Here is a 57,671-nt window from a genome sequence, read left to right as displayed (position 1 = left end):
AAAATATAAACTTTACAATAATAAAAAATTTTTTTTACCCTGATAACAATTATTTAACACTAGTTGCGCTCAATTTGGCAGAATTTTATTTTACAATTGAGTCAAATTGCCCTTTTTTTTAAAAAAAAAAGCTCCCTCGAAATTCGAGAGAGCTTTACACACACACTATTATTATTATTAAAGATTATACATGAGCTGTAACCTTTGGCATAGCTTCTTTAATTTCGGCACTTGCTGCATCAGCAAACTGTTCGAAATTCTTAATAAACCTACCTGCAAGATCATGAGCTTTAATCGCATATGCCTCTTTATCAGCCCAGGTATTCACTGGATTTAATATTTCTGATGGAACATTAGGACAAGTAATTGGAATATGAAGTCCGAATACAGAATCCGTTTGGTAATCTACATTATCTAATTCCCCATTAAGAGCTGCTGTAATCATTGCTCTTGTAAATGCTAATTTCATACGTGAACCCACGCCATAAGGGCCGCCTGTCCATCCAGTATTGATTAACCAAACATTAACTTTGTTCTCATCCATCTTTTTACCCAACAAATCGGCATATTTAGTCGGATGCAGAGGAAGGAATGCTTTTCCGAAACCTGCTGAGAATGTAGCCTGTGGCTCTGTAACACCGGCTTCAGTTCCGGCAACCTTTGCAGTGTAACCGGAAATAAAATGAAACATTGCCTGTCCCTTTGTTAATTTAGAAATAGGAGGCAATACCCCAAAAGCATCCGCAGTAAGGAAGAAGATGTTTTTAGGTGCCGTTCCTACAGAAGGCCTAACTGCATTATCAATATACTCAATAGGATACGAAACACGAGTATTCTCGGTTACGGTAATATTGGAGAAATCAACAGTAGAAGTGCCTTCAAAACAACGTACATTTTCTAATAAAGAACCGAATTTAATTGCGTTGAAGATTTGAGGTTCTTTCTCAGCAGTTAAATCAACACACTTTGCATAACAGCCCCCTTCGAAGTTAAAAACAGAATTTCCTGCCCAACCATGCTCATCATCCCCGATAAGTGCACGATTTGGATCAGCTGACAATGTAGTTTTTCCAGTTCCTGACAAACCAAAGAAAATAGCCGTATCTCCGTCTTTACCAATGTTTGCCGAACAATGCATCGACAGTACATTTTTTTGATGAGGTAAAATGAAATTTAAAGCAGAGAAAATTCCTTTTTTAATTTCACCAGTATACCCTGTACCGCCAATTAAAATAACCTTACGGGTAAAGTTTAACACCGCGAAATTATGTTGACGGGTTCCATCTACAGCCGGATCAGCCATAAACGAAGGGATAGCTATGATTGTCCACTCAGGATTAAAGCTTAATAGCTCATCTTGAGTTGGTCGGAGAAAAAGGTTGTTGGCGAACAGGCTCTGATACGCAGCTTCTGCAACAACCCGGATGTTAAGTTTGTATGCCGGGTCAGCACATGCATAAGAATCACGAACAAAAACAGTTTTTCCATTAAGGAATGCTGTCATTTTGTTATAGAGGGCATCAAATTTTTCAGGTGAAAACTTAATATTGATGTCTCCCCACCACACCGCATTTTCTGTTACTTCGTCAGCGACAATAAAACGATCTTTTGGTGATCGGCCAGTAAACTCCCCGGTATCAATGGCTAGAGCTCCTGAATCCACTAGGTGTCCTTCTCCCCGGACAACCGCTTTTTCAATTAATTCTGATGGTGTTAAATTCCAATAGGCGGCAGCAACATTATTGATTCCGAGATCCTTTAAAGTTGCGTGCGGAGCCTTGAATCCAAGTTCATTCTCCATAAAAAAAGTATTATTGATTGGTAAGACAAAAATGAGTAAAATAGCCTTAATTGTCAAAACAAAGGCGGTTCAAGCAACAGCTTAGTGTTATTTTTACGCTACAACAACAAGCATTTAAACAGTTTAAACCCAGTTTTTAATATCCTTATTAGCCTCCGATTTTTTTTACTTTATATCCATCAGCTTGCAAAAAAGCAATAATCTTATCCCTAAAGTCCCCTTGAATAAGAATTTCGCCATCTTTTGCGCTTCCCCCAACTCCACATTTTGTTTTCAATTTTTTACCCAAAACTTCCAGATCGGTTGTGGTTCCAATAAATCCGGTTATCAGTGTAACAGCTTTCCCTCCACGCTGTTTTTTATCGAGTTGTACACGTAAATCTTGTTTGTTTGGAGGCAATGTTTCTTGTTCCGGGGCATCATCAAACTGATAATTAAAATCTGGATCTGTTGAAAAAACTACTCCTGAAATATTTTTACTCTTTTTCATCATTACTTATATATAGGAACAAAAACAATACTTCTTTGTGTTGACCTCTTAATTCTTGAGAACATTTAATGTACCAGGACGTACCTTAATCTCTAATTCAGCACCCATCTCCCGTGGTTCTCCATCAAGGTGAATTGGGCCTGCCTCTAATCGTTTAATTTTTATCTCAGATCCTTTTATAATCTCTACATAATCAGATTTATCCACATTACGAGCCAACAATCGAAATGCCAAAACAGGAAATTGATACAAAGGAAAAGGCTTAACAATTGCAATATCTAAAACACCATCGACCAAACTTGCATGAGGTGCAATATGAGCGTTATTACCAAATTGACTTGAGTTAGCAATGCTTAACATAAATGCATTTCTTTCCAACAGTTTTCCATCAATTGAGATGGCATATTTCTGAGGCTTATAGTTAGCGAATTCATTTAGCACCGCCTTAGCGTAACCCCAAAGCCCCCGCTTTTTATCATTAGCAAAAAGAAAACTGATGTGCGCGTCAAAACCTGTACCTGCAACGTTAAAAAAAGGCTCCTCATTCATAACAGCGGTATCTATTGAAATAAGATCATGTTTATTGAGCACTTCTATTGCCTTCTCTATATCCATTGGTATACCCAGATGCCTGGCCAAACCATTACCTGAACCGAAGGGAATTACGCCCAATGCTGCATGAGAGTTAATACTTAACAAGCCGCGGGCAACCTCATTAACAGTACCATCACCCCCTACTGCAACAACCACATCAAAGCCAAGATAAGCAGCCGATTTAGAAAGTTTTCGGGCATGATCAACTGCATTTGAATACGCCATTTCATATTCATAAATGCTATGATCTAATTTTTCAATGATAGAGGATTCAACTCTATGCTTGCTTCGCCCACCTGAAATGGGGTTTATTACAAACAATATGTTCTTTTTTGTCAACGCTAATGTTTTAAAACTGTTATGAATATCGCAAAGTTAGTCGAATACTAAATAGATCATAACGCTTGTGCATAGAAAGAAGACCAATTTATCGGCAAGGCTTCAATAATAGACAATGCTCTCAAAATGAACCAATCATTATTTACCATGGCATGACAGATTGTTTTATAAAATAATTATTATTTTTGCGCCTCGATATGTGGAATGATTTGATTGATTGCAACCACGTTAAAAAGTGCTAAAACCAATAGACCTGCTTTTTATCCTTCCAATCATACCATTCTGATCATTTTTATTTTATAGAAGTATAAACTTATGGCTTATTTATTTACATCTGAATCTGTTTCAGAAGGACACCCTGATAAAGTAGCAGATCAGATTTCTGATGCATTGATCGATAATTTCTTGGCTTTTGATCCAGAATCAAAGGTAGCTTGTGAAACGCTGGTTACCACAGGTCAGGTAATTTTGGCAGGCGAAGTGAAATCAAAAACGTATTTAGATGTTCAACAAATTGCGCGTGAAGTGATTCGCAAAATTGGATATACTAAAAGCGAATACATGTTTGAAGCCAATTCATGTGGTGTTCTTTCAGCCATCCATGAACAATCAAGTGATATAAACCAAGGTGTTGTTCGTACCAAGCCTGAAGATCAGGGAGCCGGCGACCAGGGAATGATGTTCGGTTATGCTACAAATGAGACTGATCACTATATGCCATTGGCACTTGATTTAGCTCATCAATTATTAATTGAACTGGCAGCTCTTCGACGTGAAAACAGTGATATAACCTATTTACGTCCTGATGCAAAATCTCAGGTAACGATTGAATACAGCGACGATCACCGTCCGGTACGTATTGATACAATTGTTGTGTCGACCCAACACGACGATTTCGACACCGAAGAGAATATGGCACTTAAAATTCGCGAAGACATTATCAAGGTGCTTATTCCAAGAGTTAAAGCGAAACAGAAAAGTGATATCCAGGCTTTGTTTGATGATCAGATTACTTTTCATATCAACCCAACCGGCAAATTCGTAATTGGAGGGCCTCATGGCGACACCGGATTAACCGGCCGCAAAATTATTGTTGATACATACGGTGGGAAAGGCGCCCACGGAGGCGGAGCATTTTCAGGAAAAGATCCTTCAAAAGTAGACCGTTCTGCAGCCTATGCAACTCGTCACATTGCTAAAAACTTAGTTGCTGCCGGAGTATGTGATGAAGTACTTGTTCAGGTATCATACGCGATTGGCGTTGCACAGCCTTGCGGTTTATACGTTAATACGTATGGTACCGCAAAAGTTAACCTAACAGATGGTGAAATTTCGAAAAAAGTAAGTGAAATTTTCGACCTACGTCCTTATTATATTGAACAACGCTTAAAGCTTCGTAATCCAATTTATTTGGAAACTGCTGCTTATGGGCACATGGGGCGTAAAAATGAAGTGGTTACCAAATCCTTCTTCTCTCCAACAGGTGAAAAATTCACAAAAGAAGTAGAATTATTTACCTGGGAGAAGCTTGATTATGTAGACAAAATCAAGGCTGCTTTTAATTTATAATTTTGAGATAAAGAAGATAGATCAAAGAATAAAGACAATCATTTCGGCGATTGTCAAACATTGGAAAGGCCTCTTCAAGATGAGTTGAAGAGGTTTTTCCATGTTTTGAGATTTAGAATAAATTTCAGTGCAGAACCACAAAATCAACAATGTTTTTCTCATCGACCTCAACGACTAAGCGAGAAACAAAATTTACTTATTTTTGTCGCAATGGATGAAAATAAAAACCCATGGACTACTGTTCAATCAGAGTTAAAATATAAAAACCCGTGGATTAGCCTTACCGAACACCAAGTAATTAATCCATCCGGAGGCGAAGGTATATATGGAGTTGTATCTTTCAAAAATCTGGCCATTGGCATTTTGCCTTTAGATGAAAATTTGAATACCTGGCTTGTGGGGCAATACCGTTATCCATTAAATCAATACAGCTGGGAAATCCCGGAAGGAGGCGGCCCGTTAAATACAGATCCCTTAGCATCAGCCCAACGAGAATTATTGGAAGAAACCGGTTTAAAAGCTGAACGCTGGACCAAGATTCAGGAAATGTACCTTTCTAATTCAGTTTCTGACGAAAAATCAATCTTGTATGTTGCGCAAGGACTTACTCAACAGGAGGCCGAACCTGAAGAAACCGAACAACTAATTATAAAAAAAATACCATTTGAGCAGGTTTTTGAAATGGTTATGAAAGGCCAGATTACTGATTCAATGACTATTGCCGCTGTTTTGAAAGTAAAATTCTTACTAGATAATGATCGATTATAAATAAATAAATGAAAAAATTACTCGCTTACATCTTTACACCAATTTATTTTCTGGTCTGGGCAATTCTTTTATGCCTGTTTCATGTCATACAGGTAATCGCTTTAAATGTTTTTGGCAAAAAAGCCCACAAAATTTCAGTTGATGCACTTAATTTCTTTTTGATTCACACTCCCTATATTCTGGGCTCAAGTGTAAGGATGCATTTTTCAGAAGAGCTCCCAACTAATCGTCCCATTATTTTTATTGCCAACCATGGACATACCTTAGATATTCCAGGAATTATTTGGTATTTGCGTAAATTCACACCAAAATTTGTTTCAAAAATTGAATTGGGGAAAGGTGTTCCAAGTATTTCATATAACCTTAAACATAGTGGAGCGGCTTTAATTGATCGTAAAGATGCAAAACAAGCAATTACAGAAATTGCGCGTCTAGGTAAATTGATTGAAGAAAATAACTATTCTGCAGTAATCTTCCCGGAAGGCACACGCTCTCGTGATGGAATAATGAAACCTTTTAAACCAGGAGGAATTAATGTGTTACTCAAAAAAGCACCCAATGCATTAGTGGTGCCCATTTATATTCATGACAGTTGGAAACTTCACCGTTATGGCACATTTCCGTTAGGTTTTGGAGAAAAATTAAGCTGGAATATCCTTCCTGCAATAGAACCTAAAGGCAAAACGCCCGACGAGGTTATCGAACTGGCTGAAAACAGTATCCGAAAAGAATATGATCTTCTAAACAAGCTCAAATAGTCTTCTCTCGCAACCCAACTTTATAGTTGTAGACTATTAATTTTCAGCTTATTATGATTTGTAGTAAATTTATTAAGATCATTCTCTTTGTAAATATTTAACTACAAATCATGAAAACTCGCTCTCTGTTTTTTCTGGCTTTCTTTACACCTACTTTATTTATTCAGGATTACATTGAACAAAAAAAGTCAAAAGAGAATTATGGCACCTCGTTTAACATCCCACTGTGCGTCAATGTGAACATGGGCAAACTGGTAGCCATAATTGATTCAATTGACGGCCCTGCCCCAATTCTTCCCGGCTTAGGCAATTACCAATTCAAGGTAACAACAAATTCAAAAGATGCACAACGCTACATTGACCAAGGGCTCGCACTTTATTATGGTTTTAATCACGCCGAAGCCTATCGTTCGTTTCGTGAAGCGGCCAAAATAGATTCTGACTGTGCCATGGCCTATTGGGGACAAGCACTCTGCTTAGGTCCGAACATTAATTCCCCAATGGATCCGGCTGATTCAAAAGTAGTTTATGAAAATGTCCAAAAAGCGGTGGATTTAAAAGATAAGGCAACCGTGCGGGAACAATCATATATTATGGCGCTTTCTAAACGCTATATCCAAAATCCTCCGGAAGATCGCACGCAACTGGACCAGGCCTACTCTGATGCAATGAAAGAAGTTGCAAAGATCTATCCCAATGACTTAGATGCAGCTACATTATATGCTGAATCGTTAATGGACTTACATCCTTGGGATTATTGGACCAAGGAGGGGCAGCCAAAACCTTGGGCTCCTGAAATAGTAGCACAGATTGAAAACGTATTATCTAAAGACATTAATCATGTCGGCGCAAATCATCTCTATATTCATGCTGTAGAGGCTTCATATGACCCAGCCAGAGCAATTCCGGCAGCAGACAGACTTTTAACGATGCTTCCTGGCGCCGGACATTTAGTTCATATGCCTTCGCATGTTTATATCAGAACAGGTCGTTATCATGATGGAAGCAATGCCAATGAAGCAGCTATTAAAGCGGATGAAAAGTACTTTGAACTTTGCAAAACACAAGGCGCTTATCCCTTAGCGTATTATCCGCACAATATTCATTTTTTAGTTGCCTCGAGCACATTTGAAGGAAGAAGTCAAACTGCACTTAAAGCTTCGCGACTACTGGCCGAAAAGGTGGATAAAACCATGCTAAATGACCCTATATTCACCCAAGCACTGCAAAGTTTTTACCATATGCCCATCTTAACCATGACCCGCTTTGGCCTCTGGGATGACGTATTAAAAGAACCGATGCCAGAAGATACATTAAAATATTCAGTTGGCACTTTTCGTTATGCCCGCGGAATTGCCTACGTGAGAAAAAACCAAATGGAAATGGCAATAAAGGAATTAAATGAACTTGACGATGTGCTCGTTGACGGCAAGCTGAAGGAGTTTAAAATATTCTTTAAAAATGATGCTCAAACGGTTCTTGAGATTGCCCGTAATGTATTAAGCGGAGAAATAGAAGCAAGGAAAGGTAATTATAGTAAAGCAATCTCTGATCTTAAAAAAGCAGTTGAGTTAGAAGATGCATTAACCTATCAGGAACCTGCCGACTGGCATCAACCAGTTCGTGAAGTATTAGGAGCCGTTTTAATCGAAGCTGGAAAGTTCACTGACGCAGCCAATGCTTACCATGAAGACCTAAAAATGTATCCTGAAAACGGCTGGGCATTATACGGTTTATATTTAGCTGAGCAAAAACAAGGAAAGAAAACGGAGGCAGCGAAAACCCTTACTCGTTACCATAAAGCTTTTGAACGCGCTGATATTAAACTACAAAGCTCAAGATTGTAATTCTTAATTTATTTTCATTCAGGTGCAACATTTTCGTTTTTAGGCACGTCATATACTCAATAAAATCAATCAACTATATGAAACCATTAAATAAAATAGCCCTAATTACAACAACTGCCATTGTCGGTTTTTCATTAATTTCTTTCACTCAGACAGAATTAACAACTAACAAATCTGCAAAAGCCACAACGGAAAAAAAAGCTATCCCGGATACTGAAATCCGTAATGTTTCGGGCTTTACAGGTATTAAATCAAGCAATGGAATTGACGTTTTTATTAGCCAAGGAACTACAGAGCGCGTTGAAGTGAAAGCCGATGCGGAAACGATGAAGCATTTAAGAACCGAAGTAAAAAACGGTGTGCTCGAAATTTACATGGAAAGCAATTGGAACGGTTTATTTTCAGGAAAGAGTCATACTACGGAAGTACATGTAACTGCGAAAACCCTTAATTCCCTTACGGCAAGTAGTGGCTCGGATGTAAAAACCCTGACTAAAATTAAGGCCGATAAATTTAGCGCAAAAGCAAGTTCGGGCTCTGATCTTACTTTAAATATTGAAGTCAATGAATTTTCATTTGAAAGCAGCAGTGGCTCAGATGCTACCATAACCGGAAGTGCAAAAGTTGCGCATCTTAAATCATCGAGTGGCAGCGACATTGAGGCAAATAAACTTATGACCGAAGTTTGCGAAGCGCAGGCCAGCAGCGGATCAAACATAAGCGTGAGTGTAAGCAAGCAATTAAAAGCCGTAGCTAGCAGCGGCGGCGATATTTCTTATCACGGCAACCCTAGTGTTAGCAAGGAAGAATCAAGCGGCGGCGAAGTTTCTAAAGACTAAAGAACAAAGATTAATAGGACACTTTTTTCCTCAGCGAACTCAGCGCCTCTATGTGTAACAATATTTCACGCGAAAACACTGAGTTCGCTGAGTTTATTTATTTTATTGGTTTAGGAAAAATGGGCAAACTCTCATGACCAGCTTCATCTACTGACTGCACTGCGAAAAAATAATTGTCTTTAGAAACCGGCAAGGTAAACTGAGTTAAGCTTCCCGCTACAAAAATCTTCTTTTCCCAAAACGGACTGGTGGTTTCCCGTACTAACATATAATATCCCTTGGGTTTTATTCCTTCCGGAGCTTCCCAGGTTAAAGTCGTAGCATTAGTAAGTTGTTTAGTAAGAATGCCTACGTTTTTAGGTTCTTGTGGCGCCATTGCCAAATTTGCCAAGGTGGCCAGATTCACCGCTGTTACTTTTTGGAGGTAGTTATAATCTACAAATTCAGGCAAATCTCCATACGCTCTGCCATTTTCGGCTCGAATATCCTGATGCTGGCGATCAAAGTTCTCATTCATTTCCGTTATTCGAACAGCCGTAAAGCCTGCATTACTAAACGGGATATGGTCTCCGCCCCGTAAATAACGATCACGGCGATAGATCAGTTTTACCTCCAAATTTTCAACATAGCGTTCCCCTATTTCTTTAATGTAACGTGCAAATTGCCGTGCAGGACTATCATTTTCGCCTCCAACCGACTGCCTTTGCGTGGCCAAGGCAGCTGTTTCAACAACCGGAACGCCCTCGCTAAATACGCGCAATTTCTGATTGTCTTTTAAATCAGTTTCATTGCCATAGCTATTGCCCACAATATCGTTGGTAATCATGCCTTGCACATTCCATTTTTTATCGGAGGCTATTTTGGCAAGATGGGTTGATCCATATAAACCTTGTTCTTCTCCGGCAACACATGCAAAAATGACCGTAGCACTAAATCGTTCTTTACTCATTACACGGGCAAGTTCCATTACCGTTGCTGTACCCGATGCATCATCATTCGCTCCAGGAGCTGTAATTGTAGAATTATTAACATCCGAAGCCCGCGAATCAAAGTGACCGCTAACAACGAAAACCCGATTGTCTTTGGGGTCAACGCCGGGAAGGGTTGCCACCACATTTTTCAACTCTACCGTTTTGGGCACTCTTTTCCCATCCGGCTCAAGCATGAAACTATCGTATTCAACTTTTAGCCTTCCTCCCGATTCTATTGAATACTTGCTCATCTCTGAAAAAATCCACCTTCGGGCTGCTCCAATCCCTCTTTGATTCGAAATCGTGTCACTTAAGGTATGTCGTGTTCCAAACGAAACTAGCTGGTTTACATTAAAGCGAAGATTATCAACAGATAGTGCTTTTACCAGGTTTTCAATACGAGGATCACGATTGATAATGACTGTTTGGGCAAAAACGATAGATATTGAACATGAAATCATCACTAAAGAGAGCACTATTCTTTTCATACTGCATAATTTGGAGATTACAATATAAGAATTTGACCATCTATCATCTTTGCAGGGAAGTTCATTTATAGAAAAATTATCTTCAACTAAACATTTAGTTGTAAAAGCTATTTCAAAATCCTAACTTAATAGAACATTCATTTTCCCTAAACAGTTAACCACTATGAAAAAAACAGTAGTACTTTTTGTAGCCATTCTGGGTTGCCTTTCATCTGCTTATGCTCAGGAAGCGCCAGCATCAAAAGAGGGCATTCAATTTTTTGAAGGCACCTGGTCGCAGGCATTAGCAAAATCGAAGGAAACGGGCAAACCAATCTTTATCGATGTGTACACCACCTGGTGCGGACCTTGTAAAATGATGGCTAAAGAAATTTTTCCTAAAAAAGAAGTAGGAGATAAATACAACGCAGCTTTTATCAATTATAGCATTGATGCTGAAAAAGGAGAAGGCAAAGAATTGGCCAAAAAATACGCGGTTCGGGCCTATCCAACCTTTTTATATGTTAAAGCTGACGAAGAATTGGTTTACAGAGGAGCAGGATATAACCCTGACCCTAAGCCATTTTTAGACTTAGCGGATCGAGCGATAGAAGAAACTAAAAATCCGATAACACTTTCGCAATTGGAAAAAGAATATGCTGACGGAAAAAGAGAGAAAGAATTTTTAACTACCCTGTTAAAAAGGAAAGCTGCTCTTGAATTGGCCGATCCTAAATTACTGGATGATGTAATTGCAACCTTATCCAATGAAGAGATCGTTAGTGCTGAACTTGCTCCACCTATTTTAAAATCCCTTACAACTTCTGACTGTAAAGCCTTTGAATTGGTATTAGCAAACCTTGAAAAATTCCCATCTAAACCTATTGCTGAGAATGCATTAGTACAAGCCATCACCTCCGACTGGAGAGTGGCAATTAAAGACAAAAATGAGGCACTGTTTAATAAAATATTGGTAAATGCGAACAGAATACCAAATAAGCCGGCGTATTTTGAAGAAATGATGCTTCAATATAAGCTTAAATACTTCACTGCGATGAACAACATTTCGCTTCTGATGGAAGCGGCGCGTGAATTATCAAAGGAAGGGATGAATATAACAGCTGAGAAAATAGCACAAAAGAATAAAGAACAATATGACAAAGTAATGCAGCCCTTTTTTGATGGAAAGCGTGATAGCACTAAAGTGCAGGATTTTTCGAAAATGAAAGAATACTATCAAACTGCTTATTCAAAAAGCCTTGCGGGTAAGCTTAATATAGCAGCATGGTCATTAATTGAGGCAAAAGTTGCTGATAAAAAACTATTACAAGAAGGTTTAACCTGGAGTGAAAAATCATTAGTGTTACATAAAGACGTCCCAAACTATATAGACACTAAAGCTCAAATTTTGTACAGAATGGGCAAAAAAACAGAGGGGATTGCTTTGGAGGAAAAAGCCCATGCATTAGATCCTCAAAATAAAGAGTGGCCGGACGTTATTCAAAAAATGAAGGACGGAACCTTGTAATCCTAAAAAGCTAGTTCAAGCCTTACAAAACGTCGAACGGTATATGCAGCTCGACGTTTTGATTTTTGAGAGAATTTATTTGACAATTATTTTAAACTATATTTTTAGTTATTAAACTAATTTCATAGTTTTAGTATACCTCAATAAAAAGAACAAATGAAAATAAAAGAACTTACTAAAGCCGAAGAGCAAATTATGCAGGTACTCTGGGATTTAAAGAAAGGGTTTGTAAAAGATGTAATCGAGCAATTACCCGAACCCAAACCTGCCTATAATACTGTTTCAACGATCATTCGCATCCTGGAGAAAAAGGGAGTCATTAGTTACACGGCCTACGGGAAAACGCATGAATATTATCCGCTTATTAGTCAGGAAGAATATAAAAGCTTTGCCGCAAGTCAACTAATGAGTGGCTATTTCGGCAACTCGGTAAAGAATCTGGTTTCGTTTTTTGTGAAGGAGAAAAACCTTAAACTAAACGAGGCCGATGAGTTAATTAAGCTTTTGGAAAAATTCAAAAACGAACAGAAATGAAGGCACTGATGTATTTTCTGGAATTGAACCTGTATTTGGCGGTTTTCTGCCTTTTATACAAACTGTTTCTTGAAAAAGAAGCATTCTTTAAGGCAAACAGATGGGTGCTTTTAGGCTCGGTGACTTTAGCATTCTTAATCCCTCTAATTAAACTGGAGAATCTGGGTCATTTAAAAGAAGCCAGACAGCTCAATCAATCAGTGGCCCTATTTTATGAGGTTGTTGTTGAAACCACATCAAAGTCCATCGGCTTTTGGGACAGTTTCTCGGTTTTAAATTTACTGACCGGGATCTATTTTATTGGAATCACGGCTGGAACGATTCTCTTTATTAAAAGAATACTGTTTCTCAGAAAAAAAATCAAATCAGCTCCCAAAATTGATCATCCTGGATATTCAGAACTGCAAATAGAATCAGATGAATCCTCCTTTTCGTTTTTTCATTATTTGTTCGTTCCCCAAAATTGCGATCTGTGCATTTACAAACACGAACTGGCTCACATAGAGCTAAAACACAGCTATGATGTGATCTTTCTGGAAGTAATCCAGATCATTTGCTGGTTTAACCCTGCCATTTATTTATTGAAGCATGATTTAAAAACCATACATGAATACCAAGCCGATCAGCTGGCCAGCAATCAAACCAATGTATCTACTTACATGGAAACCTTGGTGTATTCGGCCCTCGGTGCTCAACAACCTCAACTAACGCATTCATTTTTTAACCCTACCATCTTAAAAAACAGAATTATGATGCTAAATAAAAAAAATGTGCCTGCATGGCGTTTGGTCAAATATACCGTGGTATTACCGGTTTTGGCCGCAATGGTCTTCTTATCGTCTACCGCCTTTGTGATCAAGAAAGAAATTAAAAAAGTGGAAAATCAAGCAACTGCGTTACTAAATACAGCGGTTAAAGAAGTTGTCTTAACTGAAACACCTGAAAAAACCGAAACAAAAACATCTGAGTTAGAGAAGCATTCTACAAAAATTGAAAAAACAAAAGCTGAAATTAAACCTTTAGTCAATTCTACAACTACCCCGATTAATGAAACAGCAGCAATAGATTCCATTTATAACTATGTGGATCAAAACCCTGTATTCCCGGAAGGCATGGATAAAATAGGTCGTTATATAGGTAAAAATCTTCGATATCCACAACTTGCCAAACAGAAAGGAACACAGGGAAGGGTTACCGTTAGCTTCGTAGTAGCAAAAGATGGTTCCATAAAAGATCCTCAAGTTTTAAGAGGAATTGGCAACGGCTGCGATGAAGAAGCCATTCGCATCGTTCAATCAATGCCGAATTGGACTCCAGGAAAACAAAACGGCAAACCTGTAAACGTACGATTTGCATTGCCCATTGTATTTAGACTAGATGGAGGACCTACAGAGCCGGAGAACAAGCTTTCTGAAGTGGTTGTAGTGGCATACCCTTCTAGTGAAAAGGTTTCTGAGAAGGTTGCAATAGGACTCCCTTCTAGTGAAAACGCATTATATGTAATTGACGGAGAAATTCAAGCCAATAATTTAAAGGCAAAGACCCTAAAACCATCAGATATCGAGTCAATTACAGTCGTGAAAAAAGGGGAATACGTTATTTCTAAATACGGCGAAAAAGCTAAAAATGGCGTTATATTAATTACTACAAAAAAGAAATAGGTGCAATAATTCATAAAATACCCGGACCCAAACAAGCTGGACAAAATAAAATAGCACCAGAATATTTTCAAAAGCCCTCCAAGAATTAAAACCTTGGAGGTCTTTTTTTTGCGTGTTCCGAACTTGCAAAGTTCAGTCTAAATTTTACTTTTACGTCAAAATTAAGTCGTCTATCAAAACTAAAACCAACCACCATTATGCTGACTAAAAGATCATTTTTACTTACCTTTTTATCTCTTATTTCATTCTTTCCTTTTATTGGAGAAAGCAAGTCCTTCAATGTTTCTACAAAAGAGGCCATTAGTTTAGTTCAGCAAGACAACGACATCTATGCCTATGTTGAGCAGAAGCCGGAATTCCCTGGAGGCAGTGCTGCTTTAAATAAATTCCTGACTAAAAACTTAAAATACCCTGAAAAAGCACGCCTGAAAAACCAGCAAGGCATTGTTAAGGTATACTTTGTAGTCAGAAAAGACGGATCGATAGATCGTATCAGCGTTATAAAAAGCGCCGGGAAGCTATTGGATGCAGAAGCCATTCGTCTTGTAAAAGCAATGCCGAAATGGAGGCCGGGTTACAACCACGGAAAAGCCGTAAATGTTCAACAATCGCTCCCAATCGCTTTCCATTTTAGTTATTCCAGCTATTACGAGGATTAAGTTTGAACTTGGGTCTAGGCATTTTTCTTCTTAAGTTTAATTGATCAAATTACTATGAAGAAAATACAACAACTCCTAATCCTGCTCCTGTTCAGCTGTGCTTATACCGTACATGCCCAAGAAGAAAAAGTTGACCTTGAGATGGTCAGCAAAATCAGGAATGAAGGCCTAAACAATTCAAAGGTTATGGACATTGCCTTTAACCTTACCGATGTTTCCGGCCCTCGCCTTTCAGGTTCTAGCGGCCTAAAAAATGCTCAAAACTGGGCACAAGAAGAATTCGCTAAATGGGGACTCCACAACGTGCAATTGGAGCCTTGGGGAGATTTTGGTCGAGGTTGGGAAATTGAGAAATCATATGCTGCAATGACGCTTCCTTACTACCAACCCCTAATTGGCACTCCAAAAGCCTGGACTCAAGGAACTAATGGATTACTGAAAGGTAAAGTAGTATTGGTCACTATAAAAATGGATAGTGATTTTGCCGATTATAAAGGTAAGCTGCACGATAAGATTGTTATCCTCGACAATGAAATTGAAATAAAGCCCCATTTTACTGCGGATACCAAACGCTATGAAGATAAGGATTTAGAAGAAATGGCGGCATTTAAAATGCCCGCCCAAAGTAACCAGGCAGCTCCTAAGCCAAGAGTGACACAAGATTTCAGAACAAGAGTTGCATTGGGGAAATTACGGGATTTCTGTAAAGAAGAAGGAGCTGTATTGATTATAAGTGGGGGAACACGTGGTTCTGACGGCACTTACTTTACAAGCAACGGTGCATCTTACGCGCTTGACGCCAAAGCTGTTTTACCTGAATTTGAAATGGCGGCAGAACATTACCAACGTATTTTACGCCTCCTAAACGCCGGCAAAACTGTTGAGCTGGAGTTTGATACTAAAACGCGTTTTTTACAAGATGATGTGAAAGGCTATAATGTCATTGCTGAAATACCCGGAACAGATAAAAAATTAAAATCGGAACTGGTAATGCTTGGAGCACATCTTGACTCATGGCATGCCGCAACAGGAGCAACAGATAACGGAGCAGGGTCGGCGGTGGTGATGGAAGCAATGCGCATTTTAAAAGCTTTAAATATTAAACCGCGCAGAACCATCCGCGTAGCTTTATGGAGTTCGGAAGAACAAGGGTTATTGGGCTCAAAAGGTTACGTAAAAGCGCATTTAGCCAATAAAGAAACATTGGCATTATTACCTGAGCACGAAAAGCTATCGGCCTATTATAACCTCGATAATGGCACAGGCAAAATTCGGGGTATTTACACGCAGGGGAATACTGAAGCCGTTCCTATTTTCGCCAAATGGCTGGAATCTTTTAAAGATCTTGATGCTTCAACCGTTACATTAAAAAATACAGGCGGGACAGATCATCTTTCATTTGATGCGGTGGGAATACCCGGTTTTCAATTTATACAGGATGAAATGGATTACGGTACGCGCACACACCACACCAATATGGATACCTATGATCGTTTACAAGCTGATGATTTGAAACAAGCAGCAACCATTATGGCAACCTTCGTTTATAATACGGCCATGCGCAATGAAAAAATGCCTCGTAAAAAAACCAAACTGACAACTACCATTAAATAACCGCTTTTCTTGCCATACAAAAGGTGTTCTGATTTTAATTTAGAACACCTTTTTTCGTTTCGTTAATTTTTCTTTACAGACTAAACCTAACTATCTATCCGATAGTCATACTTCTAAAATTCCAACCTTATAATTTATGAAAACCACAGTATTACTCAGTTTAGTTCTAGTAACATTACTATCAACTACCTCAATGAATTCATCGGCTAAAGGTCATCGTTCTATGGAGAAGCATCATCGGAGCCATAAAAAATGCGGACACGGTGGCGAACATCAAAAACACAACGGTCAAACACGAGGCTAATTCGAAACGCTACAGGTTATAAATTTCTAAATCAAAGAAAGCCTCGCTTCGTTCTGCGAGGCTTTCTTTTGAATAGCCTTTCTACCGAGCTTTAAGCTCTTTCAGGGCGAATAAATTCAAAAAAGTCGGCACAGAGAGTGCGCAAACACAAAAACTACAAAGGTGAAATTTGGTATTCCAGTTATACTAATATTTATTCCGACACCTCCAAATTAAAACTTCCATCCATCACCAGTTTGCCGTCTATTTCGGTAGCTCTTCCGGGAACCTTCAGCCCTTTGATTTTGGTGGTTTTACCTTTGCTTAACAAATCAATAATGTGTTTGTCGGTAAGTTTTTTACCCAATATTTCAAATGGAATTTTAAATCCGCAAACTTTGAAATTGGCGCAACCATAGGCAGTACTCCCCTTTTTAAGTAAATGCATTTTACATTTGGGGCAGTTCAGCTCTTCGATAACAATTACCTCTTTCGGCGCCTTGGGCTTGGCTTCCTTTTTAGGTTTTTCCGCTTGCTCCTCAGGCTTCACATCGGGAACAATCGTTATCATCTTGCGGGTATTGGTCATTACCTCTTTGGTAAGATCAACCACCATTTGAATCAGCTCTTGCTTAAAAGTATTGAGTTCGTATTCACCCTTTTCAATCAAGCGCAACTTGCCCTCCCAATCACCTGTTAACTCCGGACTTTTCAGCAATTCGTTTTGTATAGTATCGATCAAATCGATGCCGGTTTGAGTAGCAAAAAGGTTTTTCTTTTTCTTCTCGATATACTTTCTACGGAAAAGCGTTTCAATGATATTTGCTCGCGTCGACGGTCGGCCAATGCCGTTGTCTTTAAGCAATTCACGCATTTCCTCATCATCCACCTGTTTACCGGCAGTTTCCATGGCACGCAATAAAGTTGCCTCGGTATACGGTTTAGGCGGAGAAGTCTTCCCCTGATGTATTTTCGGCTCATGCGGACCGCTTTCGCCCACCACAAAATTGGGAATCAGTTTTTCTTCGTCGGCAGCTTCCTTTTTAGCAGTAGTATCATTTGCATATACTTCTCTCCAGCCCGGTTCGATAATCTGCTTTCCGGTTGCCTTAAACTCCACCGCACCAACTTTACCCAAAACAGTAGTGTTTGAAACCTTACATTCAGGGTAAAAAGCAGCGATAAAACGGCGCGTAATTAAATCATAAACCCGCTTTTCATCGGTGCTCAGTCCTTGAGGAAGCACATCGGTTGGAATAATAGCATGGTGATCCGTTACTTTCTTATCGTCAAAAACCGCTTTTAATTTAGGAATTGGCTTGGCTAAAACAGGAGCCGTTAATGCGCTGTAATACATTAAGCTCTGCATGATTCCGAAAATCTTAGGATGCAAATCTTCAGAAAGATAGGTTGTATCTACCCTTGGATAGGTAACAAATTTCTTCTCGTACAGATTCTGGACATGCTTGAGTGTTTCCTCTGCCGAATATCCGTACTTCTTATTGCCTTCAACCTGTAAGGAAGTCAAATCGAATAAACGGGGATTCCCCTCTTTACCCTCTTTTCGTTCGAAGGCCGTAATTTCAAACGGGTGTTTTAGCAGATATTCAAGTCCTTTTTCGGCTTTTTCAATGTTTCGGATACGATCAATGGTAGCTGTAAACTCCGTTTCACGATAAAGGGTTTTCAGTTCCCAATATTCTTCTGAAACAAAGGCGTTAATCTCTTTTTGACGCTGCACAATCATAGCCAAAGTTGGCGTTTGCACCCTTCCGATTGATAGTACGATTTTCCCCTGACCAAATTTCTTGGTAAAAAGCCGGGTTGCATTCATGCCCAACAGCCAATCGCCAATGGCGCGTGCACTGCCGGCAGCATATAAATTATTGTATTGTTCGCTTTCTCTTAATTTCTGAAAACCTTCGCGAATCGCTTCTTCAGTTAACGACGAAATCCATAAGCGCTTAACCGGAACGGTGCATTTCGCCTTCAACAATACCCAGCGTTGAATAAGCTCTCCCTCCTGCCCGGCATCACCACAGTTAATCACTTGTTCGCAATTATGCACCAGGTTTTCTATCACCTTAAACTGCTTGGCTACACCTGAATTATCTATGAGTTTGATACCGAAGTTGGGTGGAATCATTGGCAAATCTTCCAATCGCCAGGCTTTCCAACGCTCAAAATAGTCATGAGGTTCTTTTAAGGTACAGAAATGTCCAAACGTCCAGGTTACCTGATAACCATTACCTTCATAATAGCCATCTTTGCGCTGCTTGGCACCTAATACTTCAGCAATATCCTTGGCTACACTTGGTTTTTCAGCAATGCAAACTTTCATGGAATGGATTAGAGATTAATAACTGGAGTATTTAAAATCATGATTGTCATTCCGAGGCACGAGGAATCTGTAGGTAAATAGCATTTAGGAAAGGGATGCTTCGTTCCTCAGCATGACAAGGATATGTTACCCTAACGTTTTTTCTTTTTGGGTTTAAAGTTTTCCTGATTTTCTATTTCTTTCAAAACGGAGCGCCAATCGTTCGGAATTTCTTCTGATATGGCTAAAGTTTCAAGATGCTCACTTTTCTTGATTTCCATTCGGCGCACTTCTTTATCTAAAAGCGCTTCAATTTCAGCCAGCATTGGTTTTTCTTCCTCACTGCAAAACGAAACCGCTTGTCCTTTGCTGCGGCCACGTCCGGTGCGGCCAATACGGTGAATATAATTTTCGGCAACATCCGGTAGGTCATAGTTAATAACATACTCGACGCCGGCAATGTCAATACCCCGGGCACTAACATCCGTCGCAATCAGCACATTCACTTCCCCTGACTTAAACTGCTCCATTACCGCCAACCGATCGTCTTGCTCTTTATCACCATGCATGGTAGCTGTGTCCAAGCCTACGCGCCCCATTGCACTAAATACCCGTTCAGCGCGCACTTTGGTACGAACAAACACCAGTATTTTTTTATCAGGGTATTGCTTAATGAGGCGCTCCAAATAGAACCGCTTATCGTCCATGTCAACAAAGGCTACAGCGTGTTCAACATTTTTAGATACCGGATCTTTAGGAGAAATTTGAATACGAACCGGTTTATGAACCAAAGAATAAGCGAGCTCTTTTATGGTTTCGTTAATGGTTGCTGAGAAGAATAAGGTTTGGCGCTTACGCGGTAAAAAACGAATTAAATCGCGAATATCTTTAATAAAGCCCTTATCCAACATGTGATCGGCTTCATCTAAAATCAGAATCTCTAACTGACGTAAGTTGATATGACCTTGATTCACCAAGTCGAATACGCGGCCCGGCGTGGCAATTAAAACATCAACCCCTTTTTGTAATTGATCAATTTGAGCCGCTTGCTCCACGCCACCCATTACCGTTAAAATTTCCAGCCCCGAGTATTTGCCGATAGATTTAAACACATCTGTAATTTGAACTGCCAGCTCACGTGTAGGCACCATGACAACCGCTCTTATTTGTCCGGTATCATTCTTACGAACGCGATTTTGGAGCGTGCTAAGCACCGGAATAGCGAAAGCTGCAGTTTTACCCGTACCGGTTTGTGCAATCGCCAACACATCATCGCCTTTCAAAATAGGCGGAATGGATTTGAATTGTATATCGGTAGGCTTTTTAAACTCCAGTTCGCGTAAACTTTTCTTAATCTCCGGACTGATGTGGTATTTCTCAAATTTCATCAGGGCAAAGGTAACGAATAAAGTGTCATCCTGAGGCACGAAGGATCCTCAACTGAAATGTTATTATTTTTGAAATGCTTCGTTCCTCAGCATGACTAACACTTTAAATCGATACTTTTGCAAGAAAATCCGACATGTCGTTTTCAACCCTTGGTTTATCAGAACCTTTATTAAAAATAATTTCCGAACAAAAATATACCCAACCTTATCCTATTCAGGAACAAGCGATACCGGCTCTGTTAAGCGGAAAAGACATTCTAGGGATTTCAAAAACCGGATCGGGTAAAACTGCAGGCTTTGTTCTTCCCATCCTAGAGCTGTTTCAACAGAAAAAAACAAAAACCGATCGGCATGTAAGTGCTTTAATTGTAGTTCCAACGCGTGAGCTGGCTGTTCAGGTGGAATCGGTTTTCAAGTTGTTTAGTGTCGGCCTCCCGCAACGTATAAAAACCATGGCTGTTTACGGAGGCGTGTCTATCAATCCGCAAATGATGAACTTGCACAGAACCGAGGTGTTAATTGCAACGCCTGGACGTTTACTCGACCTTGTTGACTCCAACGCTGTTCATCTTTCAAAAGTGGAAATACTAGTGTTAGATGAAGCTGATAAGATACTGAACCTCGGATTTAAGGAAGAAATGGATAAGGTTCTTGCTCTTCTGCCTAAAAAGCGTCAAAACATTTTACTCTCTGCCACGCTAAGTAATGATATTAACGATATTCAGAAAAATCTGCTTCATGATCCTGTAAAAATTGAGATTATAGAAGAAGAACGTTCTATCGATTTGATTACACAGATTGCCTATAATGTAAGTGAAGAGCGAAAAGGACCACTGCTGAGATATCTGATTAAAACAGAAGATATGCAGCAGGTATTGGTCTTTACTTCGGCCATTAAAGCTGCAGAAAACCTAGTGGGTAAATTGGTGAAAAACGGAGTTCAAGCGGCTGCGTTGCACGGCCAGTTGAGCCAAGGCGCTCGAACCGAAACCTTATATCGCTTTAAAGCCGGAAAACTAAGAGTATTAGTAGCTACGGATTTGGCTTCAAGAGGTATTGATGTGCCGTTTTTACGTTATGTGATCAACTTCGAATTACCCCGCTCCCCTAAAGATTACATTCATCGCATTGGAAGAACAGGCCGAGCGGAATCATCCGGAAAAGCCATTTCATTAATTTGTCCGGATGATGTGCATCACTTTAAAGTAATCCAGAAAAAGATGGGAAAAACGGTTGATTTAATTGAAACGGTTGATTTTGATTTGAAGGGGTATTAGCAGGTACTGTCAATGGGTCTATTCATCATTAATTGATGTAATAATATTCTCAATTTTCGCTTTGAGAGCAGGAATGTCATTAATTATAATTTGCCAAACTAGACCATTGTCCACTCCGAAATATTCATGGACTAACACATGCCTCATCCCTATGATTTGGCGCCACTCAATCTCTGTAAATTTATTTTTACTGTCTTCTGAGATAAGATTTGCAGCTTCACCAATAATTTCTATTTGTTTGATTGAAGCAAAACGCATCATGGAATTTCTTAGGAAGGTATCGAAGTCAATGTTGGCAGTATAATTTTCAATTTCAATGATAGCATCAACGATGTGAAGCAACCGTTGTTTGTCACCAAGTTTACCTTTCATAAATAAGCTTTTTTTCATCATTTATGAAAGGAAGAATGTATTTAGAAACAGCATTGCTGGAAACAAGGTCGATTTTTCTATGCAATTTTTCCTCAAGGTCCAATTTCATAGTAACAAAACCCATTCCTATGTGTTGAGAGTAGTCAAGCTCTATCAAAATATCAACGTCACTATCATTAGATGCGTCATTTCGGGAGTATGATCCAAAAAGGAAAGCACGTAGCACTGGTTTCTCTATGAAATAGCTTTGAATTATATGAATATCCTGATGGGTCAGTGTCATAACATAAAGATAAGATATTCTAGAATTAACCCAAAACTTGTTAATTGTGTATATAATCTATATTAACTTTCTTCATCCAAGTTTTCATCAGCAAGATCTTCCCAAAGAAGGTTTCTAGAAATGCAAGTTTTTTATCTGAGGAATCATCTCCATCTGATCTTTCCCTCAAATTGTTAATTAAGAAAATTTTATTGTTCGTGTCAATTCTATAGAACAGTACTTTACCATTAATAAGTTCAACTCGCAATGTATAAGAAACAAGTTTGTCAAAATCAGACTCATTCATAAAATAGTAATTAGATGTTTATGCAATAAGTTAAGAAAAAAAGCGTGCGTTTTTCCTGTTGAATATAAGATGCTAATAAAAACGGCCTTCCGATATTCTCGAAAGGCCGTTTTCTTTATAAAGTTAACCTAAAAACTAGGTTAAACTAGCAGAAAGGTAATCGCGGTTCATGCGAGCGATGTTTTCTAAAGAAATTCCTTTAGGGCATTCTACTTCGCAAGCGCCGGTATTGGTACAGTTACCAAAACCTTCTTTATCCATTTGAGCAACCATGTTTTCAACACGTGCCATGCGCTCTGGTTGTCCCTGTGGCAATAGTGCCAATTGAGATACTTTTGCTGAGACGAATAGCATTGCTGATGCATTTTTACATGTTGCAACGCAAGCACCACAGCCGATACATGCAGCTGCTTCAAATGCCTGATCAGCATCTACTTTTGAAACAAGGATATTGTTTGCATCCTGAGCATTTCCGGTATTTACCGAAACAAAGCCTCCAGAAGCCATGATACGATCGAATGCAGAACGATCAACCACAAGGTCTTTAACTACAGGGAAAGCTTTTGCTCTCCAAGGTTCAACCACAATGGTATCGCCATCTTTGAACGAACGCATGTGAAGCTGGCAAGTAGTAATACCTTCTTTAGGACCATGTGGACGGCCATCAATAAACATTGAACAAGCACCGCAAATACCTTCGCGACAGTCGTGATCGAATGCAATAGGCTCGTCTCCTTTTTGAACTAGCTCTTCGTTTAATACGTCGAACATTTCAAGGAATGACATGTCAGGTGAAACATCCTTAACCGGATAGTTTACTAATTGTCCTTTATCGTTGCCGTTTTTTTGACGCCATACTTTTAACGTCAGGTTCATATTTCCACTCATGATTTTGAGTTGTTTTTGTTGAGATACAAGAATCAAGAGGTAAGAGACAAGATAAGAACGAATCTTAAATCTTGATCTTTTCCAATGTCTATTTTATATTCAGAATCAAGAATCAAGAGAAAAGTATCTTGACTCCTGATTCTTTACTCTTATTTCTATTTGTAACTGCGTTGAGCAATTTTTATATTTTCGAACTTAAGCTCTTCTTTGTGCAATTCCCAGTTGCTTTCAGCTTTGAATTCCCAGGCTGCCACGTAAGCGTAGTTTTCGTCATCACGTTTAGCTTCCCCTTCTTCAGTCTGAGATTCTTCACGGAAGTGACCACCACATGATTCATTACGCTGCAAAGCATCCTGACACATCAATTCACCTAGTTCAAGAAAATCGGCAACACGCCCGGCTTTCTCTAACTCAGGGTTCAATTCATCAGCAGAACCTGGCACACGAACATCTTTCCAGAATTCAGCACGTAATGCACGAATTTCTTCAATTGCTTCTTTCAGGCCTTGTTCATTACGAGCCATTCCGCATTTATCCCACATGATTTTACCCAATTGTTTGTGGAAATGGTCAACGGTTTTTGTACCCTTAATATTCAACAATGTATTAATTCGATCTCTTACGGCCATCTCCGCAGCAACGAAAGCTTCATGATCCAATGAAAGAGGTTTGGTAGAAATCTCTTTTGAAAGATAAGCACCGATCGTGTAAGGAATCACGAAGTATCCGTCAGCTAAACCTTGCATCAAGGCCGACGCACCTAAACGGTTCGCACCGTGATCAGAGAAGTTAGCTTCACCTAAAGCATACATACCAGGTACATTGGTCATCAGGTTATAGTCGACCCATAAACCACCCATGGTATAGTGCACTGCAGGGTAAATACGCATTGGGGTTTCGTAAGGATTTTCACCAGTAATTTGCTCATACATATCGAACAGGTTACCGTATTTCTCCTTTACTACATCTTTGCCCAATTGGCGAATCGTTTCAGCACTTGGATTAACAAGACCTTGTTTAATTGCTTCAGTACGGCCATAACGGTCCATATTGAATGCAAAATCAAGATATACTGCTTTTTTAGAAGCCCCTACACCGTAACCGGCATCACAACGTTCTTTAGCAGCGCGTGAAGCCACGTCACGCGGCACAAGGTTACCGAATGCAGGATATCTGCGCTCTAAGTAATAATCTCTTTCCTCTTCAGGAATATCAACTGCTTTACGCGGATCGTCTTTTTTCTTAGGAACCCAAATACGACCATCGTTACGTAACGACTCCGACATCAGGGTTAATTTCGACTGGTGATCTCCTGAAACAGGAATACAAGTCGGGTGGATTTGGGTGAAACAAGGGTTGCCGAAGTAAGCCCCTTTTTTATGTGCTTTCCATGCTGCAGTTACGTTACATCCCATTGCATTGGTAGACAGGAAGAATACATTACCATAACCACCGGTACACAATAAAACTGCATTACCAAAGTGACGCTCTAACTTACCTGTTACCATGTCACGGGCAATGATACCTTGAGCTTTACCATCAACAGTCACTACATCAAGCATCTCATGACGGGTATACATTTGAACGCTGCCCATACCAATTTGACGTTGTAATGCACTGTATGCACCTAACAACAACTGCTGACCGGTTTGGCCGGCTGCGTAAAATGTACGCTGAACCTGCGTGCCACCAAATGAACGGTTACTCAATAATCCGCCGTATTCACGCGCAAAAGGAACACCTTGAGCAACGCATTGATCAATGATGTTGCCGCTTACTTCAGCTAAACGATAAACGTTAGCCTCACGAGCGCGGTAATCACCCCCTTTAATTGTATCATAAAATAAACGATAAACGCTATCGCCATCGTTTGAATAGTTTTTTGCTGCATTTACACCACCTTGTGCTGCAATGGAGTGAGCACGGCGCGCTGAATCCTGATAACAGAATACTTTTACTTTGTATCCCATTTCAGCTAAAGAAGCTGCTGCCGATGAACCGGCAAGTCCTGATCCGACAACCAGAATTTCAAGATTTCTTTTGTTGGCAGGGTTAACCAGAGGAACAGTAGAACGGTACTTGGTCCACTTTTCTGCTAAAGCGCCTTCAGGTATTTTTGAATCTAAAGCCATATTTAAAAGCTGATTATGCTATTAGTTTTTAAGAAAAAAGTATACATACAAAGGCATCAATGCGAAAACCACCGAAATGACGATTGAATACCAGATTCCGATTTTTTTAATAGCCGGAGTATACTTGTGATGATTTAAGCCAAGCGATTGGAATGAACTTTGAAAACCGTGTAATAAGTGGTAGGCTAATGAAACCATCGCCAACACGTAAACGACAACTACCCATAAATTGCTGAATACCTCTTTCATTTCAAAGAACATATCGTGCTCTCCGTTCATCCCTTCTGGAATCCCTTCTGGAATACCAAAACGAGCTTTTACCCAAAAATGTCCTAAGTGAATGATTAAGAAGATCAAAATTAACGTTCCTAACAAACCCATTGAACGTGAATACCATAGGCTATTAGCATTGGCATTAGCGTAAGCATACTCCTGAGGGCGAGCCTGTTTGTTTTGACGGGTTAATATTACTGCTTGAACAATGTGTAAGATTATTCCTAAAAACAAGACCAACTCCATACTGCGGATTACCCAGTTGGTTGCCATAAAATGAGCCGCGGAGTTGAATAAGGCTCCGGTATTATCAATAAAGATCAGGGCGTTAATACCTGCGTGAACGATTAGGAATGTGATGAGAAAAATACCGGTAATTCCCATAACATATTTTCGTCCTAATGATGATGTGAAGAAAGAAGAAGATCCACTCATTTTTATAGAAACTTAATTTTTACGCAAATGTATCTAAAAATTAAAAGCGGAGGTACAGAGAATCCTATTTAGATTAATTCTATCCTTTAAGTTATGGAACTTAGAGACCTTGACAAATAACACCTACCGAACTCATAAAAAAATTCTATTTTTTGTCGAAATAAAAAGTGTGTGAGAAATTGTACCTAAATGAGACTTGAAATTTTACATCTTCAGAACTGAAACCATCGTTGAAGTTTTCGCGTTTACCCCATTGTAATTCAGCAGCAACCATCATATTTTTAAAAGGAGTACTTACAACGTTTGCAATCGCATATTGCCCGTTCTTGTAGGCAGAAGGCGATCCCCCCTCCGAATTCTCTATATGAGTACTTGAATAACCGATGGTAGTGCTAAACTTATCATTCCATTTATGCTCAAAAAACGCTACAATACCCGTAACAGGTAAAGCCCTTCCATCAAATGGCTTAGCCGCATTTCCTGGATTGGCTATTGCACCTACATCAATCGGAGCATCATTCATATAGTTCTCCACTCCTTCTCCATAAGCAAATGCACCTCTAAAAAGATCACTTTTACCCAAGCTGAGCACAGTACTGAGGTATGTTCCCCAACCCACCACACTGCCACTGTTATCATATCCGCCAGTGGTATGTATGTCCTTCCATTTAATTGACCGTAAGATACCGGCCAACTGAACATGCCCCCAATTGCCGGCTCTCTTGTAATGCGCTGAAAAATCAGGAAGAGGAAGATGGGTTTTAATACTATCCAATTCGATACGGTCTTCATAAATCCCCTGATCACCACTGGCACCCGGACGCTCCAGGGCAATGAATACTTCGTTAGCCCCCTGAAGAGGGGCAAATCTTAACTGTATATTACGGAAGAATACCATTCCTGTGGGGCCCCAGTACTCAACAATATTTGGGTATATTTGCCCGTCAGTAAATGGAGAAATGGCCTGCCCAACAAGCCATTTACCCAATTCGCCATAGGCATCCCTAAGATGTATTGTTGTTTGTCCTTCATTAACACCTACTCCAAAAAGGTCAAATTCAAATTTAGTTTTCAACTCACCGACAGGTGTTGCCGTAGTCCCCTTTATACCAAAAGTTGTTTGCCGAACACCGAAATACACCTTCCCATCCGGGGCAAACTGGTTTTTATAAGATGGAAGCCTTGTAACCCGTAAAACATCAAAGTAATTGGGATTAATTTGTTTAAAATCATAACCCATATCGGTCATCGCAAATCCGTAAATCTCAAACTTTACTTTGCTCGAATCATCTTGTGCAAATGAAGAGATGGTATTGATTAGAAAAACTAGTAAGAGTAAAGCTTTCAATTTCATAGCAATCATTTTAAGGTGTAAATAAAATTGCCAGATAAAATAAAACGTGAGGTGTGTTAAAAAATAATCTTTTTCGAATGTAACGAGAGTACGGTTACACACCCCGACACTTCATCTTTTAAAGGAAGATAAAAGCCTGCTGATCCAGTCTAAAAAGCTGACAGCAGAATTTTCAATATAATTAGCTTAGGCTTAAAAAACTTATTCATTAATAAATTTAGGATGGATCATATTTTCAATACTGTAAATTTCATCCCATTTCTGCTGAGTAATCAGTTTACGTTCTTTCACAACAATATCATGTACCGATTTACCCGAGTTCAGCGCTTCTTTGGCAACTGATGCTGATTCTTCATAACCCAGAATTGGATTAAGTGCCGTTACAATGCCAATGCTATTCATTACCAGATTTTTGCAAACATCAACATTAGCTGTAATTCCGTTGATGCATTTGGAAACAAGTGTCTGAATGGCATTAGTCATGTATTCAAGCGCAGAAAACAAACTAAAAGCGATTACAGGCTCCATTACGTTCAACTGAAGTTGGCCAGCTTCGGCAGCCATGGTTATGGTTACATCGGCCCCAATTACATAATAGGCTGTTTGATTTACCATTTCAGGAATAACAGGATTCACTTTACCTGGCATAATGGATGAACCCGGTTGCATTTTAGGCAAGTTGATTTCATTTAAACCTGCACGCGGACCAGAAGACAACAACCGCAAATCATTGCAAATTTTTGAAATTTTAATCACACTCCGTTTTAATGTTCCTGATATTTGCACATAGGCTCCTGTATCAGAAGTAGCTTCAATCAAATCTTCTGCTAATGTGATTGGAATGCCTGAAATCTCAGCAAGGTATTTTGTGCATAGCTCAGGATATCCTTCAGGCGCATTAATTCTGGTACCAATAGCAGTTGCTCCCATATTACACTCGCAAACCAATTTCTGAGATTCGCGCATCCGCTGAATATCTTCACCAATGGTTGTTGCCCATCCATGAAATTCATCGCCCAAGGTCATAGGCACTGCATCCTGCAGTTGAGTACGCCCCATTTTTAGCACTTCTTTAAATTCGTCGCTCTTTTTTGAAAAGGAAATTTGCAATGCCTCCAGTGCTTTAACATAAATATCAATTTTCTTATAAAGAGCAATGCGGAAAGCCGATGGATAAGCATCATTGGTAGATTGCGAGCAATTTACATGGTTATTGGGGTGCAGGTATTGATACTCCCCTTTTTTATGCCCCATATACTCCAATCCAATATTGGCAATCACCTCATTGGCGTTCATATTGCATGATGTTCCGGCCCCTCCTTGGATCAGGTCAGAAACAAACTGATCAGTATACTCCCCTGCAATTAATTTATCACAAGCAAAAACAATGGCTTTGGCAACTTTAGCATCCAATACTCCGGCATCACGATTGGCCAGTGCTGCCGCTTTTTTTACATATCCAAATGCCTGAATAAACAACGGCTCTTTGGAAATCGGAATTCCGGTAATATTAAAATTCTCAAGTGCCCTAAGGGTTTGTACTCCATAATAAAACTCATTTGAGATTTCCTTTTCTCCAAGAAAATCGTGTTCCACTCTTACTGACGAAGACATATTAGTTAGTTTAAATATTAATCAACCTAATTACCTAAAAGAAGTATAGGGCATTAACAGATTTTTCCAATGACGCCTTAATTCATACAACGTCTTTTTGGCGTAAATAAATGTTAAAGCAATCAGTAGCTGGTTAGGTACACCAGCTACTTCATTACCTGCAAAATTTTGACACGGTAGGATGTACTAATTGTTCAAAAGCTTTATAAGGCATCTGAACCAATTCTCGATGCGAGCCTCCATTAAATGCAATCGGTTCATTGGCGCTTAAGCTTTCCTCTACATAGACGTTCATTCCGTACAAATTACCAAATGGAGGCATTGCTCCAACTTCGCAATCAGGAAACAAATTTCTAAATTCCCCTTCACTCACTATTGAAACATTCTCGGCTCCCGTAACTTCCTTTAATTGAGCCAAATTAATGTTGTTATTGGCAGGCAAAACCGCCATCGCCATTTTATCGTCAGTTTTCACCATTACGGTTTTTGCCATCTCTTTCCCTGGAATATGAGCTGCTGCAGCTGTTCTTTGAGCAGTTGAAGTTGAAAGATGATTAATCACTGAATAATTAACATGCTGACTATCCAGGAAGTCCTGTAATTTTTTGTTAAGCATAATAATCCTCCTTTTTGATTCTAATAAACAATGTACTCAGCTCCTTTTTATTATTGAAAATTACAAATTAATCAATTCATAATCAACAGAATACCCCAATACACAATTCAAACATTCAATGTATTCTGGCATACTTCCCTATCAATTCACCATAAGCAATAATATGATTATCAATAGCTACAAGCAATTCATGTTTTCTGGAATCTGCTTTTAATTTTATCATCTGATCCAAGGCATAGACCTTAAAAAAATAACGATGCGTACCTGATGGAGGACACGGGCCTCCATACTGATGTTGTTCGAAACTATTGATCCCTTCAATACCGGGAGTCGAGTTTTCTTTAATTTCCGATGTTGGTTCAATATTCCATACTAACCAATGGTCCCAGGTTCCCATTGGCGCATCGGGATCATCTACAACCAACACCAAACTCTGAGCTTGTTCAGGGATGTCATGAATTTGCAGAGAGGGATTTATATTACTGCCATCACAAGTGTATTGCACCGGAATAACTTCATTTGAATCAAACGCCGTACTCGAAACCGCGAGCCTTGCTTTACCATAGTCGGCCATCGATTTTAAATTTAAAAAAGTTGCTTTCTAAAATTAGCAAACAACAGGCTGGTTAACAATATTATTTTTTTAAATATTTGTTATTATTCATTCCTAATTTTTGTTTAACTTTCTATCTTTCAATCAATTACCTACATTTTCACCTAATCTATTTAACCTATTAATCTTCAGATGAAAAAGTTTTTTTTATTCCTGTTCTTTGTTCCCGTATTAGGAATGAGTCAGACAAAGACTGTGGTTAATGCAACCCGGGTTTTCCCCAAAGCAGACAAGGTAGCCGAATTTGAAAAGGCAGTCGCCATTCACGCTCAGAAGTATCACACGGGTGACTGGCGATGGAGAATCTACAGCATTGAAACAGGGCCGGATGCCGGTGGATATAATATTGTGGAAGGGCCAAGCAGTTGGGAAGCCATTGACGGCCGTGGTAATATTAGTGCCGAACATAACAACGACTGGAACAAAAACATTGCCCCATTACTTACCGACCGTGGCACTTCAGGTTTTGGAGAATATAAGGCTGAATTAAGTACTGCCGGCCTTACTGATTATACTGATAAAGTTTCATTATTGCATCTCTATCCTAAACCCGGCAAGTACGCTCAACTTGTGGAGATGATAAAAAACATGAAAAAGGTTTGGGAGGCAAGCAATGAAAGTGTTGCTGTATATGAATCCGCCTCTTCAGGCGAACCTTCGTTTACTATTGTATACCGTATGAAAAATGGTTTAAAAGAAATGGCCGAAGGATATCGAAAACCGCTTCCGGAAAGATACAATGCATTATACGGAGCAGGTTCTTTTGATTCATTTACTCAAAAGTTTGCAGACGTAGTTGAAAAACGCTGGGAAGAATTAATTTTCTACCACTCCGAATTGAGTTCAAAATAGTATAGAAAAGGCACTTTAACCAGTGCCGTTTTTTTATGTAATGAGCTGTGTGACCAACTAATCCAGCATTTTTTATACGAAACTACACTTTTGTTATCCAGATTTTTCTTACTAACTTTTGAAAAAAGAAAAAAATGACACATCGCAAGAACAAACACAGACCACAACATCAGATTAATCACTCGCATGCTAAACCCCAGCCACAAAGTCATAATGCGGCAGTAGCATTAGCTGTTTTTATAGGCATGTTAGGTTTGGCGGTTGCTTTCTTTTCAAACGGACCAAATCTATTGTGGATGGCTGTAGGTGTTACTGCCGGAGCCCTTTTGGGTTTTATACTTGGGAATAGTATTGACAAAGCTGCTGCAAGAAAATAATTTCTTAATGGGAATACCATTTATATACCCATTTGATCCATTGCAGGTGTTGTACTTTTTTGTATTGATGATTATTTCCGTTTACGACAAACGTTGGTAAGTGGAGAAAAGAAGATGGCAACAATTTATCAAAAAACGATCAATCATCAACGCTAATCAATTCGCTATTTGCATTAGCGGCCTTCCTATGTATAACCTTCGAAAATATATTTAAAGCATAGGCTTTTGTAATTATTCTTATCTCTATCTGACAACCCTATCCATTACAACAAATCTCCATATCCGTCCTCTTTACTAGTCGCTTCATCTATTTGATTATCAATATTTTATCATTAACTTTCTATTGTTTCTTCTGACTGTGAATAACGTGTAAATTTTTCCCTTGAAAATCCTTACATACTTATCAGCCTTGTTAGAAGATGATAATGAATGAACAATGTGAATGTTGTTTTACTTAATACAAATTCAAAATGAAAAAACTTTTTACGCTTTTAGCGATGTTCTTGTTAGTACAGGCACAAGCACAAACCATCAACTTCACTCCGTTTGCAGGTTATGTTTTCGATGATCATGTGGATTACAGCAACGGATATGGAACGGTTAAAGGAGGATTTATCTATGGAGGCACTTTGGAATATGTAATTCAAGATGTTAGCAGCGTAGGCTTGCTATACCAGCATCAGGATTCGCAGTTCGACGGATTTACAGGCCTCGCCATACTACCGACCAACTTTGATCTGGGAGGAAACTATATGTTATTACAAGGCACACGTTATTTCCCAGTGGCAAACGACAAAGTAAAACCTTATGCAGGCCTTGGTGCCGGTGTTGCCTGGTTCAACAATAAAGCTACAGAGGAGTCACTCACCAAATTTGGGTGGGACTTTCATCTGGGCGCCAAATTTTCCCCTTCAGATAGATTCGGTATAAAAATTCAGGCCCAACTCATGTCAGCCGTTCAAGCGGCCGGCGGGAGCTTTTATGTCGGAACCGGTGGTGTCGGAACCGGCGTTTCTGGTTATTCAACCATCTATCAATTTGGCCTCACAGGAGGAATAGCAATTGCACTAGGTCATTAATAAACTATAAAAAATCAAGGCTATGAAAAAGATATTATTAGGACTGCTAAACCTTCTTTTCGCAACCGGACTTTTTGCACAAAGCAATAAAGAGGACATAGAACTGATGCAAGCCGTTTTCGGAAAAGATAAAAAAGAATTAGTAAAACAGTACATGGAGTTGAACAAAGCGGATAGCGCCAAATTCTGGGTCCTGTATGATCAATATGAAAATGGCCGTAAAGCCTTGGGCACAGAACGTATTCACTTACTGCAAGAATATGCCCGCGATTACGATAAACTTAATGATCAGAAAGCAACTGCTTTGACAGAAAAGAATTTTGCTATCAACAGTAAAGTCAACCAGCTTCAGCAAACCTATTTCAAGAAGTTTACAGCTACGATAGGCGGTTTAAAAGCTGCAAAATTTTTCCAATTGGAAAACTATATTGAAAACGCCATTCGATTAAGCATTCAAAATGAAATTCCATTTATTGGAGAATTAGAGATGCACAAAAAACCGGCGGTTCCTCAGCCTGAAAAAAATTAATCATTAAGAAATTACAATTTAATACTTTTCATATGAGCAATTTTTACCGCAAGATTATAGAACAAAGAGCTGTATTTCTGATCATTCATCTATTTATACTTTTACAGCATTTACCATTTAGCTCCGCAGCTCAAGATACTTCTGCCGTTAAAAATTGTCCTCAACAAGACCTCACCGACCTAATTAGTAAATGGCGCAATAAACCACCCAAGGTAAAACCAGATACCGGCAAAAACGCCTTCTTGTTGCTATTCCCGGTTATTGGATCAAACCCAGCAACAGGCTTTCAGATTGGCGCGGCCGGCCAATATGCTTTTAAGGGCAAGAATACCAATAGCTTATACTCAACGGTTGTGGGCAACCTCACTTATACAACTAAAAATCAATTATTGCTGCAGATAAAAAACAATGTATATGCTAAAAACAACAAGGTATTTTTAAGTGGCGACTGGCGTTTGTTCATTTTTTCACAATCAACATATGGACTGGGCACTAATGCTCCTGAAGGAGGTGTACTTGACTTTCAGTTTGGACTTAACGGATCGGAAGTTAATACCGACTCTTTGGTACAACCTATGAAATATAACCAGATTCGTTTCTATCAAACGGCTTCATTTAAACTTAAAAATGCACTATTTGCAGGCATTGGCTATCATCTGGATTGGTACGACAAAATAGAGGATCAAAAACTTGACACTGCCAACCACATTTATACCAGTCATTACGTATACAGCACATTTTATGGATTTGACCCTAAATCGTACTTGGTTTCCGGCTTAAGTGTTAACCTATTGGTCGATACGCGTGACAATCTGCTTAATCCTTACAAAGGGTATTTTGCCAGTATTAATTACTGGATCAATCCCAAATTTCTTGGCAACGAAAAAACTTCGAATCTCTTAAGCGTTGAGTGGAGAAGCTATCATAGTTTATCAAAAACAAATCCCCGACATCTCATCTCTTTTTGGTTATTAGGAAATTTTAGCCCTCCAGGAGAATTCCCTTATCTTAATTTACCTGCTTTAGGCTATGACCAACGCGGCCGAAGTGGCAGAGGGTATTCTCAAGGCCGATTCAGAGGAACAAACATGATTTATGCTGAAACGGAGTATCGTTTCCCAATATCACGTTGCAGCGGCATTTTGGGAGGCATTTTATTTGCAAACATGACCACAGCCGATACTCCTGACAAATCAGTTAAATTGTTTGATTATGTCCAACCAGGATATGGTTTAGGATTAAGAGTAATGATTGATAAACGATCACGAACCAACCTGCAAGTTGATATGGGTTTTGGCAACGAATCAGGAGCATTATATCTAGGTGCGGGTGAAACGTTTTAAAACTTCCGTTGATTGGGGGCAGGGTTTATTCACTTTTCAATTACAAACAAATTTGTTAAATTAACACAAAATTCTAACAATCAAATATTTACAGCCATGAAATATACAGATTTACGCTCTCTATTTTGGCCTATACTATTTATAACAATTATAGTTACCGCCTGCAGCACTCCAATGAAAGTGAATTCTGACTTTGATAAATCTATCGATTTTTCAAAGTATAAGACTTATGCCTTTTACCAGCTGACCGATACAAGTAGGGCCATTAGTGAGTTAAACAGAAAACGTATTCTAGAAGCCATTAAAAGCGAGATGAACAAAAAAGGATTTACAGAATCAAGCAATCCCGATTTAATGGTGAATGCACTTGCCATTCTTAAAGACATGAAATCTGTTACAGCCAATACTAATTATATGGGCTATGGAGGCTATTATCGCCCATATGGCGGCGGCATGGGCATGTCTACTACTACTTATGATGTAAATAATTATAAAGATGGTTCTCTGATTATTGACATCGTCGACATACAGAAGAAACAACTCATTTGGCAGGGAGTAGGCAACAAGGAAATCGATGGCCCAATACAAGATCCTGACAAAACCATTCCTGAAGCCATTTCAAAAATAATGGCTAGTTTTCCTCCGGGCATGGCAACCAAAAAATAAGACTATACCTCCTTATTAAAAAGCACCGAAAGTTTCATTTTGGTGCTTTTACTTTTATAATTCCGATTTGACTAGCAGTAAAAATGTACAATATTATCATGAAAGCTTACTTTTTTGAAAAAAGAATGATTATATTTAACTAGCTGATAAACAGCCAATTTGAGCGGAAAACACTCTCCTTTCAACAATAAAATCAAGCACTTCCTCTCCTTATCCCGTTCATACTTTTTTTAAAAAAAATCGCTCCCATGAAAAAACAACTACAATTACTCTTGTATTCATCGACACTTTTGATGCTGATGCTAAATTATGCCAATGGGCAAAATACGGATTCAAACCCTGGCATGTCTGATGTTAAAAAAAACGATTCCTTGCCTGAGCAAACCAAGCAACAAATCCGCCGACAGAAAATTGAAGCAAAACCATGGTATGTCAGCAGATATTCGATCATTGCCGGTGGTTTCTTTCCGGTAAACAATACCAAGGTTAAAGTAAGCAATAACACAGGAACGGAGGGGGACGAAATCGACTTTGAAGATGACTTAGGTCTTAACAGGCATACTAGTACTTTTTCGTTTGGAGGTGATGTTCATTTGGGCAAAAGACATCGCTTGGAGTTGTTATACTATCGCTTTTATCGATCGGCCACACATACAATAGATCGAGACATTCACTTTAAGGATACTGTTTTCGCCGTAAACACGAGCGTAAGCAGTTTCTTTCACAATGATATTTATAGATTTTCTTATGGTTATGCTTTTATTTCTAATTCAAAAGCAGAAGCAGGCTTGTCATTTGGTGCGCATATTATGAGAACCAACGTAGGACTGGAAGGAATCGGCAATAACCAAAACGTTACAGCCTCTACAGATTATGGTTTTACGGCGCCGCTTCCTGATTTTGGAATTTGGGGCGGTTATGCTTTTAATCCCAAATGGGCGGTTATCGGGGAGTTTGATTACTTCACTTTGAAAATTAACGATGTCAAAGGAAGAATATTAGGGGCAAACGTAGCCGTTAAGTATAAAGCGCTCGATCGGCTTGCTATCACCGCTGGCTATACCGGATTTAACTTTCGGGTTGATGTAACCAGAGAAAAGTTTAATGGTTTTTTCAAATGGGGATATAACGGCCCTGGTCTTTCCGTTAACTATTTAATCGGGGTAAAAGGAAAAGGCCCGAATGTAAACTGAATATCATATTCCAATTAAAAACAAATAAATCGCTTCCAATTCGGCTTTAGAATTTTATCTGGCTAAATTTGCCTGAATTAAAACGTGGATCTTGAATAATTTATTAATAAAAATCAAGAGTACGGCAACTTTTCTTGCCGTACTCTTGCTTACAGGTTTTTTCTCATCTTGTAACCAGGCAAAAAGTTCAAAGGCCGCTAAAACCAAGTTATTTGCAAATAATCGGATTAATGGGATCGTTTCATGCACATCCAATGGCTTATATCCTACAGATAGTGCCATGTATATGGAGGGGGGCGGAAAAGACTATAAACCTACTGTTGTAAACAAAATCCCTGTAAGCAAAGCGCCTGAAGGAATGGTTTTGATTCCGGGAGGAGAATTTAGCATGGGGGGTATTAATCCCGTTGGAATGGGCGATGGAGGTAATCAAACCATGCATGACGCTCGTCCTATTCACAGAGTGTATGTAAATAGTTTTTATATGGATGCAACAGAGGTAACCAATATTGAATTCTCTGCATTTGTTAAAGCTACCGGTTACATAACCATAGCAGAAAAAGCTCCAACCAAAGAAGAGTTTCCTACAGCACCTCCAGAAAATTTAGTGGCAGGATCGGTAGTATTTACCCCTCCTGCTCATGATGTTTCATTAAATGATTACTATCAATGGTGGCAATACGTTAAAGGCGCTGACTGGAAACACCCACTAGGCCCACAAAGCGATCTAAAAGGAAAAGAAAATTATCCAGTTGTTCATATCGCATGGGAAGACGCAGCGGCCTATGCCAAATGGGCCGGAAAACGACTGCCCACTGAAGCTGAATGGGAATTCGCGGCCCGAGGCGGCGAAGCAGGCAAACTTTATCCTTGGGGCAATCAACTTAAACCAAAGGGGAAATGGATGGCCAATATTTATCAAGGAAAATTCCCGTTAAATGATGCAGGGAAAGACGGATATGCAGGTATTGCTCCCATAAAACAATTTCCTGCCAACAGCTATGGCTTGTATGATGTTGCAGGCAATGTTTGGGAATGGTGCAGCGATTGGTACCGCCCTGATTATTATGAACAATGTGCAAGTGCTGCGGTGTCAAAAAACCCTCAGGGACCCAAAGACTCTTTTGATCCCGACGAGCCAACTGAAAAGAAAAAAGTGCAACGAGGAGGATCGTTTTTATGTACCGATCAATATTGCACCCGATATATGGTGGGAACAAGAGGCAAAGGTGAACTTAAATCCGCATCAAATCACGTTGGTTTTCGTTGTGTGAAGGATGTTAAATAAACTACTTATAATTATCTCGTTTTAAATCGCTTTCAAGACATATTTTTAGAACAAGACACCCAAATAAAGAAGGACCTCTGATGATTATATCGGAGATCCTTCTTATTGATTAATGATTTAACTAATTATTGCTTTGCGGGAAAAGAATAACTATAACGAGATGATGGCTCTTCCGGATAAACACCTTCAATAGTTATCATTCCATTGCGGCTATTTGCAATAGCATACTTCAGATCACTTTCAGAGGTAACGGACTTACCGTTTACTTTAATAATCACAAATCCTTTTTCAACTCCTTGTTGTGCAAGCAACCCATTTTTAAGAGATGTGATTTGCATGCCACCATTAATTTTAAGCTGTTTGCTCTGTTTTTCATTAAGAGGGCTAAATGTAGCTCCCAAAGCATTCAATGCTTCAACGTTTTCCTTCTTAACTAAAGATGTTTTATTCTCTGAGCTTCTTAACACTACCTTCACATTGCGTTCATTATCACCCCGAAGAACAGTAAGATTGATGGCATCACCAGGACGATGGCGGCCAATTTTTTCTTGCAAATCAGATCCTGTGGTAATAGTAGCGCCTTCTATTTTAGTAATCAAATCACCGGTTTTTATGCCTGCGGATTCAGCTGCTCCGCCTGGGAGAACATTCGCAACATACACGCCATTAACCGTTTTCAAGCCTTTTTCTTTTGCGAACTCAGAACTATTTTCATTAAATTCTACACCAAGATATCCACGTTGAACAGTTCCGTAGCCAAGTAAATCATCAACTACCTTTTTAGCTAAATTCACAGGAATTGCAAAACCGTAACCTTCATAGGCCCCTGTTTGCGATGCGATAGCGGCATTAATCCCTATCAACTCGCCTCTTGTGTTAACTAAAGCTCCCCCACTGTTTCCAGGGTTAATTGCCGCATCTGTTTGGATAAATGCTTCAATCGGGCGCGACGATTCGGGATCATCAGGATTACCAAGAATACCAATATTACGTGCTTTAGCACTGATGATACCTGCTGTTACCGTAGAAGTTAGATTAAATGGATTACCTACTGCCAATACCCATTCGCCAACTCTTACATTATCAGAGTTACCATAAGGAACAAATGGAAGTCCTTTTTCATCAATCTTAACCAAGGCAAGGTCGGTGTTAGGATCTGTTCCTATAACTTTTCCTTTAAATGATCGCTTGTCGTTTAAAACCACTTCAATTTGATCGGCTCCTTCTACCACGTGGTTATTTGTGATGATATAACCATCGGCAGTTACAATTACTCCTGACCCGGATGCTTGCTGAGGCTGACGTTGTCTGCGTTGACCACGACCGCCAAAAAAATCATCAAACATATCGTCAAAGGGGCTAGCGCCACTTCGGGCCGAATTTGCGCTATATGTTGTTTTAATGTGTACTACCGCAGGCGTAACCTTTGCGGCTGCAACGGTAAAATCAACATCTCCGGCCGAACCAACAGAAACCTGGCCTTCCTTTAGACTTGCAAATTGTACTTTTTGTTTTTCTTCAATCGAAATGTCTTGCTTGGTTTCAAAAGCTTTATATGCACCAACGGCAATAACACCGCCCAAGCACGCTGTTAACAAAGTTAAGGCTGTTTTTTTCATCTTTTCAATATTAATTCAATATCAACTTATTTCAAAAATAATACACTTTCTACATCAAAAACAATTCTAGTTTTATCTTAGTTTTGTAAAGTTTTATTTCAAGTACGTATCTACGAAACGATTCGTATTCGAATTTAGTATATAAAAATGAATTTTTGATGAAGCTATCATTTTATAAATATCAAGGGGCAGGAAACGATTTTGTTTTGATCGATAACAGAACATTAGGTTTAGCAATTGACGAGAAATTGTTTGAACGACTTTGCGACCGCAGATTTGGAATCGGGGGCGACGGCTTAATGTTATTGCAAAATCATCCTGACTTTGATTTTGAAATGATTTATGCCAATTCTGATGGGCGCCTAAGCTCCATGTGCGGAAATGGAGGCCGGTGCATCACAGCATTTGCAAACAAACTGGGCGTATTTAATGAGGAAACCAATTTTATTGCCGTGGATGGACCTCATTACGCTAAAGTAACAAACAAAGGTATTAGTTTACAGATGATCGATGTGAACGAAATTGAAGCCGGCGATAATTTCTTTGTGCTTAATACAGGCTCCCCTCATTATGTGACCGAGGTAAGCAACTTAAAAGATCTAAATGTTTTTGAAACAGGCAGATCGATCAGATACAACGATCGTTTCAAGGCCAACGGTATTAATGTAAACTTTGTTGAAGATTTTGGAGAGTACCTGGCTGTACGCACCTATGAACGTGGTGTAGAAGATGAAACTCTAGCCTGCGGTACCGGCGTTACAGCTGTAGCATTGGCGATAATGTCTAAAAAAGGAATAACCGGGACTCATACTACAAAAATTAAAGCGATGGGCGGCGATCTATCCGTAACAGCAACAACAACCGACGGAAAATCATTTACCAATATATTTCTAGAAGGTCCTGCTGATTTTGTTTTTGAAGGAGAGATTGAGGTTTAGTAATCACAGTCTGAGCAGCATGTACACAGACGATTTTGTTTTTAGTGTAAAGACAAAAAATCTATGTGCATGCCATGGCACTATATCTACTTTTTCAACGGCTCCAGCAAATATTCCAAACCATTGAGCTTAATTTCGTATAACGTGTGCAGCAACATGCCAAGCTTTCCGGTTGGAAAACCTTTGCTATGATACCAAACTAAATAAGGCTCTGGCAAATTACAGAGTATAACGCCTTTATATTTACCATAAGGCATGCGCATGGTGACTAGTTCATTTAATATTTCGGGATTCAAAGCGAGATGGGTTAATTTTATTTTTGTAAATAAACTGAAGGTAAATAAAACCTATAAGCGTGATTCCTGCGCAGGCATAGAACGTTACCGGAACCATTGAAATTTGGTCGACAAATAGCCAACCGGCTAACAAGGCTCCCGTTCCAATACCTATTTCCAAGGCTATATACATCGTTGCCATTGCTTTTCCTCTATGCTCTTCATGACTTAAGTCCACTGTCCAAGCAGTAACCGCTGGCGACAGCATACCGGTTGCAACACCATATAACGCCGAGGCTGCCATTAATGAAAAGGCTGAATTGGCCATGCCGATAAACACCAATGAAAATATCAGCAATACGATCGATATCTTTAAAATGCTAACCCTGCCATAACGATCGGAAGCCTTGCCTGCAACGAAGCGAATCAATAACGAAGCTACGGTAAACACCATAAAAAACAAGCCTTTGTTTTCTACTCCCAAATGTTTGCTCCAATCAGAAACGATAGTAAGCAACGCACCATAGCTCACATAACTTAACAAGGTAACAACAGCCGCCGGCAAAGCCCGCCATTCTATAATTTCATTTCTACCCATCTTTAAATGGGCAAACTTAAAGGACTGTTTATTGTGCAAGCTTTCTTTCATATTCATCAGTATGGCAATTGACAACAATGCAAAAACGGATGAACAATAAAATAAGATATTAATAGAAAACCGGGCCGTTATTGCACTTCCAATGGCCGGACCAATCGCCATTCCGGTGCTAAAACAAATGCCGTGAATGCCCATTGCTTCTCCCCAACGATTAATCGGAACCAGATCGGCAACGTAGGCGGCAGTGGCCGTTGGCTTAAATCCTGTAGAAAAGCCATGAATCAACCTTAAGAAGAGAAAGCCGGCCACCGTAGTAAGTACCGGATATAGAAATCCGCAGACAAAACAAACAAGCGAACCTACAGCCATAACCGGAACCCGACCAATGGTATCTGTCAATTTTCCACTAAAAGGTCTGGAAATGCCTGCCGTTAAGGTAAACAAAGCGATAATAAGCCCCTTATACTCAGCACCTCCTAAACTACTTAAATACGATGGCAGCTCCGGAATGAGCATATTGAAACTGGCGGAGAACAAAAATGAACTCAGGCAAACCAATGCAAATTGTAAGGTATAAATGGACTTCTCGTTGCTGGACATAGCTTGCAAACCACGAAATTGGTAAGCGAACAAAAGTAGGCAGAATTTTGATGCCGTAAGTCCACTTTCCAATTAATATTATATATGCAAAAAAAACAGCAGAAATGGTGCATTTTTTGAGGTTTTACTAGAGAGGATTTTATTACTTAACTGTTCTTAGTAGTAACTCTATGAAAATAACGATTTTATCGAACCATTATTAAATCTATAAGTCATGAAAAAACTCTTATTGATCTGTACGTTATGTGCGTTTACTCTAGGAGTATATGCACAAGAAGTACCTACTACCCCTACAAGCCCAAAGGCCAGCACCACGAAACATGCAAATAAACATGCTAGTCATGCTACTACAGCAGAACAATACCGTTGCCCTAAATGCGATTACTCTGCCTCAGAACGGGGCGATTGTCCTACAGACAACGTAGCACTAATTAAAGTAGGAACTTATTATTGTAAAGAGCATAATAATGAAGTGAGTACCCAACCAGGAAAATGCTCTATATGTGGCAAGAAATTAACTAAAATGACTGCTGCAAAAACGAAGGCATAAGTTGTTAAAGAATTATAATAGTTCTGCTTTAAGGTTGAACATGTGAAGTCCACTGGAGCATTCAGTGGACTTTTTTCGTCTTTACCAAAAGGCTAAAGTATTCAATCAAAAAAACTTCGTTCATTTGCTTTAAATTTATTATTAAAACATGTCAAAAGGCAACATCCTTATTATTGATGACGAAGATAAACTGAGAGGATTACTTGCTCGTATTCTTTCGTTGGAAGGTTATTCCCTATTTGAAGCCGCAACTGGCAAAGAGGGTCTAAAAAAACTCGAACTAGAAGACATACAAGTGGTGCTTAGTGATGTGAAACTACCCGATGCAAACGGCGTTGAACTAACTCAAAGTATCAGATCAAAATATCCGGAGCTGGAAATCATTGTATTAACCGCATTCGGAACTATTGCTGATGGCGTTAAAGCTATAAAAAACGGGGCATTCGATTATATAACCAAAGGCGACGATAATGACAAAATTATTCCACTGGTGGCCAAAGCCATGGAAAAAGCCCAAATGCAACAACGTTTGCATCATTTAGAAAAAAGAGTTGGCGAAAAATATTCGTTTGATAAAATAATTGGCCAATCCAAGCAAATACAGGATGCTATTACGCTGGCCCGAAAAGTTTCCAATACAGACACAACCGTTTTGCTCTTAGGAGAAACCGGAACAGGCAAAGAAGTTTTTGCGGAAGCTATTCATCAAGAAAGCAGCCGACAAAAGAAAAACTTTGTCGCCGTAAATTGCAGTGCATTCTCTAAAGAATTACTGGAAAGCGAGTTGTTTGGCCACAAAGCGGGTGCTTTTACAGGTGCAACGAAAGACACAAAAGGCTTATTTGAAGAAGCAAATGAAGGGACTATTTTTTTGGATGAAATTGGCGAAATGAACATTGACCTTCAAGCCAAACTCTTACGTGTACTTGAAACAGGTGAACTTTTGAAAGTCGGAGAAAGCAAAACCTCAAAAGTGAATGTTCGAGTAATTGCAGCCACCAATCGCGATTTAAAAACCGAAAGTGAAAACGGCCATTTTCGATTAGACCTTTTCTACCGACTCAGTGTTTTTCAAATTAACCTTCCGGCTTTGCGAGATCGCAAAAAAGATATTCTTGAATTGGCTAATTTCTTTCTGAAACAGTTTGGCGCTAAAACCAACAAACGCATAATTGCTATGAGCCCTGAATTTTTGACCCATCTACAAAACTATAACTGGAGAGGCAATATTCGAGAGCTTAAAAATATTATGGAGCGTGCTGTTATTCTTTGTGATTCGAACTCATTAACAGTAGAAGATCTTCCTTTTGAACTACAACAAGATGCGATCAGCGGTTCAATCACAAGCTCCTTCGATCTGTCAACAGTCGAAAAACAACACATTAAAAAAGTATTAGCACATACCGGAGGCAACAAAACCGAAGCCGCACGCTTGCTCAACATCGGACTCACAACGCTTTATAGAAAAATTGAAGAGTATAAAATCTGACTGATCACTTACTTTTTCATTTCTAATAATTGGCATAGAACTAGAACTTTATCAATTTCTCAAAACAATGGGAAATGAAAAAGATAACGAAACTCACAATTGGCCTCTGGTCTTTGTTCTTGGTAATCCTGCTTATGGGCCTTGCCGGAACCCAATTTATTTACAAGCTAGGCAAAAATTCAAAGGCGATTTTAAAGGATAATTATGCATCCATTGAATGGGCTAAAGAAATGATGCAGCAACTTGACAATATGAACAATGCTGAAGTTAGCAAAGCACGGGCGGCAGCGGTTCAATTCGATAGTAAACTTAAATTGGAAGAAAGTAATATTACCGAAATTGGCGAAAAAGAGACTGTTAAACAGCTGCGTGCCAATTTTGAGTATTATCAGCAAAACCCATCTTCTCAACTTTTATCGACCTCAATACGAACAAATCTGTATAAGATCAGCGAGTTAAACATGCAAGCTTTAGAACGCAAAAATGGATTGGCTCAAAAAACCGCCGACAATGCTATTTTATACATCTCACTGCTCTTGGCGGTTTGTGTATTGATCTGCTTCAGTTTGATCTTCAATATTCCTTCTTTTTTAGAGTAAACTCTGCAAGCACTACGCCCTGCATAAAGAAGTAACTTCACTCCATTCTGGAAAAACCCTTCCATTTTGAAAGGGTTTTTCTTTTTAATCAAAACAAGATTTCCAAAACAAAATAGATTAACAATCTAATTATAAGCCGTTTTTATTTCACCTCACCTCTCTTGAATTTCCTAGGCATTATGTTTGGCATCTTCCGTCAAACATTAATTACATGTTTCTAATTAATTTTTAAAAAAATGATGACGATGCTATTACTCCTCGCCGGGATTTTATGCTTCTGGCTATTTTTCAAGTCTGTCGACTATTTCGAAAACATTTAAAACGTAAATAAATGACTGCACTATTCATTCTTTCCATTCTGGTATTTACATACCTGGTTTATGTACTATTAAAACCCGAAAAGTTTTAAAGCGATTAATTCGAGACCCAACTTTTAACTAACAATGAACACAGAAATTATCGGCATAATCATTACTTACGTAGTTACGGTGTTACTTGCCATTCCATTGGCTATGTATATAGCGAAAGTTTTTAAAGGAGAAAATACCTGGTCAGACTTTATGCGTCCGATAGAACGGATCTTCTTCAAACTGTCAGGCATTAATCCCAAAGAGGACATGAACTGGAAACAGTTCTTAAAGGCGCTGCTTACTGTCAATCTGGTTTGGTTTGTCATCGGTTTTGGATTGTTGTTTTTTCAAGCTTATTTACCATTAAACCCCGACAGTAATCCCAACCAATCTCCAGATCTTGCTTTTAATACCATTATAAGCTTTGTAGTTAACTGCGACTTACAACATTATTCAGGTGAAACAGGCTTAACCTATTTCACGCAACTGTTTGTAATTACCTTCTTAATGTTTACAAGTGCTGCCACCGGTATGGCAGCATTAATAGCCTTGTTTAACGGATTAAAAACCAAAACCACTAACAGCCTTGGCAACTTCTGGGATATCTTCGTTAAAGCCAACACCCGTATTTTACTTCCTACTGCAACGATTGTTGCTACTATTTTGATATTCAACGGCACTCCCGCCAGCTATTCCGGTAAAGATTCAATCGTTACCCTGCAAGGTGATGGCGTACAAGTATCGCGCGGACCAGCTGCCGGCATGATTGCTATTAAGATGTTGGGCACTAACGGCGGTGGCTGGTTTGGAGCAAACACTGCACATCCGTTTGAAAACCCTAATTACCTCACCAATGCAGCGGAAAGCATTTCCATTTTATTGATTCCTATTGCCTTGGTTTTTGCCTTAGGTTATTATCTAAATCGTAAGAAGTTTGCTTACGTCATTTTTGGCATCATGACCTTGTTTTTCCTGACTTTCGTGAGCATAAATGTACATTATGAAACCGCAGGCAATCCTGCTATTGCTAAAATGGGCATTTCAGAACCTACCGGCAGCATGGAGGGCAAAGAAGTAAGAATTGGGCCAGCGGCATCAGCCTATTGGAGCATTGCTACCACCTCAACTTCTAATGGTTCTGTAAACGCGATGCATGATAGCTTAACACCTATTTCAGGAGGAGTGGCTATGTTAGATATGATGATTAATGCCTTATATGGTGGGGTTGGCGTTGGGTTCTTGAACTTTTTCATCTTTATCATCATTGCTGTGTTTATTTCCGGGCTGATGGTAGGCCGAACACCGGAGTTCATGGGGCATAAAGTGGAGGCCCGGGAAGTTAAAATTGCAGCTTTAATTGCCTTATTAAGTCCGCTGCTTATTCTTGCCGGCACAGCCTTGGCCTCTTATCTATTTATGCAGTATCCAAATGCAGATTGGGCAGTAAAGCCTGGTAGCTGGCTCAACAACCCGGGGCATCATGGATTTTCAGAGATATTATATGAATACACTTCGTCAAACGCTAACAATGGTTCAGGCTTTGAAGGTTTAGGAGATAATAACATTTGGTGGAACGTTAGCACCGGTTTCGTATTGATTTTAGGCAGATTCTTGCCAATTATCGGCCCAATTGCTATTGTGGGACTCCTTGCTAATAAAAAATATATTCCTGAATCATCCGGCACCCTAAAAACCGATTCATTAACCTTTGGTGCAATGATTTTGGCGATAATTGTCATTGTAACCGCCTTATCCTATTTCCCTGCGTTGGCATTAGGTCCGATTGCTGAGTACTTCAGCATTTATTAATTAGAAGAAATAGAAAAGATTTAACATGGATATTTCAAGAAAACATACACGCAAATTGGACTTATTTGAGCGAGATCTTGTACAAGGAGCGCTAAAACAGTCCTTTGTAAAATTAAATCCTCGGATCATGATCAAGAATCCGGTCATGTTTACCGTGGAAATGGGCACACTGGTAACGTTGATAGTTACATTATATTCAGCATTCACCGGCGACAAATCACAAGGCTCAGTTATATACAACTTTATTGTATTCCTAATTTTATTGGTAACCGTATTGTTTGCCAATTTTGCTGAAGCCATTGCTGAAGCGCGTGGCAAAGCACAAGCCGAATCACTACGGAAAACCCGCGAAGAAACACCAGCTAAAGTTATTCTTTCGGATGGCAAGATGATTACCAAATCATCGGCTCAACTACTCAAAGGTGACTTATTTATCTGTGCGGCTGGAGATGTGATTCCTACTGACGGAGAAATCATTGAAGGCTTGGCAACGATTGATGAATCAGCCATAACCGGTGAGTCTGCCCCCGTTATTCGTGAAGCTGGCTGCGATAAATCATCAGTTACCGGAGGTACCAAAGTGCTTTCCGACGAAATTAAAGTGGTAGTAACCACACAGCCAGGCGAATCGTTTTTGGATAAAATGATTGCTTTGGTGGAAGGAGCTTCTCGTCAAAAAACGCCTAACGAAATCGCTTTAACTATCTTACTGGCAAGTTTCACACTGGTGTTTATTATTGTTTGCGTTACCCTAAAGCCATTTGCTGATTACGCAAATACCCCGATTACGATTTCATCATTCATCTCTTTGTTCGTTTGCCTGATTCCTACCACAATAGGCGGCTTGCTTTCGGCAATTGGTATTGCAGGAATGGACCGGGCATTGCGAGCCAATGTTATAACCAAGTCGGGTAAAGCGGTAGAAACAGCTGGCGACTTGGATACGCTTCTGCTTGATAAAACCGGCACCATTACCATTGGAAACCGCAAGGCCACCAATTTTTATCCTGCTTTAGGTATCGATTCGGATATGTTTCTTCAAGCGTGTACCTTATCATCTTTAGCAGATGAAACGCCCGAAGGTAAATCGATCGTTGAACTGGCCAATGAGCAACTAAACGGCAAGAAACTAATTACTGTTGATCAGAAAGGCATGGAATTCATAAAATTCACAGCTGAAACACGCAGCAGCGGCGTTAATCTGGCTGACGGGCACCGAATCCGCAAAGGAGCCTTTGATTCAATCAAAAACATAGTAACCAGCGCCGGAAACAAACTTCCAGACGAAACTGAGGAACAAGTAAAGAAAATTGCTTCGAATGGGGGAACTCCTCTGGTAGTTTGTAGAAACGAACAAGTGTGGGGTGTAATTGAATTACAAGACATTATCAAACCAGGCATTTCAGAGCGTTTTGAACGCCTCCGCAAAATGGGAGTAAAAACGGTGATGGTTACCGGCGACAACCCTTTAACAGCAAAATACATTGCGGATAAAGCAGGCGTTGATGACTATATTGCTGAGGCGAAGCCTGAAGATAAGATGAACTACATCAAAGCTGAACAAGCCCAAGGTAAATTGGTTGCAATGATGGGTGATGGAACCAATGATGCTCCGGCTTTGGCTCAGGCTGATGTTGGTGTGGCAATGAACAGCGGAACACAAGCGGCGAAAGAAGCAGGCAATATGGTAGATCTTGATAACGACCCTACCAAACTGATTGAGATCGTTGAAATTGGCAAGCAGTTGCTCATGACTCGTGGTACACTAACCACTTTTTCAATTGCGAATGATGTGGCTAAATATTTCGCCATCGTCCCGGCTTTGTTCATGGCCTCGATTCCCGCTTTGCAAAGTTTGAACATTATGAAACTAAGCAGCCCGGAATCGGCAATTCTTTCAGCGATCATTTTCAACGCCATAATTATTCCCATGTTGATTCCTTTGGCATTAAGAGGTGTTGCCTACCGTCCAATCGGAGCAAGTGCTTTATTACGCAGAAACCTGCTAATTTATGGCTTGGGAGGCATCATTGTGCCTTTCATTGGTATTAAGTTGATTGATATGGTAATAACAATGTTTATATAAAATATAGCGTATTGAGAAATGAGTATTGAAAAAGTTTTATTCAGTCATATCGCAATACGCAAATCTCAAATCTAATAAGACAATGAAAAAATATCTTCTTCCATCTATAAAAATAACCATAATCCTTTCCATTCTATTTGGTGGATTATTTCCTTTGGCCTTAGCCTGCATTGCTAAACTAGCGCCAGGAAAAGGTGATGGGGTTAAAGTAACCTATAATGGTAAAGTGGTGGGTTATGAACTCATCGGACAAAAGTTCACCAAAGATAAATACTTTTGGGGCCGTCCTTCAGCAGTTGATTATAATGCGGCGGGTTCCGGGGGCTCAAATAGGGGGCCTTCTAACCCTGAGTATTTGAAACAAGTTCAGAATCGCATCGATACTTTTTTAGTACACAATCCGACTATAACAAAATCAGAAATTCCTGCTGAATTAGTTACAGCTTCAGGTTCTGGCTTGGATCCTAACATATCACCAAAAGGCGCTGCTGTTCAAGCGGCTCGTGTAGCCAAAGTTCGCAATATTTCCCTGGAAAAAGTAAATGAACTGATCACCAAACATACTGAGCATCATACCCTGGGACCAACAACAATCAATCTATTAAAGCTGAATGTGGCTTTGGATGAATTAAAGTAGATGAGAGTATTGAGATTTATGATATGAGACTCTTGTCGGACATCTCAAATCACAAATCTCCTATCCCAAATCCTGAATTAAATGAAAAGACTTTCAACCATAATAAGCATTTTCATCGCCGGTAGTGCTGCTGCACAAACTACAGATTCTTCAAAACTAAGTGTGAGCGGTTACGCCGAGATTTTTTACAATTACGATTTTAACAAACCCGAAAATCATACTATACCAGGATTTTTATATAACCATAATCGCTCAAATGAGGTTAACATTAATCTTGCATTCGTAAAAGGAGCTTATAATGGAGATCGGGTGCGGGCCAATTTAGCACTAATGGCCGGAACTTATGCTCAGGCTAACCTTGCTGCCGAGCAACCAACTATGCAACATGTTTTTGAAGCCAACGCAGGAATCAAATTATCAAAGAGTGCTAATCTGTGGTTTGATGCAGGCGTTTTTGCATCTCATCTCGGCTTTGAAAGTGCAATCAGTCGCGATTGCTGGACCTTAACCAGGAGCATTTTAGCCGAAAACTCTCCTTATTATGAATCAGGAGCAAAACTGTCATATACAACCCCAAATGAGAAATGGTTTGTTTCGTTCATGTATTTGAACGGCTGGCAGCGAATCAAACGGCTTGATGGTAACAGTACGCCGGCTTTTGGAGCTCAGGTTACCTTTAAACCATCATCAAAAGTTACCTTAAACTACAGTAACTTTATTGGAAATGTCAAACCAGACTCGGTAAAACAAATGCGCTATTTCAATAATTTTTATGGAATATTTCAGCTTACCGATAAGTTTGGATTAATGGCTGGTCTTGACTATGGGATAGAGCAAACATCAAAAGGATCATCAGATTATAATACCTGGTATAGCCCTGTGTTAATTGCCCGTTATGCAGTAACTGATCAGTTGGCCATTGCAGCTCGTGGAGAATATTACAGTGATGAAAATGGAGTCATCATTGCCTCCGGAACCGAAAATGGTTTTAAAACCTTCGGTTACTCTATAGGTTTTGATTACACTCCGTTTAAAAATGTACTGCTTCGTGCAGAGGGCAAAAACTTCAAGAGCAAAGACACCATCTTTACACGCAACGGCGAATCGGTAAGCAACAATGCTTTTGTTACTACTTCATTGACCTTTAGTTTTTAAAAAATAAAATTCAAAAGACCGTCTTTTGATACATCTCTAAGGTTAAAATAAATCTAATGCCTGAAAAAGAACAATCGGCACAGCATTTTATAGAACTTATTCAACGTTCAAAACGAGGTAAGTTCAAAATTTACATCGGCATGAGTGCGGGTGTGGGAAAAACTTATCGCATGCTGCAAGAGGCACACTCCTTGCTCAAAAATGGCATTGATGTTAAAATCGGCTATATAGAAACACATGGCCGTAAGGAAACTCATGCCCTACTCCTTGGACTACCAATTATTCCTCGCCGTAAATTGTTTTATAAAGGTAAAGAGCTTGAAGAAATGGATCTTCAAGCCATTCTTACTGTAAGGCCTGAAGTGGTGATAGTAGATGAGTTAGCCCATACAAATATCGAGGGCAGCCAAAATGAAAAACGCTGGCAGGATGTATTGGATATTTTAAAAGCAGGTATTAACGTAATCAGTGCGGTAAACATTCAACATATTGAAAGTATAAACGATGAAGCTGAACGCATTAGTGGAGCAACGATCCAAGAACGTGTTCCAGATAGCGTTTTATTAATGGCCGATGAGGTCGTAAACATCGATTTAACCGCTGAAGAATTGATTACCCGATTGAAAGAAGGCAAAATTTACGATGAAGCTAAAGTGCAAATGGCCTTGGGTAATTTCTTTCAATCTGAAAAAATACTCCAATTAAGGGAGCTGGCCCTGAAAGAGGTAGCAAGGCAAGTTGTACGTAAAATTGACGCTGAAATACCTAAAGCCATCAAATTGCGAGCTGAAGTTTTTATGGCTTGTATCAGTACAAATGATGTTTCAGCCAAAAATATTATTCGCAAAACGGCGCGCTTAGCAGCTTATTACAATTCGAGATGGTTCGTGCTATATGTACAAACCCCACGCGAAAGTGCAGACAAGATAAGACTCAATTGTCAGCGTCATCTTATCAATAATTTTAAATTGGCTACTGAACTTGGAGGAGAGGTAATCAAACTGAAAAATGAGAACATTGCTGAAGGCATGTTTGAGGCAATCACAAAATACGAAGTTACCACACTTTGCCTGGGTAAACCGGAGTTTAGTTGGTGGAAAGTTTTTAAGGGGCGAGCCTTATTTGAACAAATTATAAAAAAAATAGAGCGATTGGATGTCGACTTGGTGATACTTTCATAGATCAAAGATTCAAGAAGAGCAAAGACAGTAATGCCTTTTATCTATGTTGGATCTCCATCTAAATCTATATCTCAATACTCAGATCGCAAAATCTAATATCTAAAATGAAAATTAAAGCTAAACTCACGCTTGGACTCTGGTTTCTTTTCATCGTAATTCTACTAATGGGACTTACCGGAACTCACTATATTTATAAACTAGGCAAGGATTCAAAAGCCATTTTAAAAGATAATTATGAATCTATTGAGTTTGCCAAAGACATGATGCAACAGTTTGATGATATCAGTAGTGCGGATGTGGCCAAAGCTCAAGAAGCAACTAACTTGTTCAGTCAACGACTCAATCAAGAAGAAAATAATATTACTGAGATTGGTGAAAAAGAAACTGTTGACCAGCTTCGAGTAGATTTTGAGAATTATAAGAAAGATCCTTCCTCGTCAGTTCTGGCTAATTCAATTCGAAGTAAATTGTACAAAATAAGCGAAATGAATATGCAAGCGCTGGAACGAAAGAACCGGGTAGCTCAAAAAACAGCCGATGATGCCGTTCTCTATATTTCATTATTACTTGCCATTTGCATAATGGCTTGTTTCAGCTTTATCATCAATTTCCCTGGTTATATCGCCAATCCAATTCGTCAACTTACTGAAAGCATTAAAGAAATCGCCAATAGAAATTACGGACAACGTTTACATTTTAAATCGGGTGATGAGTTTGGAGAACTAGCTATTGCATTCAACGGGATGGCGAAGCAACTGGATCTTTACGAAAACAGCAACCTTGCCCAGATCATGTTTGAGAAAAAAAGAATAGAGACCATTATTGATAACATGACCGATCCAACACTTGTACTCGATGAAAACAACAAGATTTTGTTTGCTAATCCATCAGTATGTGCAATTATGGGGATGAGGGAAGATGATTTACTAGGAAAATCTGCTCCCGATGTAGCCATTCATAATGATTTGTTGCGAACACTTTTAGGAGAACAGCATATTGGCAAAGAGCTGAAAATTTATGCCGACCAAAAGGAAAGCTATTTTATTCAAGATGTTTTTGGAGTAAAGAATGAAGAGCGTTTACTCGGTAAAGTGATCGTACTTAAAAACATCACCAAGTTTCATGAATTGGATGAGGCCAAAACCAATTTCATCGCCACCATATCGCATGAACTGAAAACACCTATAGCTTCCATAAAAATGAGTATCAAATTGCTGGATGATGAGCGAGTAGGAACTGTAAATCAGGAGCAAAAACAGCTAATCAGTAATATAAATAGTGACACTCAACGTTTGTTAAAAATAACCGGTGAGCTTCTTGATCTGGCTCAAACCGAAACCGGAAATATTCAGCTTAATTTCCGCAAAACAGAACCAAAAATGATCGTTGATTATGCTTACAATGCTGTAAAATTTATGGCTGAACAAAAGCAGCTTGAGCTGGACGTAAATTGCTCGGATCAATTACCACTTGTGAATACTGATATGGAAAAAACTGCTTGGGTATTAGTAAACTTTCTGTCAAATGCAATTCGTTATAGTCCGGAAAAAAGTAAAATCGAAATCAGAGCTGAACAAACGAATCATGAGGTTGTATTCTCTGTTCGTGATTTTGGCAAAGGCATTGAAAAAAAGTACCTAAACAGAATATTTGAACGCTATTTCAAAGTTCCGGGCCTTGATAAATCACAAAGCGGAACCGGTTTGGGCCTGGCCATTTCTAAAGATTTTATTGAGGCGCAAAACGGACGTATTTGGGCAGAAAGCGAATTAGGCGAAGGCAGCTCCTTTGCTTTTGCATTGCCGGTATAAATCGTCATTTGAATCTCCTCATATGAAATTATAAAGCGGGAATAATCTCCCCAATATTCCACTTTTGCAAACGTACCATTCGCCTCTATCAGCTCAGATTGCCGATTTATATGCGGTGGCATGGTTTTCCCCTTTTATTATAGTCAAACCAACAAATCTAAATCATGAAACCAAAAACATTAATAGGCCTTTTGGCTTCCGGGCTTGGATTTACAGCTTGCTCTACGGTTAGCCAAACCGGAAAAGCTTCATATTATAGTAATGAGTTTGAAGGCCAAAAAACAGCCAGTGGCGATCGTTATGAATCTTCTGAATTAACTGCTGCGCATCGAACTTTGCCTTTTGGCACCATACTGCATATTAAAAATCTGGAAAATGGCAAAACTGTAAAAGTCATTGTCAATGACCGCGGCCCGTATGTGGCAGGGCGCGTAATCGATTTGTCCAAAAAAGCAGCTTATCAACTAGGAATGGTAAACTCAGGCGTTGCCAGGGTTAAGGTTAGCTATAAAAAACCAATCCAAAAATAGAGCACACTGCATAACAAAAAAGAAGCCTCTGAAGATAAAAAATCTCCAGAGGCTTCTTATCTCATAGAAAGTCTAGTAGCTTAAATAAGCCTATCGTTTTTACTTCTCCACAAGTCTGCCGTGTAATGAATGATCCAAATGAAGGCTTTATTAATTAATGGATTTCAGAAAAGTTCTTTTTTACTTAATATTTTTTATCTTTAATTTTTTTGTTGCTACTACCTTGCACTAATTTTAGTTGTTTCATTCTATGCTTAGAGTCGATAGTAACAAGCCCTGCAAAATTGTTTATTCCCTTCTTCAGCACGAATTCCTCGGATTTTTGTTTGAGCCTCATATTGTACAGCTCAATCGTGAAAACTTTTATTCACTAATTCACCAACGTCTGTTTTCACATACAGCCCAAGAATTCGCCGCTTACCTTGACGAAACTGATTTTAAGCTGATAAAATTGCTTGAACAATGCGAACAGGAAAACATTATTCGCAAATATCATAAAAAACCGATACGCCCTTCAGAGTATTTTCCAAAGTTTTATACCGATGAGGTTCATGCCCGTGTTCGCCCTACTATTGAACGGCTACAATCTCAGGCGATCAACCTGATGCGCGATAAACGGGTTTTTGAAATGGGTAAGGAGGGCAATCCGGCCTGGATGCGTTTGAACATTGCCGACACTGCAGCCTCGGTGCTTTTTCATTTTCGTCGAAATGAAGAAAGCACGCGCTATTTTCCAACCATAAAATACAAAGACCGTCGCATCGATTTTATGTTTAAAGATGCGCAGGTAATCAGCAACAGCCCGGCTTGGTTATTATTGAATGATACACTTCATTTTTTCGAGGGAGAGCTGGAAGGTAAAAAACTTAGTCCTTTTCTCAATAAACGTTTTATTGAAATACCTAAAGCTGCTGAAAAGAACTACTTTGAAAAGTTTGTAGCGCCTCTAATTGAAAAGCATCATGTGTATGCAGAAGGCTTTGAGATCATAACCGAAAAATATGAAGCCTCTCCTATTCTGCAAATCAATCCAAAAAATGAACTACCCGAGATTGAGCTTTTCTTCATTTACGATAAATATCGCTTCCCATTTGAAAGTAGCGGAACCGTGTCGGTAAGTGTTGAGCAAATAGGCGATAACTATGTTTTCCATCGCGTAAAGCGAGCTAGTTTATGGGAGCAGAAAAAAGCTTCCGAACTTGAATACCTTGGCTTGGAAAAACATCATAAAAATCTCTACCGCTTAAAAAGCACTGATAGTGAAAACTTAGAATTCAGCATTCATGAGTGGATCAATGATCACTTTGACGAGCTGGCTGAAAAAGGATTTTCGATTGAACAAACTGAAGGCGATAAAAAGTACGTATTTGGCAAGAGCACCATTAATCTTCAGTTTAAAGAAAACAACGATTGGTTCGATGTACACGCCACCGTTCGTTTTGGGAATTATGAAATTCCGTTTATCGAGCTTAAAAATCATATTCTTAATCACCGGAAAGAGTTCTTGTTGCCATCAGGAGAAATTGCAATCATCCCTGAAAGTTGGTTCGCTACTTATGGCAACCTGTTTGCTTTTGCTGAAGGAGGAAAACATCTGCATCTTAAAAAGCATCACATAGGACTTATTAAAGAATTTACAGAGAGTCAGCTGGCTGAAACCATTATGGATCGAAAACTGCAAGCTCTTAATACATTTGAAGGCATTGATGACATTCCTACTCCAAAGCATTTTAAAGGAGAGTTGCGGCCATATCAAAAAGCAGGGTTTAACTGGTTCAGTTTTTTAAGCAGGTACAACTTGGGAGGTTGTCTCGCCGATGATATGGGTTTAGGGAAAACCGTTCAAACGCTGGCTTTGCTTCAAAACGTAAAAGAAAAAAGCGAAGTTCATCTTACTTCGATGATTGTGATGCCCACATCATTAATCGATAACTGGAAAAGTGAAGCGAAAAAGTTTACCCCACAACTCAAAATCTTTGTATATACGGGTAGTGATCGTATAAAGGACACCAGTAGTTTTGCCGAATACGATGTAGTGTTAACTACCTATGGAATTGTACGTATTGACACTGATATTCTTCATAAATTCTATTTTCATTACATCATTCTCGATGAAAGTCAGAATATAAAAAACTCGCTATCGAAAAGTGCAAAGGCAGTTCGTACGTTAAAATCCAAGAATCGACTCATCCTTAGCGGAACGCCGGTAGAAAACACAATTGCTGATCTTTGGTCACAGTTATCGTTTGCCAATCCGGGCCTACTGGGGAATCATACTTATTTTCAAAACGAGTTCATCATTCCGATAGAGAAAAAGCAGGATGAAGAAAAATTGCGCCGTTTACAAGCCATCATCAAGCCTTTTATTTTGCGCCGTACTAAAGATCAGGTGGCAAAAGAACTTCCTGATAAAACGGAACAAATCTTTTACTGCAATATGAGTGAAGAACAGGAAAAGGTATATGAAGAAACAAAATCGTATTACCGCAATGAACTCTTAGGCTTAATTGCTGATAACGGTGCAGGCAAATCACAAATACCGGTATTACAGGGATTAACTAAACTTAGGCAAATTGCCAATCATCCGCGCTTGACTGATGATAACTACAAACATGACTCCTGGAAGTTTTCATTGGTTCTGGAATTATTACAAAACACCTTAGCACGCGGACATAAAATCTTGGTGTTCTCTCAATTCGTGAAACATCTTTCTATTTTACGCGAAGAACTCGACAAAATGAACATCGGCTATGCTTATTTGGATGGTGCCACTCGTAAACGTAGTGACAACATTCGCGAGTTTAAAGAAAAAGATGATATTCAATTGTTCCTAATCTCAATTAAAGCCGGCGGAACTGGACTAAATCTTATCGAAGCCGACTACGTGTTTTTACTTGATCCTTGGTGGAATCCTGCCGTTGAACAGCAAGCGGTAGACCGCGCTCATCGTATCGGGCAAACCAAAAATGTATTCATCTATAAATTCATCACCAAAAACACGGTTGAGGAAAAGATTTTGAACCTGCAAAAGCGTAAAAAGCACTTGTCGAGCTCATTAATAACAGTAGAGGATTCGTTTGCTAAATCCCTTTCTGCATCTGATATTAAGGCATTGTTGGAATAACCTTAAGTAGAAATCAAGAAATGGTTAGCCATTCATTGAATACCGAAGTTTCAAATTTTAAATCACTAATAACACCTTCAAACGATGAACTTTATAATCAAAATAATTATCACGGGGTTGGTAGCTTTTGGCCTAACCTATATTCTACCCGGCGTTCACATTAAAAATATTGAAACGGCTTTAATACTGGCCTTGGTTCTTGCCATTTTAAACATGTTGCTCAAACCACTATTGGTACTTTTCACGCTTCCAATTACAATCCTCACGTTAGGATTATTCCTATTCGTTATCAATGCACTTATTATCCAATTTGCTGCTAAACTAGTTACTGGCTTTATCGTCGATGGGTTTTGGTCGGCCCTATTATTTAGCTTGTTGCTTTCAGTTGCAACTTCAATGTTAAGTGGCTTAACATCTAAA

Annotated in this window: 52 protein-coding genes (1 of these 52 cut by a window edge); 34 read left to right on the top strand and 18 right to left on the bottom strand. The window is 39.2% G+C overall.

Translation table 11 applies throughout. The annotated features are described in order from the left end of the window. Positions 1-184: 184 nt before the first annotated feature. From pckA to FN756_RS06700, 3 genes are all read right to left on the bottom strand, one after another. Positions 185-1,801: a phosphoenolpyruvate carboxykinase (ATP) gene (pckA, locus tag FN756_RS06710; RefSeq protein WP_142602621.1), complete on the bottom strand. Its 1,617-nt coding sequence runs from the start codon at positions 1,799-1,801 to the stop codon at positions 185-187. Positions 1,802-1,949: 148 nt separating this feature from the next. Beyond that, positions 1,950-2,291, bottom strand: a complete 342-nt coding sequence (locus FN756_RS06705) for a translation initiation factor (RefSeq protein WP_142602619.1) — start codon at positions 2,289-2,291, stop codon at positions 1,950-1,952. Positions 2,292-2,339: 48 nt separating this feature from the next. Then, positions 2,340-3,224, bottom strand: a complete 885-nt coding sequence (locus tag FN756_RS06700; protein ID WP_142602617.1) for a diacylglycerol/lipid kinase family protein — start codon at positions 3,222-3,224, stop codon at positions 2,340-2,342. Between the two features lie 315 nt (positions 3,225-3,539). Between FN756_RS06700 and metK the strand changes: the two genes are divergently transcribed. From metK to FN756_RS06675, 5 genes are all read left to right on the top strand, one after another. Continuing rightward, a complete protein-coding gene (gene metK / locus FN756_RS06695) occupies positions 3,540-4,793 on the top strand; it encodes a methionine adenosyltransferase (protein WP_142602615.1) in 1,254 nt (417 codons plus the stop codon). 210 nt (positions 4,794-5,003) lie between these two features. After that, positions 5,004-5,561: an NUDIX domain-containing protein gene (locus FN756_RS06690; RefSeq protein WP_142602613.1), complete on the top strand. Its 558-nt coding sequence runs from the start codon at positions 5,004-5,006 to the stop codon at positions 5,559-5,561. A gap of 8 nt (positions 5,562-5,569) precedes the next feature. Further along, a complete protein-coding gene (locus FN756_RS06685) occupies positions 5,570-6,319 on the top strand; it encodes a lysophospholipid acyltransferase family protein (RefSeq protein ID WP_142602611.1) in 750 nt (249 codons plus the stop codon). A 110-nt stretch (positions 6,320-6,429) separates the two neighbouring features. Next, positions 6,430-8,166, top strand: coding sequence for a tetratricopeptide repeat protein (locus FN756_RS06680; protein ID WP_142602609.1), 1,737 nt, complete (start codon positions 6,430-6,432; stop codon positions 8,164-8,166). 77 nt (positions 8,167-8,243) lie between these two features. Beyond that, the gene (locus FN756_RS06675) at positions 8,244-9,005 is read left to right on the top strand and encodes a head GIN domain-containing protein (RefSeq protein WP_142602607.1); all 762 of its coding nucleotides are present in this window, start codon (positions 8,244-8,246) and stop codon (positions 9,003-9,005) included. Positions 9,006-9,102: 97 nt separating this feature from the next. Here the strand turns inward: FN756_RS06675 and FN756_RS06670 are convergent, their stop codons facing one another. Then, entirely contained in the window at positions 9,103-10,464 is a 1,362-nt protein-coding gene (locus FN756_RS06670) for a M28 family peptidase (protein ID WP_142602605.1), read from the bottom strand. A 163-nt stretch (positions 10,465-10,627) separates the two neighbouring features. Here FN756_RS06670 and FN756_RS06665 point away from each other — a divergent pair, with 163 nt between their 5' ends. From FN756_RS06665 to FN756_RS14450, 6 genes are all read left to right on the top strand, one after another. Continuing rightward, complete coding sequence (locus FN756_RS06665) at positions 10,628-11,971, top strand: thioredoxin family protein (protein WP_142602603.1); 1,344 nt, start codon at positions 10,628-10,630, stop codon at positions 11,969-11,971. 156 nt (positions 11,972-12,127) lie between these two features. Then, positions 12,128-12,505: a BlaI/MecI/CopY family transcriptional regulator gene (locus FN756_RS06660; protein ID WP_142602601.1), complete on the top strand. Its 378-nt coding sequence runs from the start codon at positions 12,128-12,130 to the stop codon at positions 12,503-12,505. Further along, positions 12,502-14,166, top strand: coding sequence for a M56 family metallopeptidase (locus FN756_RS06655; RefSeq protein ID WP_142602599.1), 1,665 nt, complete (start codon positions 12,502-12,504; stop codon positions 14,164-14,166). Before FN756_RS06660 ends, FN756_RS06655 begins: the two co-directional genes overlap by 4 nt. 197 nt (positions 14,167-14,363) lie before the next feature. Continuing rightward, on the top strand, positions 14,364-14,825 hold the full coding sequence (locus tag FN756_RS06650; RefSeq protein ID WP_142602597.1) for an energy transducer TonB: 462 nt from the start codon (positions 14,364-14,366) through the stop codon (positions 14,823-14,825). A gap of 54 nt (positions 14,826-14,879) precedes the next feature. Next, positions 14,880-16,439: a M28 family metallopeptidase gene (locus tag FN756_RS06645; RefSeq protein ID WP_142602595.1), complete on the top strand. Its 1,560-nt coding sequence runs from the start codon at positions 14,880-14,882 to the stop codon at positions 16,437-16,439. Positions 16,440-16,575: 136 nt separating this feature from the next. Then, positions 16,576-16,743, top strand: a complete 168-nt coding sequence (locus tag FN756_RS14450) for a hypothetical protein (RefSeq protein WP_185955206.1) — start codon at positions 16,576-16,578, stop codon at positions 16,741-16,743. A gap of 193 nt (positions 16,744-16,936) precedes the next feature. Here the strand turns inward: FN756_RS14450 and FN756_RS06640 are convergent, their stop codons facing one another. After that, on the bottom strand, positions 16,937-19,063 hold the full coding sequence (locus tag FN756_RS06640; protein WP_142602593.1) for a type IA DNA topoisomerase: 2,127 nt from the start codon (positions 19,061-19,063) through the stop codon (positions 16,937-16,939). A 131-nt stretch (positions 19,064-19,194) separates the two neighbouring features. Continuing rightward, the gene (locus FN756_RS06635) at positions 19,195-20,430 is read right to left on the bottom strand and encodes a DEAD/DEAH box helicase (protein WP_142602591.1); all 1,236 of its coding nucleotides are present in this window, start codon (positions 20,428-20,430) and stop codon (positions 19,195-19,197) included. Between the two features lie 134 nt (positions 20,431-20,564). On the opposite strand from FN756_RS06635, the gene FN756_RS06630 reads away from it, so the two are divergent. Continuing rightward, a complete protein-coding gene (locus FN756_RS06630) occupies positions 20,565-21,707 on the top strand; it encodes a DEAD/DEAH box helicase (protein WP_142602590.1) in 1,143 nt (380 codons plus the stop codon). A gap of 18 nt (positions 21,708-21,725) precedes the next feature. Here the strand turns inward: FN756_RS06630 and FN756_RS06625 are convergent, their stop codons facing one another. The 9 genes from FN756_RS06625 to FN756_RS06585 form a co-directional block, all read right to left on the bottom strand. Continuing rightward, positions 21,726-22,079, bottom strand: a complete 354-nt coding sequence (locus FN756_RS06625; protein ID WP_142602588.1) for a HepT-like ribonuclease domain-containing protein — start codon at positions 22,077-22,079, stop codon at positions 21,726-21,728. Beyond that, the gene (locus FN756_RS06620; RefSeq protein ID WP_142602586.1) at positions 22,069-22,362 is read right to left on the bottom strand and encodes a nucleotidyltransferase family protein; all 294 of its coding nucleotides are present in this window, start codon (positions 22,360-22,362) and stop codon (positions 22,069-22,071) included. The genes FN756_RS06625 and FN756_RS06620 overlap by 11 nt, the downstream gene beginning before the upstream one ends. A 421-nt stretch (positions 22,363-22,783) precedes the next feature. Further along, complete coding sequence (locus FN756_RS06615) at positions 22,784-23,536, bottom strand: succinate dehydrogenase/fumarate reductase iron-sulfur subunit (RefSeq protein ID WP_221929033.1); 753 nt, start codon at positions 23,534-23,536, stop codon at positions 22,784-22,786. 155 nt (positions 23,537-23,691) lie between these two features. Continuing rightward, entirely contained in the window at positions 23,692-25,668 is a 1,977-nt protein-coding gene (locus FN756_RS06610; protein ID WP_142602583.1) for a fumarate reductase/succinate dehydrogenase flavoprotein subunit, read from the bottom strand. A 21-nt stretch (positions 25,669-25,689) separates the two neighbouring features. Then, a complete protein-coding gene (locus FN756_RS06605) occupies positions 25,690-26,376 on the bottom strand; it encodes a succinate dehydrogenase cytochrome b subunit (RefSeq protein ID WP_142602581.1) in 687 nt (228 codons plus the stop codon). 145 nt (positions 26,377-26,521) lie between these two features. Beyond that, positions 26,522-27,730 carry a DcaP family trimeric outer membrane transporter gene (locus FN756_RS06600; protein WP_142602579.1) on the bottom strand — a complete coding sequence of 403 codons (1,209 nt, stop codon included), beginning with the start codon at positions 27,728-27,730 and terminating at the stop codon, positions 26,522-26,524. Between the two features lie 201 nt (positions 27,731-27,931). After that, complete coding sequence (gene aspA / locus FN756_RS06595; protein WP_142602577.1) at positions 27,932-29,344, bottom strand: aspartate ammonia-lyase; 1,413 nt, start codon at positions 29,342-29,344, stop codon at positions 27,932-27,934. 154 nt (positions 29,345-29,498) lie between these two features. After that, on the bottom strand, positions 29,499-29,960 hold the full coding sequence (locus tag FN756_RS06590) for an aminoacyl-tRNA deacylase (RefSeq protein WP_142602575.1): 462 nt from the start codon (positions 29,958-29,960) through the stop codon (positions 29,499-29,501). Between the two features lie 115 nt (positions 29,961-30,075). Beyond that, positions 30,076-30,534, bottom strand: a complete 459-nt coding sequence (locus tag FN756_RS06585; RefSeq protein ID WP_142602574.1) for a YbhB/YbcL family Raf kinase inhibitor-like protein — start codon at positions 30,532-30,534, stop codon at positions 30,076-30,078. 171 nt (positions 30,535-30,705) lie between these two features. Here FN756_RS06585 and FN756_RS06580 point away from each other — a divergent pair, with 171 nt between their 5' ends. From FN756_RS06580 to FN756_RS06545, 8 genes are all read left to right on the top strand, one after another. Beyond that, positions 30,706-31,425, top strand: coding sequence for a hypothetical protein (locus FN756_RS06580; RefSeq protein ID WP_142602572.1), 720 nt, complete (start codon positions 30,706-30,708; stop codon positions 31,423-31,425). Positions 31,426-31,559: 134 nt separating this feature from the next. After that, positions 31,560-31,802, top strand: a complete 243-nt coding sequence (locus FN756_RS06575) for a hypothetical protein (protein WP_142602570.1) — start codon at positions 31,560-31,562, stop codon at positions 31,800-31,802. A gap of 470 nt (positions 31,803-32,272) precedes the next feature. Further along, positions 32,273-32,881: an outer membrane beta-barrel protein gene (locus FN756_RS06570; RefSeq protein ID WP_142602569.1), complete on the top strand. Its 609-nt coding sequence runs from the start codon at positions 32,273-32,275 to the stop codon at positions 32,879-32,881. Between the two features lie 22 nt (positions 32,882-32,903). Continuing rightward, the gene (locus FN756_RS06565; RefSeq protein ID WP_142602567.1) at positions 32,904-33,410 is read left to right on the top strand and encodes a hypothetical protein; all 507 of its coding nucleotides are present in this window, start codon (positions 32,904-32,906) and stop codon (positions 33,408-33,410) included. A 32-nt stretch (positions 33,411-33,442) separates the two neighbouring features. After that, the gene (locus tag FN756_RS06560) at positions 33,443-34,753 is read left to right on the top strand and encodes a BamA/TamA family outer membrane protein (protein WP_142602565.1); all 1,311 of its coding nucleotides are present in this window, start codon (positions 33,443-33,445) and stop codon (positions 34,751-34,753) included. Between the two features lie 96 nt (positions 34,754-34,849). Then, entirely contained in the window at positions 34,850-35,419 is a 570-nt protein-coding gene (locus FN756_RS06555; protein WP_142602564.1) for a DUF4136 domain-containing protein, read from the top strand. Between the two features lie 248 nt (positions 35,420-35,667). After that, entirely contained in the window at positions 35,668-36,612 is a 945-nt protein-coding gene (locus FN756_RS06550) for a hypothetical protein (RefSeq protein WP_142602562.1), read from the top strand. A gap of 91 nt (positions 36,613-36,703) precedes the next feature. Continuing rightward, on the top strand, positions 36,704-37,900 hold the full coding sequence (locus tag FN756_RS06545) for a formylglycine-generating enzyme family protein (RefSeq protein WP_246085440.1): 1,197 nt from the start codon (positions 36,704-36,706) through the stop codon (positions 37,898-37,900). A 125-nt stretch (positions 37,901-38,025) separates the two neighbouring features. Here the strand turns inward: FN756_RS06545 and FN756_RS06540 are convergent, their stop codons facing one another. Further along, on the bottom strand, positions 38,026-39,519 hold the full coding sequence (locus tag FN756_RS06540; protein ID WP_142602560.1) for a Do family serine endopeptidase: 1,494 nt from the start codon (positions 39,517-39,519) through the stop codon (positions 38,026-38,028). A gap of 158 nt (positions 39,520-39,677) precedes the next feature. Here FN756_RS06540 and dapF point away from each other — a divergent pair, with 158 nt between their 5' ends. Further along, positions 39,678-40,457 carry a diaminopimelate epimerase gene (dapF, locus tag FN756_RS06535; RefSeq protein WP_142602558.1) on the top strand — a complete coding sequence of 260 codons (780 nt, stop codon included), beginning with the start codon at positions 39,678-39,680 and terminating at the stop codon, positions 40,455-40,457. An 86-nt stretch (positions 40,458-40,543) separates the two neighbouring features. On the opposite strand, the gene FN756_RS06530 is transcribed toward dapF, so the two are convergent. Together FN756_RS06530 and FN756_RS06525 are read right to left on the bottom strand one after the other, a co-directional pair. Continuing rightward, positions 40,544-40,753, bottom strand: coding sequence for a DUF3820 family protein (locus FN756_RS06530; RefSeq protein ID WP_142602556.1), 210 nt, complete (start codon positions 40,751-40,753; stop codon positions 40,544-40,546). After that, on the bottom strand, positions 40,731-41,930 hold the full coding sequence (locus FN756_RS06525; RefSeq protein ID WP_142602554.1) for an MFS transporter: 1,200 nt from the start codon (positions 41,928-41,930) through the stop codon (positions 40,731-40,733). Before FN756_RS06525 ends, FN756_RS06530 begins: the two co-directional genes overlap by 23 nt. Positions 41,931-42,144: 214 nt before the next feature. Here FN756_RS06525 and FN756_RS06520 point away from each other — a divergent pair, with 214 nt between their 5' ends. The 13 genes from FN756_RS06520 to FN756_RS06460 form a co-directional block, all read left to right on the top strand. Next, positions 42,145-42,480 carry a heavy metal-binding domain-containing protein gene (locus tag FN756_RS06520; RefSeq protein ID WP_142602552.1) on the top strand — a complete coding sequence of 112 codons (336 nt, stop codon included), beginning with the start codon at positions 42,145-42,147 and terminating at the stop codon, positions 42,478-42,480. 148 nt (positions 42,481-42,628) lie between these two features. Beyond that, positions 42,629-43,969, top strand: coding sequence for a sigma-54-dependent transcriptional regulator (locus FN756_RS06515; protein ID WP_142602550.1), 1,341 nt, complete (start codon positions 42,629-42,631; stop codon positions 43,967-43,969). A gap of 74 nt (positions 43,970-44,043) precedes the next feature. Then, a complete protein-coding gene (locus tag FN756_RS06510) occupies positions 44,044-44,568 on the top strand; it encodes a hypothetical protein (RefSeq protein ID WP_142602548.1) in 525 nt (174 codons plus the stop codon). A 331-nt stretch (positions 44,569-44,899) separates the two neighbouring features. After that, positions 44,900-44,977: a K(+)-transporting ATPase subunit F gene (gene kdpF / locus FN756_RS06505; RefSeq protein WP_142602860.1), complete on the top strand. Its 78-nt coding sequence runs from the start codon at positions 44,900-44,902 to the stop codon at positions 44,975-44,977. Between the two features lie 34 nt (positions 44,978-45,011). Continuing rightward, on the top strand, positions 45,012-46,727 hold the full coding sequence (gene kdpA, locus FN756_RS06500; RefSeq protein ID WP_142602546.1) for a potassium-transporting ATPase subunit KdpA: 1,716 nt from the start codon (positions 45,012-45,014) through the stop codon (positions 46,725-46,727). A 25-nt stretch (positions 46,728-46,752) separates the two neighbouring features. Further along, the gene (gene kdpB / locus FN756_RS06495) at positions 46,753-48,813 is read left to right on the top strand and encodes a potassium-transporting ATPase subunit KdpB (protein ID WP_142602543.1); all 2,061 of its coding nucleotides are present in this window, start codon (positions 46,753-46,755) and stop codon (positions 48,811-48,813) included. A gap of 82 nt (positions 48,814-48,895) precedes the next feature. Continuing rightward, the gene (locus FN756_RS06490) at positions 48,896-49,450 is read left to right on the top strand and encodes a K(+)-transporting ATPase subunit C (RefSeq protein WP_142602541.1); all 555 of its coding nucleotides are present in this window, start codon (positions 48,896-48,898) and stop codon (positions 49,448-49,450) included. 81 nt (positions 49,451-49,531) lie between these two features. Beyond that, positions 49,532-50,605, top strand: coding sequence for a porin (locus FN756_RS06485; RefSeq protein WP_142602539.1), 1,074 nt, complete (start codon positions 49,532-49,534; stop codon positions 50,603-50,605). A 56-nt stretch (positions 50,606-50,661) separates the two neighbouring features. Continuing rightward, positions 50,662-51,786, top strand: coding sequence for a sensor protein KdpD (locus FN756_RS06480; protein ID WP_142602537.1), 1,125 nt, complete (start codon positions 50,662-50,664; stop codon positions 51,784-51,786). Between the two features lie 104 nt (positions 51,787-51,890). Next, positions 51,891-53,597 (top strand): HAMP domain-containing sensor histidine kinase, encoded by a 1,707-nt coding sequence (locus tag FN756_RS06475; RefSeq protein ID WP_142602535.1) that lies wholly within the window; start codon positions 51,891-51,893, stop codon positions 53,595-53,597. A gap of 164 nt (positions 53,598-53,761) precedes the next feature. Then, entirely contained in the window at positions 53,762-54,127 is a 366-nt protein-coding gene (locus FN756_RS06470; RefSeq protein WP_142602533.1) for a septal ring lytic transglycosylase RlpA family protein, read from the top strand. A gap of 250 nt (positions 54,128-54,377) precedes the next feature. Continuing rightward, positions 54,378-57,251 carry a DEAD/DEAH box helicase gene (locus FN756_RS06465; protein ID WP_142602531.1) on the top strand — a complete coding sequence of 958 codons (2,874 nt, stop codon included), beginning with the start codon at positions 54,378-54,380 and terminating at the stop codon, positions 57,249-57,251. A gap of 84 nt (positions 57,252-57,335) precedes the next feature. Continuing rightward, positions 57,336-57,671 carry the 5' portion of a phage holin family protein gene (locus tag FN756_RS06460; RefSeq protein WP_142602529.1) on the top strand. 6 nt of this gene lie beyond the right edge of the window, so the window shows 336 of its 342 coding nt (coding positions 1-336); its start codon is at positions 57,336-57,338; its stop codon lies off the right edge, out of view.

Origin of the sequence: Solitalea koreensis, assembly GCF_900182575.1 — a bacterium.
GTDB classification, from domain to species: Bacteria; Bacteroidota; Bacteroidia; order Sphingobacteriales; family Sphingobacteriaceae; genus Solitalea; species Solitalea koreensis.
Note: the sequence above shows the minus strand (reverse complement) of the source record. Positions and strands in the feature narration are given on the sequence as shown.

Coding starts and splice junctions, on each gene's coding strand:
- pckA (WP_142602621.1), bottom strand. CDS start 1,801: ATGGAGAATGAACTTGGATTCAAGGCTCCGCACGCAACTTTAAAGGAT.
- FN756_RS06705 (WP_142602619.1), bottom strand. CDS start 2,291: ATGAAAAAGAGTAAAAATATTTCAGGAGTAGTTTTTTCAACAGATCCA.
- metK (WP_142602615.1), top strand. CDS start 3,540: ATGGCTTATTTATTTACATCTGAATCTGTTTCAGAAGGACACCCTGAT.
- FN756_RS06690 (WP_142602613.1), top strand. CDS start 5,004: ATGGATGAAAATAAAAACCCATGGACTACTGTTCAATCAGAGTTAAAA.
- FN756_RS06685 (WP_142602611.1), top strand. CDS start 5,570: ATGAAAAAATTACTCGCTTACATCTTTACACCAATTTATTTTCTGGTC.
- FN756_RS06680 (WP_142602609.1), top strand. CDS start 6,430: ATGAAAACTCGCTCTCTGTTTTTTCTGGCTTTCTTTACACCTACTTTA.
- FN756_RS06675 (WP_142602607.1), top strand. CDS start 8,244: ATGAAACCATTAAATAAAATAGCCCTAATTACAACAACTGCCATTGTC.
- FN756_RS06670 (WP_142602605.1), bottom strand. CDS start 10,464: ATGAAAAGAATAGTGCTCTCTTTAGTGATGATTTCATGTTCAATATCT.
- FN756_RS06665 (WP_142602603.1), top strand. CDS start 10,628: ATGAAAAAAACAGTAGTACTTTTTGTAGCCATTCTGGGTTGCCTTTCA.
- FN756_RS06660 (WP_142602601.1), top strand. CDS start 12,128: ATGAAAATAAAAGAACTTACTAAAGCCGAAGAGCAAATTATGCAGGTA.
- FN756_RS06655 (WP_142602599.1), top strand. CDS start 12,502: ATGAAGGCACTGATGTATTTTCTGGAATTGAACCTGTATTTGGCGGTT.
- FN756_RS06650 (WP_142602597.1), top strand. CDS start 14,364: ATGCTGACTAAAAGATCATTTTTACTTACCTTTTTATCTCTTATTTCA.
- FN756_RS06645 (WP_142602595.1), top strand. CDS start 14,880: ATGAAGAAAATACAACAACTCCTAATCCTGCTCCTGTTCAGCTGTGCT.
- FN756_RS14450 (WP_185955206.1), top strand. CDS start 16,576: ATGAAAACCACAGTATTACTCAGTTTAGTTCTAGTAACATTACTATCA.
- FN756_RS06640 (WP_142602593.1), bottom strand. CDS start 19,063: ATGAAAGTTTGCATTGCTGAAAAACCAAGTGTAGCCAAGGATATTGCT.
- FN756_RS06635 (WP_142602591.1), bottom strand. CDS start 20,430: ATGAAATTTGAGAAATACCACATCAGTCCGGAGATTAAGAAAAGTTTA.
- FN756_RS06630 (WP_142602590.1), top strand. CDS start 20,565: ATGTCGTTTTCAACCCTTGGTTTATCAGAACCTTTATTAAAAATAATT.
- FN756_RS06625 (WP_142602588.1), bottom strand. CDS start 22,079: ATGAAAGGTAAACTTGGTGACAAACAACGGTTGCTTCACATCGTTGAT.
- FN756_RS06620 (WP_142602586.1), bottom strand. CDS start 22,362: ATGACACTGACCCATCAGGATATTCATATAATTCAAAGCTATTTCATA.
- FN756_RS06615 (WP_221929033.1), bottom strand. CDS start 23,536: ATGAGTGGAAATATGAACCTGACGTTAAAAGTATGGCGTCAAAAAAAC.
- FN756_RS06610 (WP_142602583.1), bottom strand. CDS start 25,668: ATGGCTTTAGATTCAAAAATACCTGAAGGCGCTTTAGCAGAAAAGTGG.
- FN756_RS06605 (WP_142602581.1), bottom strand. CDS start 26,376: ATGAGTGGATCTTCTTCTTTCTTCACATCATCATTAGGACGAAAATAT.
- FN756_RS06600 (WP_142602579.1), bottom strand. CDS start 27,730: ATGAAATTGAAAGCTTTACTCTTACTAGTTTTTCTAATCAATACCATC.
- aspA (WP_142602577.1), bottom strand. CDS start 29,344: ATGTCTTCGTCAGTAAGAGTGGAACACGATTTTCTTGGAGAAAAGGAA.
- FN756_RS06590 (WP_142602575.1), bottom strand. CDS start 29,960: ATGCTTAACAAAAAATTACAGGACTTCCTGGATAGTCAGCATGTTAAT.
- FN756_RS06585 (WP_142602574.1), bottom strand. CDS start 30,534: ATGGCCGACTATGGTAAAGCAAGGCTCGCGGTTTCGAGTACGGCGTTT.
- FN756_RS06580 (WP_142602572.1), top strand. CDS start 30,706: ATGAAAAAGTTTTTTTTATTCCTGTTCTTTGTTCCCGTATTAGGAATG.
- FN756_RS06575 (WP_142602570.1), top strand. CDS start 31,560: ATGACACATCGCAAGAACAAACACAGACCACAACATCAGATTAATCAC.
- FN756_RS06570 (WP_142602569.1), top strand. CDS start 32,273: ATGAAAAAACTTTTTACGCTTTTAGCGATGTTCTTGTTAGTACAGGCA.
- FN756_RS06565 (WP_142602567.1), top strand. CDS start 32,904: ATGAAAAAGATATTATTAGGACTGCTAAACCTTCTTTTCGCAACCGGA.
- FN756_RS06560 (WP_142602565.1), top strand. CDS start 33,443: ATGAGCAATTTTTACCGCAAGATTATAGAACAAAGAGCTGTATTTCTG.
- FN756_RS06555 (WP_142602564.1), top strand. CDS start 34,850: ATGAAATATACAGATTTACGCTCTCTATTTTGGCCTATACTATTTATA.
- FN756_RS06550 (WP_142602562.1), top strand. CDS start 35,668: ATGAAAAAACAACTACAATTACTCTTGTATTCATCGACACTTTTGATG.
- FN756_RS06540 (WP_142602560.1), bottom strand. CDS start 39,519: ATGAAAAAAACAGCCTTAACTTTGTTAACAGCGTGCTTGGGCGGTGTT.
- dapF (WP_142602558.1), top strand. CDS start 39,678: ATGAAGCTATCATTTTATAAATATCAAGGGGCAGGAAACGATTTTGTT.
- FN756_RS06525 (WP_142602554.1), bottom strand. CDS start 41,930: ATGTCCAGCAACGAGAAGTCCATTTATACCTTACAATTTGCATTGGTT.
- FN756_RS06520 (WP_142602552.1), top strand. CDS start 42,145: ATGAAAAAACTCTTATTGATCTGTACGTTATGTGCGTTTACTCTAGGA.
- FN756_RS06515 (WP_142602550.1), top strand. CDS start 42,629: ATGTCAAAAGGCAACATCCTTATTATTGATGACGAAGATAAACTGAGA.
- FN756_RS06510 (WP_142602548.1), top strand. CDS start 44,044: ATGAAAAAGATAACGAAACTCACAATTGGCCTCTGGTCTTTGTTCTTG.
- kdpF (WP_142602860.1), top strand. CDS start 44,900: ATGACTGCACTATTCATTCTTTCCATTCTGGTATTTACATACCTGGTT.
- kdpA (WP_142602546.1), top strand. CDS start 45,012: ATGAACACAGAAATTATCGGCATAATCATTACTTACGTAGTTACGGTG.
- kdpB (WP_142602543.1), top strand. CDS start 46,753: ATGGATATTTCAAGAAAACATACACGCAAATTGGACTTATTTGAGCGA.
- FN756_RS06490 (WP_142602541.1), top strand. CDS start 48,896: ATGAAAAAATATCTTCTTCCATCTATAAAAATAACCATAATCCTTTCC.
- FN756_RS06485 (WP_142602539.1), top strand. CDS start 49,532: ATGAAAAGACTTTCAACCATAATAAGCATTTTCATCGCCGGTAGTGCT.
- FN756_RS06480 (WP_142602537.1), top strand. CDS start 50,662: ATGCCTGAAAAAGAACAATCGGCACAGCATTTTATAGAACTTATTCAA.
- FN756_RS06475 (WP_142602535.1), top strand. CDS start 51,891: ATGAAAATTAAAGCTAAACTCACGCTTGGACTCTGGTTTCTTTTCATC.
- FN756_RS06470 (WP_142602533.1), top strand. CDS start 53,762: ATGAAACCAAAAACATTAATAGGCCTTTTGGCTTCCGGGCTTGGATTT.
- FN756_RS06465 (WP_142602531.1), top strand. CDS start 54,378: ATGCTTAGAGTCGATAGTAACAAGCCCTGCAAAATTGTTTATTCCCTT.